This window comes from Streptomyces sp. NPDC107522 (assembly GCF_055657525.1).
In genome coordinates this window covers 1-53244 of sequence record NZ_JBVKAU010000010.1, presented here as the reverse complement: position 1 = coordinate 53244, position 53244 = coordinate 1, and the positions used below count along the sequence as shown (strand labels likewise).

At 70.0% G+C, this 53244-nt stretch carries 60 protein-coding genes, 1 tRNA gene and 1 riboswitch (1 of these 62 only partly in view); of the genes, 26 read left to right on the top strand and 35 right to left on the bottom strand.

The window, feature by feature from the left end; translation table 11 throughout:
- Window positions 1–485: the start of a helix-turn-helix domain-containing protein gene (locus ACZ7L6_RS28495; RefSeq protein WP_471928701.1), read on the bottom strand. The gene continues 2011 nt to the left of window position 1, outside the view; the window shows 485 of its 2496 coding nt (coding positions 1–485); its start codon is at window positions 483–485; its stop codon lies off the left edge, out of view.
- A gap of 208 nt (window positions 486–693) precedes the next feature.
- On the opposite strand from ACZ7L6_RS28495, the gene ACZ7L6_RS28490 reads away from it, so the two are divergent.
- From ACZ7L6_RS28490 to ACZ7L6_RS28475, 4 genes are all read left to right on the top strand, one after another.
- Window positions 694–1857 carry an AfsR/SARP family transcriptional regulator gene (locus ACZ7L6_RS28490; protein WP_471928699.1) on the top strand — a complete coding sequence of 388 codons (1164 nt, stop codon included), beginning with the start codon at window positions 694–696 and terminating at the stop codon, window positions 1855–1857.
- A 421-nt stretch (window positions 1858–2278) separates the two neighbouring features.
- Window positions 2279–2986 carry a DUF6585 family protein gene (locus tag ACZ7L6_RS28485; RefSeq protein WP_471928697.1) on the top strand — a complete coding sequence of 236 codons (708 nt, stop codon included), beginning with the start codon at window positions 2279–2281 and terminating at the stop codon, window positions 2984–2986.
- A gap of 201 nt (window positions 2987–3187) precedes the next feature.
- The gene (locus tag ACZ7L6_RS28480) at window positions 3188–3415 is read left to right on the top strand and encodes a hypothetical protein (protein WP_471928695.1); all 228 of its coding nucleotides are present in this window, start codon (window positions 3188–3190) and stop codon (window positions 3413–3415) included.
- A gap of 167 nt (window positions 3416–3582) precedes the next feature.
- On the top strand, window positions 3583–4092 hold the full coding sequence (locus ACZ7L6_RS28475) for a hypothetical protein (RefSeq protein WP_471928693.1): 510 nt from the start codon (window positions 3583–3585) through the stop codon (window positions 4090–4092).
- A gap of 6 nt (window positions 4093–4098) precedes the next feature.
- Here the strand turns inward: ACZ7L6_RS28475 and ACZ7L6_RS28470 are convergent, their stop codons facing one another.
- Window positions 4099–4605, bottom strand: a complete 507-nt coding sequence (locus ACZ7L6_RS28470; protein ID WP_471928691.1) for a DUF2267 domain-containing protein — start codon at window positions 4603–4605, stop codon at window positions 4099–4101.
- A 107-nt stretch (window positions 4606–4712) separates the two neighbouring features.
- Window positions 4713–5129, bottom strand: coding sequence for an Hsp20/alpha crystallin family protein (locus ACZ7L6_RS28465; RefSeq protein ID WP_471928689.1), 417 nt, complete (start codon window positions 5127–5129; stop codon window positions 4713–4715).
- Between the two features lie 117 nt (window positions 5130–5246).
- On the opposite strand from ACZ7L6_RS28465, the gene ACZ7L6_RS28460 reads away from it, so the two are divergent.
- On the top strand, window positions 5247–5549 hold the full coding sequence (locus ACZ7L6_RS28460) for a hypothetical protein (protein ID WP_471928687.1): 303 nt from the start codon (window positions 5247–5249) through the stop codon (window positions 5547–5549).
- Between the two features lie 46 nt (window positions 5550–5595).
- Here ACZ7L6_RS28460 and ACZ7L6_RS28455 read toward each other — a convergent pair whose 3' ends face one another.
- Window positions 5596–5958 (bottom strand): VOC family protein, encoded by a 363-nt coding sequence (locus ACZ7L6_RS28455; protein WP_471928685.1) that lies wholly within the window; start codon window positions 5956–5958, stop codon window positions 5596–5598.
- 142 nt (window positions 5959–6100) lie between these two features.
- On the opposite strand from ACZ7L6_RS28455, the gene ACZ7L6_RS28450 reads away from it, so the two are divergent.
- Complete coding sequence (locus ACZ7L6_RS28450; RefSeq protein WP_471929059.1) at window positions 6101–7573, top strand: alginate lyase family protein; 1473 nt, start codon at window positions 6101–6103, stop codon at window positions 7571–7573.
- A gap of 76 nt (window positions 7574–7649) precedes the next feature.
- Here ACZ7L6_RS28450 and ACZ7L6_RS28445 read toward each other — a convergent pair whose 3' ends face one another.
- Entirely contained in the window at window positions 7650–9149 is a 1500-nt protein-coding gene (locus ACZ7L6_RS28445) for an MFS transporter (protein WP_471928683.1), read from the bottom strand.
- 54 nt (window positions 9150–9203) lie between these two features.
- A complete protein-coding gene (locus tag ACZ7L6_RS28440) occupies window positions 9204–10604 on the bottom strand; it encodes a DUF445 domain-containing protein (RefSeq protein WP_471928681.1) in 1401 nt (466 codons plus the stop codon).
- 199 nt (window positions 10605–10803) lie between these two features.
- Between ACZ7L6_RS28440 and ACZ7L6_RS28435 the strand changes: the two genes are divergently transcribed.
- Window positions 10804–12141, top strand: coding sequence for an SGNH/GDSL hydrolase family protein (locus tag ACZ7L6_RS28435; protein ID WP_471928679.1), 1338 nt, complete (start codon window positions 10804–10806; stop codon window positions 12139–12141).
- A 150-nt stretch (window positions 12142–12291) separates the two neighbouring features.
- On the opposite strand, the gene ACZ7L6_RS28430 is transcribed toward ACZ7L6_RS28435, so the two are convergent.
- The 4 genes from ACZ7L6_RS28430 to ACZ7L6_RS28415 all read right to left on the bottom strand — a co-directional run bounded on the left by ACZ7L6_RS28430 (window position 12292) and on the right by ACZ7L6_RS28415 (window position 15673).
- Window positions 12292–12984 carry a DUF1707 SHOCT-like domain-containing protein gene (locus ACZ7L6_RS28430; protein ID WP_471928677.1) on the bottom strand — a complete coding sequence of 231 codons (693 nt, stop codon included), beginning with the start codon at window positions 12982–12984 and terminating at the stop codon, window positions 12292–12294.
- Window positions 12985–13032: 48 nt separating this feature from the next.
- Window positions 13033–14007, bottom strand: a complete 975-nt coding sequence (locus ACZ7L6_RS28425) for an ABC transporter ATP-binding protein (RefSeq protein WP_471928675.1) — start codon at window positions 14005–14007, stop codon at window positions 13033–13035.
- A gap of 9 nt (window positions 14008–14016) precedes the next feature.
- Window positions 14017–14781 carry an ABC transporter permease gene (locus ACZ7L6_RS28420; RefSeq protein ID WP_471929057.1) on the bottom strand — a complete coding sequence of 255 codons (765 nt, stop codon included), beginning with the start codon at window positions 14779–14781 and terminating at the stop codon, window positions 14017–14019.
- Between the two features lie 91 nt (window positions 14782–14872).
- Window positions 14873–15673, bottom strand: coding sequence for an ABC transporter permease (locus ACZ7L6_RS28415; RefSeq protein WP_471929055.1), 801 nt, complete (start codon window positions 15671–15673; stop codon window positions 14873–14875).
- A gap of 246 nt (window positions 15674–15919) precedes the next feature.
- Here ACZ7L6_RS28415 and ACZ7L6_RS28410 point away from each other — a divergent pair, with 246 nt between their 5' ends.
- Window positions 15920–18307, top strand: coding sequence for a transglycosylase domain-containing protein (locus ACZ7L6_RS28410; protein ID WP_471928673.1), 2388 nt, complete (start codon window positions 15920–15922; stop codon window positions 18305–18307).
- A gap of 13 nt (window positions 18308–18320) precedes the next feature.
- Here the strand turns inward: ACZ7L6_RS28410 and ACZ7L6_RS28405 are convergent, their stop codons facing one another.
- The 3 genes from ACZ7L6_RS28405 to ACZ7L6_RS28395 all read right to left on the bottom strand — a co-directional run bounded on the left by ACZ7L6_RS28405 (window position 18321) and on the right by ACZ7L6_RS28395 (window position 19533).
- Window positions 18321–18641 (bottom strand): DMT family transporter, encoded by a 321-nt coding sequence (locus ACZ7L6_RS28405; protein ID WP_471928671.1) that lies wholly within the window; start codon window positions 18639–18641, stop codon window positions 18321–18323.
- Window positions 18642–18674: 33 nt separating this feature from the next.
- Window positions 18675–18737: riboswitch (guanidine-III (ykkC-III) riboswitch) on the bottom strand.
- Between the two features lie 54 nt (window positions 18738–18791).
- Window positions 18792–19148, bottom strand: coding sequence for a GroES family chaperonin (locus tag ACZ7L6_RS28400; RefSeq protein WP_471928669.1), 357 nt, complete (start codon window positions 19146–19148; stop codon window positions 18792–18794).
- Between the two features lie 55 nt (window positions 19149–19203).
- Window positions 19204–19533 carry a DUF3618 domain-containing protein gene (locus tag ACZ7L6_RS28395; RefSeq protein WP_471928667.1) on the bottom strand — a complete coding sequence of 110 codons (330 nt, stop codon included), beginning with the start codon at window positions 19531–19533 and terminating at the stop codon, window positions 19204–19206.
- A 95-nt stretch (window positions 19534–19628) separates the two neighbouring features.
- On the opposite strand from ACZ7L6_RS28395, the gene bcp reads away from it, so the two are divergent.
- Both bcp and ACZ7L6_RS28385 read left to right on the top strand, forming a co-directional pair.
- Entirely contained in the window at window positions 19629–20096 is a 468-nt protein-coding gene (gene bcp / locus ACZ7L6_RS28390) for a thioredoxin-dependent thiol peroxidase (RefSeq protein ID WP_471928665.1), read from the top strand.
- 39 nt (window positions 20097–20135) lie between these two features.
- A tRNA-Leu gene (locus tag ACZ7L6_RS28385) sits at window positions 20136–20222 on the top strand.
- Between the two features lie 10 nt (window positions 20223–20232).
- Here the strand turns inward: ACZ7L6_RS28385 and rdgB are convergent.
- From rdgB to ACZ7L6_RS28365, 4 genes are all read right to left on the bottom strand, one after another.
- A complete protein-coding gene (gene rdgB, locus ACZ7L6_RS28380; RefSeq protein WP_471928663.1) occupies window positions 20233–20835 on the bottom strand; it encodes an RdgB/HAM1 family non-canonical purine NTP pyrophosphatase in 603 nt (200 codons plus the stop codon).
- A gap of 159 nt (window positions 20836–20994) precedes the next feature.
- Window positions 20995–21399, bottom strand: a complete 405-nt coding sequence (locus ACZ7L6_RS28375; protein WP_471928661.1) for a hypothetical protein — start codon at window positions 21397–21399, stop codon at window positions 20995–20997.
- Window positions 21400–21547: 148 nt separating this feature from the next.
- Entirely contained in the window at window positions 21548–22285 is a 738-nt protein-coding gene (gene rph / locus ACZ7L6_RS28370) for a ribonuclease PH (RefSeq protein WP_471929053.1), read from the bottom strand.
- Window positions 22286–22378: 93 nt separating this feature from the next.
- Window positions 22379–22612 carry a PTS sugar transporter subunit IIB gene (locus tag ACZ7L6_RS28365; RefSeq protein ID WP_471928659.1) on the bottom strand — a complete coding sequence of 78 codons (234 nt, stop codon included), beginning with the start codon at window positions 22610–22612 and terminating at the stop codon, window positions 22379–22381.
- 126 nt (window positions 22613–22738) lie between these two features.
- Here ACZ7L6_RS28365 and ACZ7L6_RS28360 point away from each other — a divergent pair, with 126 nt between their 5' ends.
- Window positions 22739–24028: a PTS transporter subunit EIIC gene (locus ACZ7L6_RS28360; RefSeq protein ID WP_471928657.1), complete on the top strand. Its 1290-nt coding sequence runs from the start codon at window positions 22739–22741 to the stop codon at window positions 24026–24028.
- Between the two features lie 169 nt (window positions 24029–24197).
- Window positions 24198–25463, top strand: a complete 1266-nt coding sequence (locus ACZ7L6_RS28355; protein ID WP_471928655.1) for a PTS transporter subunit EIIC — start codon at window positions 24198–24200, stop codon at window positions 25461–25463.
- Between the two features lie 115 nt (window positions 25464–25578).
- Here the strand turns inward: ACZ7L6_RS28355 and ACZ7L6_RS28350 are convergent, their stop codons facing one another.
- Window positions 25579–26331 (bottom strand): MBL fold metallo-hydrolase, encoded by a 753-nt coding sequence (locus ACZ7L6_RS28350; protein WP_471928653.1) that lies wholly within the window; start codon window positions 26329–26331, stop codon window positions 25579–25581.
- 269 nt (window positions 26332–26600) lie between these two features.
- Here ACZ7L6_RS28350 and ACZ7L6_RS28345 point away from each other — a divergent pair, with 269 nt between their 5' ends.
- Together ACZ7L6_RS28345 and ACZ7L6_RS28340 are read left to right on the top strand one after the other, a co-directional pair.
- A complete protein-coding gene (locus tag ACZ7L6_RS28345; RefSeq protein ID WP_433041074.1) occupies window positions 26601–26882 on the top strand; it encodes a hypothetical protein in 282 nt (93 codons plus the stop codon).
- A 35-nt stretch (window positions 26883–26917) separates the two neighbouring features.
- Window positions 26918–27382 carry a type II toxin-antitoxin system PemK/MazF family toxin gene (locus tag ACZ7L6_RS28340; protein ID WP_471928651.1) on the top strand — a complete coding sequence of 155 codons (465 nt, stop codon included), beginning with the start codon at window positions 26918–26920 and terminating at the stop codon, window positions 27380–27382.
- 13 nt (window positions 27383–27395) lie between these two features.
- On the opposite strand, the gene ACZ7L6_RS28335 is transcribed toward ACZ7L6_RS28340, so the two are convergent.
- From ACZ7L6_RS28335 to clpS, 7 genes are all read right to left on the bottom strand, one after another.
- Window positions 27396–28346, bottom strand: coding sequence for a PLP-dependent cysteine synthase family protein (locus tag ACZ7L6_RS28335; RefSeq protein WP_471928649.1), 951 nt, complete (start codon window positions 28344–28346; stop codon window positions 27396–27398).
- A 16-nt stretch (window positions 28347–28362) separates the two neighbouring features.
- A complete protein-coding gene (locus ACZ7L6_RS28330; protein ID WP_471928647.1) occupies window positions 28363–28641 on the bottom strand; it encodes a MoaD/ThiS family protein in 279 nt (92 codons plus the stop codon).
- Window positions 28642–28753: 112 nt separating this feature from the next.
- Complete coding sequence (locus ACZ7L6_RS28325) at window positions 28754–28849, bottom strand: putative leader peptide (protein WP_316959376.1); 96 nt, start codon at window positions 28847–28849, stop codon at window positions 28754–28756.
- 123 nt (window positions 28850–28972) lie between these two features.
- Window positions 28973–29395 carry a M67 family metallopeptidase gene (locus ACZ7L6_RS28320; protein WP_328881364.1) on the bottom strand — a complete coding sequence of 141 codons (423 nt, stop codon included), beginning with the start codon at window positions 29393–29395 and terminating at the stop codon, window positions 28973–28975.
- Between the two features lie 162 nt (window positions 29396–29557).
- On the bottom strand, window positions 29558–30994 hold the full coding sequence (locus ACZ7L6_RS28315; RefSeq protein ID WP_471928645.1) for an amino acid permease: 1437 nt from the start codon (window positions 30992–30994) through the stop codon (window positions 29558–29560).
- A gap of 386 nt (window positions 30995–31380) precedes the next feature.
- The gene (locus ACZ7L6_RS28310; RefSeq protein WP_471928643.1) at window positions 31381–31989 is read right to left on the bottom strand and encodes a DUF2017 domain-containing protein; all 609 of its coding nucleotides are present in this window, start codon (window positions 31987–31989) and stop codon (window positions 31381–31383) included.
- 42 nt (window positions 31990–32031) lie between these two features.
- A complete protein-coding gene (gene clpS, locus ACZ7L6_RS28305; protein WP_201815795.1) occupies window positions 32032–32349 on the bottom strand; it encodes an ATP-dependent Clp protease adapter ClpS in 318 nt (105 codons plus the stop codon).
- Window positions 32350–32459: 110 nt separating this feature from the next.
- On the opposite strand from clpS, the gene ACZ7L6_RS28300 reads away from it, so the two are divergent.
- Both ACZ7L6_RS28300 and ACZ7L6_RS28295 read left to right on the top strand, forming a co-directional pair.
- Window positions 32460–33818 (top strand): nicotinate phosphoribosyltransferase, encoded by a 1359-nt coding sequence (locus tag ACZ7L6_RS28300; RefSeq protein ID WP_471928641.1) that lies wholly within the window; start codon window positions 32460–32462, stop codon window positions 33816–33818.
- A 136-nt stretch (window positions 33819–33954) separates the two neighbouring features.
- Window positions 33955–34545 carry an isochorismatase family protein gene (locus ACZ7L6_RS28295; RefSeq protein WP_471928639.1) on the top strand — a complete coding sequence of 197 codons (591 nt, stop codon included), beginning with the start codon at window positions 33955–33957 and terminating at the stop codon, window positions 34543–34545.
- 80 nt (window positions 34546–34625) lie between these two features.
- Here the strand turns inward: ACZ7L6_RS28295 and ACZ7L6_RS28290 are convergent, their stop codons facing one another.
- Both ACZ7L6_RS28290 and ACZ7L6_RS28285 read right to left on the bottom strand, forming a co-directional pair.
- Window positions 34626–34970 (bottom strand): hypothetical protein, encoded by a 345-nt coding sequence (locus tag ACZ7L6_RS28290; RefSeq protein ID WP_471928637.1) that lies wholly within the window; start codon window positions 34968–34970, stop codon window positions 34626–34628.
- A gap of 158 nt (window positions 34971–35128) precedes the next feature.
- The gene (locus ACZ7L6_RS28285; protein ID WP_471928635.1) at window positions 35129–37480 is read right to left on the bottom strand and encodes an immune inhibitor A domain-containing protein; all 2352 of its coding nucleotides are present in this window, start codon (window positions 37478–37480) and stop codon (window positions 35129–35131) included.
- Between the two features lie 390 nt (window positions 37481–37870).
- On the opposite strand from ACZ7L6_RS28285, the gene ACZ7L6_RS28280 reads away from it, so the two are divergent.
- Window positions 37871–38128, top strand: a complete 258-nt coding sequence (locus ACZ7L6_RS28280; protein WP_471928633.1) for a hypothetical protein — start codon at window positions 37871–37873, stop codon at window positions 38126–38128.
- A 55-nt stretch (window positions 38129–38183) separates the two neighbouring features.
- Here ACZ7L6_RS28280 and ACZ7L6_RS28275 read toward each other — a convergent pair whose 3' ends face one another.
- Window positions 38184–38831, bottom strand: a complete 648-nt coding sequence (locus ACZ7L6_RS28275; protein ID WP_471928631.1) for an RDD family protein — start codon at window positions 38829–38831, stop codon at window positions 38184–38186.
- Window positions 38832–38963: 132 nt separating this feature from the next.
- Complete coding sequence (locus ACZ7L6_RS28270) at window positions 38964–40592, bottom strand: RDD family protein (protein ID WP_471928629.1); 1629 nt, start codon at window positions 40590–40592, stop codon at window positions 38964–38966.
- A gap of 668 nt (window positions 40593–41260) precedes the next feature.
- Between ACZ7L6_RS28270 and ACZ7L6_RS28265 the strand changes: the two genes are divergently transcribed.
- A complete protein-coding gene (locus tag ACZ7L6_RS28265; protein ID WP_433041125.1) occupies window positions 41261–41674 on the top strand; it encodes an SsgA family sporulation/cell division regulator in 414 nt (137 codons plus the stop codon).
- A gap of 23 nt (window positions 41675–41697) precedes the next feature.
- Here the strand turns inward: ACZ7L6_RS28265 and ACZ7L6_RS28260 are convergent, their stop codons facing one another.
- A complete protein-coding gene (locus tag ACZ7L6_RS28260) occupies window positions 41698–43113 on the bottom strand; it encodes an FAD-binding oxidoreductase (protein WP_471928627.1) in 1416 nt (471 codons plus the stop codon).
- A gap of 104 nt (window positions 43114–43217) precedes the next feature.
- Between ACZ7L6_RS28260 and ACZ7L6_RS28255 the strand changes: the two genes are divergently transcribed.
- Window positions 43218–44672 (top strand): tetratricopeptide repeat protein, encoded by a 1455-nt coding sequence (locus ACZ7L6_RS28255; protein WP_471928625.1) that lies wholly within the window; start codon window positions 43218–43220, stop codon window positions 44670–44672.
- Here the strand turns inward: ACZ7L6_RS28255 and nthA are convergent, their stop codons facing one another.
- The 5 genes from nthA to hppD form a co-directional block, all read right to left on the bottom strand.
- The gene (gene nthA, locus ACZ7L6_RS28250) at window positions 44673–45254 is read right to left on the bottom strand and encodes a nitrile hydratase subunit alpha (protein ID WP_471928623.1); all 582 of its coding nucleotides are present in this window, start codon (window positions 45252–45254) and stop codon (window positions 44673–44675) included.
- Window positions 45244–45540 (bottom strand): SH3-like domain-containing protein, encoded by a 297-nt coding sequence (locus ACZ7L6_RS28245; protein WP_471928621.1) that lies wholly within the window; start codon window positions 45538–45540, stop codon window positions 45244–45246. The genes nthA and ACZ7L6_RS28245 overlap by 11 nt, the downstream gene beginning before the upstream one ends.
- Window positions 45533–45814 carry a hypothetical protein gene (locus tag ACZ7L6_RS28240; RefSeq protein WP_471928619.1) on the bottom strand — a complete coding sequence of 94 codons (282 nt, stop codon included), beginning with the start codon at window positions 45812–45814 and terminating at the stop codon, window positions 45533–45535. Before ACZ7L6_RS28240 ends, ACZ7L6_RS28245 begins: the two co-directional genes overlap by 8 nt.
- Before the next feature lie 9 nt (window positions 45815–45823).
- Window positions 45824–46696 carry a phage baseplate protein gene (locus ACZ7L6_RS28235; protein WP_471928617.1) on the bottom strand — a complete coding sequence of 291 codons (873 nt, stop codon included), beginning with the start codon at window positions 46694–46696 and terminating at the stop codon, window positions 45824–45826.
- 127 nt (window positions 46697–46823) lie between these two features.
- Window positions 46824–47969 (bottom strand): 4-hydroxyphenylpyruvate dioxygenase, encoded by a 1146-nt coding sequence (gene hppD / locus ACZ7L6_RS28230; RefSeq protein ID WP_471928615.1) that lies wholly within the window; start codon window positions 47967–47969, stop codon window positions 46824–46826.
- Between the two features lie 128 nt (window positions 47970–48097).
- Between hppD and ACZ7L6_RS28225 the strand changes: the two genes are divergently transcribed.
- Genes ACZ7L6_RS28225 through ACZ7L6_RS28195 form a run of 7 tightly spaced genes read left to right on the top strand, consistent with a single transcriptional unit; the run spans window position 48098 to window position 53140 of the window.
- Window positions 48098–48577, top strand: coding sequence for an Lrp/AsnC family transcriptional regulator (locus tag ACZ7L6_RS28225; protein WP_398828216.1), 480 nt, complete (start codon window positions 48098–48100; stop codon window positions 48575–48577).
- A gap of 25 nt (window positions 48578–48602) precedes the next feature.
- Window positions 48603–49250 (top strand): ABC transporter permease, encoded by a 648-nt coding sequence (locus ACZ7L6_RS28220; RefSeq protein WP_471928613.1) that lies wholly within the window; start codon window positions 48603–48605, stop codon window positions 49248–49250.
- Complete coding sequence (locus ACZ7L6_RS28215; RefSeq protein WP_471928611.1) at window positions 49243–50493, top strand: betaine/proline/choline family ABC transporter ATP-binding protein; 1251 nt, start codon at window positions 49243–49245, stop codon at window positions 50491–50493. The genes ACZ7L6_RS28220 and ACZ7L6_RS28215 overlap by 8 nt, the downstream gene beginning before the upstream one ends.
- Window positions 50490–51341, top strand: a complete 852-nt coding sequence (locus ACZ7L6_RS28210) for an ABC transporter permease (RefSeq protein ID WP_471928609.1) — start codon at window positions 50490–50492, stop codon at window positions 51339–51341. The genes ACZ7L6_RS28215 and ACZ7L6_RS28210 overlap by 4 nt, the downstream gene beginning before the upstream one ends.
- Window positions 51338–52303, top strand: coding sequence for a glycine betaine ABC transporter substrate-binding protein (locus ACZ7L6_RS28205; protein WP_471928607.1), 966 nt, complete (start codon window positions 51338–51340; stop codon window positions 52301–52303). The genes ACZ7L6_RS28210 and ACZ7L6_RS28205 overlap by 4 nt, the downstream gene beginning before the upstream one ends.
- Before the next feature lie 53 nt (window positions 52304–52356).
- Complete coding sequence (locus ACZ7L6_RS28200; RefSeq protein ID WP_471928605.1) at window positions 52357–52941, top strand: ArsR/SmtB family transcription factor; 585 nt, start codon at window positions 52357–52359, stop codon at window positions 52939–52941.
- A 13-nt stretch (window positions 52942–52954) separates the two neighbouring features.
- Window positions 52955–53140 (top strand): hypothetical protein, encoded by a 186-nt coding sequence (locus ACZ7L6_RS28195; protein ID WP_471928603.1) that lies wholly within the window; start codon window positions 52955–52957, stop codon window positions 53138–53140.
- The last annotated feature ends 104 nt before the right edge of the window (window positions 53141–53244 follow it).

The following is a 53244-nucleotide window of genomic DNA, read 5'->3' as shown; positions in this document are numbered from 1 at the left end:
ATGTTCGCCCAGTGGTCGATGAGGTCCTCGTCGGCCACGCGCCAGCGGACGGGGAGCGGGTAGGGGTCCTGGATCTGCCGCTGCTCCTCCTCGCGCTGCCAGCGGGCGGCCACCGCCTTCGCGAGTTGCCCGGTCGCGTCCGCCAGGGCGTCGGGAGTTGCGGAGGGCGGCTGTTCCGGGGCGGGTTCCTTTGGGCTCGGTTCCTCCGGAGCCGGTTCCCCGGTGGTGGGTTCGTCCCGTCGGGTGCCGTCCTGGTTTCCGGGAACGGCGGCCCTCACCAACTCCTCGCGCTCCTCGGGTTGCAGGGCGAGCGCGTCGGCCAGCTTCTGCACCGTGGTCATGCGCGGGTTGGAGCGGTGGCGGTTGCCGGTCTCCAGACCGCGGATGGTGCTCACGCTGACGCCGGAACGCCGCTCCAGCTCCTCCTGGGTCATCCCCTCCCGGACCCGTAACCGCCGCAGGACCGTCCCGAACTCACTGGCCACAAGTCACGGCCCTTTCCCCCTGAGTCGTCCATGAGTTGCCCCTGCGTTGTCGCCTTTCCGCAGGTGAGGGACTTTAGCCCGGTCACCGGTCACATATGACCGGTTCAATGCCCTGTCCACGTTTCCTCCACGTCGGCCAGCTTCGATGCCATCGAGGTGATCGACCGGGGCGACTTTCGTCGACCGGTCCGGAGAACGGGGAACCACCATGCCGACGACGACCGCACCCCAGGGACTACGCCCGGACACCGTCGCCCTCACCGCCCAGGAGCGCGAGGTGCTCTACGCGCTCGGCTGCGGCCTGGGGGACGCCGAGATCGCCGAGGCGCTCGCGCTGCCCGAGCCTGAGGTGGCCGGGTATCTGGGGCGCATCCTGACGAAGCTGGGACTGCCGGACCGGGCAACCGCCATCGTGCACGCCTTCGACTGCGGTCTGGTCGTGCCGGGGCAGGGGCCGCGCAGGCAGGCGGCGGCCTCGGGGCGGGGGGCCACTGTCCGCGGGGGTGCCGGCTCCTGCGGGGGTGCCGGCTCCTTCTGGGCTACCGGCTCCGGCGGGGGGACCAGCTCCTGCGGGGTGACCGTCCCCTCCCCCGACGTACGGCTTCGGGTCAGCGTGCTCGGCCCGCCCAGGGCGTGGCTCGCCGGGCGGCCCGTGGACATCGGCCCGGTCCGGCAGCAGGCCGTGCTGGCGGCGCTGGCGCTCAGTGCGGGCCGGTCGGTCAGCCGGCAGGAACTGCTGGACGGCGTCTGGGGGATGGAGTCGCCGGGCGCCAACGTCGTACCGGTCTATGTGTACCGGCTGCGCAAGGGTCTGCGGCTCGGGGGCTGCCCGGACTCGGTGATCAGGCGGGACCGGTACGGCTATCGGCTGGTGCCCGGCGTGGTCGAGGTGGACGTGACGTGCATGGAGGAACTCGTCACCGCGGCCGGGGCCGCCGAGCGGGCCGGCGATCTCGCCGAGGCGGTGCGGCTGTGCGCCCGGGCGCTGGAGCTGTTCCGGGGTGAGCCGCTCGCGGGACTGCCCGGGCCCTTGGCGGAGTTGGAGCGACTGCGGCTCGTCGAGCGCAGGGTCGCCCTGGCCCAGCGGAAGGCGCAGTGGCAGCTGAGGCTCGGCCGGGTCGCCGACGCGATCGCCGACCTGTCCGGGCTGGCCCTGGAACAGCCGCTGAACGAACCCGTCGCCGCCCTGCTGATGCACGCGCTGCACCGCGCCGGCCGACGGGCCGAGGCACTGTCCGTCTTCGACCGCACCGGCAGGCGCCTCGCCGACGACCTCGGTGTGGCACCGGGCGAACTGCTGCGCCGGGCACGCTGGTCGGTCCTGCGCGGGGACGAAGCGGGGCGGGCGCGCGGGCGGGCGGGGGCGGCGTGAGCGACGGGACTCACCGGGGCCGCGACGGAGCTCAACGGGACGGCGACGGGGGGCGCGCCGACGAGTCGGTACCGGCGATGAGCTGCGCGGGCACCGGGCGCGGACCGGCAGGTGCGGCATGAGCGACGGAACCCACCGGGGCCGCGACGGCAACCACGCCGACGAACTGCTGCCGACGAGGAACCGCGCAGACACCGGACACGCACAGGCAGGTGCCGCATGAGCGACGGAACCCACCGGGACCGCGACGGCAACCGCGCCGACGAACCGCTGCCGACGAGGAACCGCGCAGACACCGGACACGCACAGGCAGGTGCCGCATGAGCGACGGAACCCACCGGGACCGCGACGGCAACCACGCCGACGAACCGCTGCCCACGAGGAACCGCGCAGACACCGGACACGCACAGGCAGGTGCCGCATGAGCGACGGAACCCACCGGGACCGCGACGGCAACCGCGCCGACGAACTGCTGCTGGCGAGGGTCTCCGAAGCCGCGGGGCGGGCGCGTCTCGGCAGGCGGCGTGCAACCTACCTGGCGCCGCTCGCCGAACCCGGGGTGTGGCGGGTCGCCGTCGTGGGGGTGCGGCGACTGTTGCGGGCCCGAGAGGGCGGGGGGACGAGCGCGGGTGCGCGGCTGGATCTGTACGAGCAGGGGCTGACGGCCGCCGTCGGCGGGCGGATCCATGTCGTCCGCTACGACACCACGCTGGTGCGCCGGCGCAGGGTGCTGTCCCCACAGGGCCTCGCCCGCGCCCATGTGCTCGTGGACGTCGACGGTGAGCGGATCGTGCTGCGCCACGGCGACTTCGGCCGGCCGGAGGTATGGGGGCCCGAGATCCACCGGGCCGTCACCGACGCCCAGGTGCCGCGGGCCCTGACCGCGCTGGCCGAGGGGGCGCGGCTCGCCTTCGGCCCCGTGTGGATCACCAGGGAAGAGATCGGCTCACGAGGGGCGTCCCTGCGGTGGGCGCAGGTGCAGCGGATCGAGATCCTCAACGGTTCCGTCGCCGTACGCGCCACCGGGCGGTGGCAGGTGTGGGGCACCGTCGCCGCCGGGATCCCGAACCTGTGCGTCCTCCACACCCTCGCCGAGCGGCTGGCCGCGGCCGAGCGGGACGAGGACTGACGTACCGGACAGCTGACGTACGACGCAGGCGACGTACGACGCGGCCGGCGTACAGACCGGCTCATATACGGCCCGGCCGAGCTACGGCCCCGCAGCCGTACGGCCCCTCGTTTCACGGCGATTTCACTGGCCGCTCCTGGCGTCCGACCGGACGTGCCGGCGGCCACAGGCAACCCACCGAACACAGAAGGAGATTCCGGCATGGCCGACAGTTACCGCTACCGGTGCGGCGAGTGCGGGCACCGCACCGCCTGGGGCAGCGAATCCCAGGGCGAGCAGGCGATGGAGACCCACTACGCCCGACGCCATCCGCACATCCCACCCGGCGGAATGGTCGAGTTCCGCAAGGGGTCCTCCGTGGGCGGAACCGGCTGCCTGATCGCCCTGGGAATCGTGGTCCTGCTGCTGATCCTCGCTTCCCGGCACTGACGAGACGGACGACGTGAGGGCACCGAACACCCTCCCCGGCCTTGGGACACCGGCCCTGTGACACCCCTGTTGCCGGAACTGTGGGCTCCGCCACAGCCGGGTGTGCCGGGCCCTGTTGGACTCGGCTTGGACTCGGCGCACCCGCGTCCGTCCCGCCTGGAGGCCACGTGTTGCTGCTGCTCCTGCTGTTCGTCGTGGTCGCGGCGATCGTCGCCGTCGCTCTGTGCGGATACGGCGGCCGCACGCTGACCCCCGACCACGGCCTGCGAGGTGCGGGGGCTCCCACCGTGCTGCGCGGGCTCGCCGCCCTCGCGGGCGCCGGGGCGTGCGCCGTCTACGCATGGGGGCTGCTCGCCGTCTGCGGCGCGGTCATGGCGGCGGAGGACGGCGGCACCGGCTCGGCGCCGGCCCAGGCCTGCCTCACGCCGGGCTGGGAGGAGCGGCATCGGCAGGGCATCGAGATCGTCGGCCACACGGTCACCTACCTCCCGCTCGCCTTCGTGTGCGAGACCAGCGACGGCGGGAGGTACGACACCGGTGACGTGCCCGGGTACGTCAACCCGGCCGCGCTGGGCCTCGCCCTGACCGGCACCGGGTGCGCCATCGGCGCCGGGTACTCGGCGGAGCTGCGTGCACGCGCCGAGTGGCGCAGGGGCGAGGCCCAGCGACGGAGCTGACGTCGGTCACTCGGCCGGCACGAGTTCCGCCCTGCCGAACAACAGGGCGTATCCGGGCGGGAGTTGCCGCAGGATGCGGTCCAGCAGGTCGTCGCCGACCAGCTTCGGCAGGACGCTCAGGACCGAGCTGACGTCCCAGCGGGCCGTGGCCGGCGTGGCCCCCTCTATGCGGGCGGCGATCGAGTCGACGAACTCCGCCGCGGTGAGGGGACGCGTGGCGGGGATCTGGGACGCGATCACTCTGGCCGCCTCCTCGGGCAGGGCACGGGCCAGTTCGACCCGTTCGTCGCCGATCACATGGCCGCCGAGGGCCGACAGGACGATGCGGGTGACGCGCTCGGCCTCCGCCGTCGTCGCGTACTGCCCGGAGTCCCGTACCCGTTCGATCAGTTCGGGCCATCCGGCCCGGTCCACCGTCCGGCCCAGGGACGGATTCCGGGATGCATTCCCGGAGGGGTTCCGGGGCGGGTTCCGGAACGGGTTCGTTAGGGTCGGCACCGTCGTCGTGGTCATCGTGCGGGCTCCTCCTCCGTTGCGCGCAGGGGTGTGCCGCGTCCCGCAGGCCGGGCACTCGCCTGCGGGACGCCTCTCGTGCGGTTCTCGTGCGGTTCTCTCTCAGGTCACTTGCCGAGCTGCTTGCGGTCGCCGCCCGTGATCTGGATGCGGCGCGGCTTGGCCTGCTCGGCCACGGGGATGCGCAGGGTCAGCACGCCGGCCTCGTAGGAGGCGTCGATGCGGTCCGTGTCGAGGGTGTCGCCGAGGAACAGCTGGCGGGTGAAGGTGCCCGTGGGCCGTTCGGTGACGAGCAGCTCCGCGTCCTCGGGAGCGGGACCGCGGCGCTCGGCGCGGACGTTCAGGACGTTGCGTTCGACGTCGAGCTCGATCGTCTCGGGGTCGATGCCGGGGAGGTCGAAGTGGACGATGAAGTCGTCCCCGGACCGGTAGGCGTCCATCGGCATCGCCGCGGGGCGGGTGCTGCCGAGGACCTGCTGCGCGAGTCGGTCGAATTCGCGGAACGGGTCGGTACGCATGAGCATCACAGGTCACTCCTCTCATCAGGCGCTGCTGGTGCGATGCCCTACGGTTTTTATATAACTCCGGAGAGGAAAATTGACAAGGGTGGGCTCAGGTTCACCGAAGGCTTGGAGGCAGACATGGCGAAGGTTCCCAGCGCGGTGGTCGCGGCGGGCGGGCTCGTCGGCGGGTACGGCGTTGCCCGCTGGACGAAGAAGCGGCAGCTCGGCGGAGCCGTACTGGCCGTTGCCGGGGCCGCGGCGGCGCAGCAGTGGCGGCAGCAGGCCGGCGGAAAGGCGGCGGGGGCACTGACCGCCGCGTATGTCGCCGCCTTCGCCGGATCGCATCCGCTGGCCAAGAAGGTGGGCGCCTGGCCCGCCGTGTTCGGGGTGGCGGGGGCGGTCGCGCTGGCGTCGTGGGCGGTGGCGGACCGGCGCGGGTGAGCTGGGCCTTGGCGTCGCGCGGCAGGCGGGAGTTTGACGCCAGGGCCTAGGCCGGGTGGTGCGTCAGCACGTTCACGACCCGCCCGTTCGGGTCCCGTACGAAGAACCGCCGTACGCCCCACTCCTCGTCCCGAAGCTCCCGTACGACCTCCGCGCCCGACGCCAGCACCTGCGCGTACACGGCGTCGACGTCCTCGACCTCCACGCTCAGGTCGGGGACGACGGGGGCGGTGCGTTCCTCCGTGAAGAAGCTGATCTGGGCGGTGGGGTTTGCGGGGGACGCCATGGTCGTCACCCAGCCCATGCTCATCACCTCCTCGAAGCCGAGCAGGCCGTAGAAGTCCCGGCTCGTCTCCAGCTGCTTGTCGGACTCGACCTGGAGGTTGGGGACGATCCTGCGGATGGTCATCGGATACGGCTCCTCGTGTGCGTCCGGATCGGGGTCGTGCGGTTTTTTGTTATCCCCCGCAGTCTCCTCCCGTCTCCTCACCGTCCCCAGCCGCAGGCACGCGAGGAATGACGCAGTGACACGACAGATCAGCCGCCGGAGCATGCTCAAGGCCGCGGGCGTGGCAGCCGGAGCCGCCGGTATCGGTACGGCCGCGCTCCCCGCCCCCGCCATGGCGGCCGGCCCCGGCTACGCCCACCCCGGCCTTCTGCACACCGGCGCCGACCTCGACCGTATGGCCGCGAAGGTGAAGGCGGGCGCCGCTCCCTACACGGCCGGGTTCGCCAAGCTGACCGCCAACCGGCACGCACAGAGCGGCTGGACGGCCAATCCGCAGGCGACCGTGATCCGGGGAGGCTCCGGCCAGAACTACACGGTCCTCTACAACGACATCCACGCCGCCTACCAGAACGCCCTGCGCGGACACGTCAGCGGCGACAGCGCGCACCTCGACACCGCCGTGGCGATCCTGAACGCCTGGTCGGCGAAGCTGACCTCACTCGCCGGCAACGCCGACCGCTTCCTGGCCGCCGGTCTGTACGGCTACCAGTTCGCCAACGCCGCCGAACTCGTCCGCGACCACCCCGACTTCGAGCTCGCACGGTTCCAGGAGATGCTGACCTCGGTGTTCGCCCCGCTCAGCGACGACTTCCTGGTCCGCCACAACGGCGCCGTCGTCTCCAACTACTGGACCAACTGGGACCTCACCGCCATGGCTTGCGTCCTGGCCACCGGCATCTTCTGCGACGACAAGGCCCAGGTCGCCCGCGCCGTCGAGTACTTCAAGCACGGCGAAGGCCTCGGCTCGATCAAGAACGCCATCCCCGTGGTGCACGACGACGGACTCGCCGAGTGGCTGGAGGCGGGCCGCGACCAGGGACACGCCCTGCTCGGCGTCGGCCTGATGGGCACCTTCTGCGAGATGGCCTGGAACCAGGGCATCGACCTGTACGGCTACGACGACAGCCGCTTCCTCAAGGGCGCCCAGTACGTCGCCAAGTGGGCGCTGGGCGGGGAGGTCCCCTTCACGGCGAACACCCGCAAGAAGGGCGCGATCAACGGCTGGTCGGGGTCGGAGACCGTGACGCGGGCCGCGCCCGTGGACCCGGCGATGACCCGCCCGATCTGGGCGATGATCGCCAACCACTACACCAAGCGCCGGGGCCTGCCGGCGTCGTACGTCACACGGATCGCCGCGAAGTCCGCGCCGGAGGGCGGCGGTGGGGACTACGGGCCCAACAGCGGAGGGTACGACCAACTGGGCTTCGGCACCCTGGCGTTCACGCGGGACAAGGCGCAGGGGGCGGGAGGCACGGGCGGTTCGCCGGACCCGTCGGCCTCGGCTTCGGCGTCCGCGCCGACTGCCGGGTCGGCCGGTGCGGGATCGGATCCGCGACCGCAGACGGGGGCCACGTCCTCGCCGTCCGCATCCGCCTCCTCCGCCGCCGACGGTGACCTCGCCGCCACCGGCTCGAACGAGATCGTCGGCTGGACCGCGGCCACGGGCATCACGGCCCTCGCCGGCGGTCTGCTCCTGCTGCGCCGCCGCGACCGGGTCCGGCGCGAGTCCCAGTAGCACCGCACAGGACGCACAAACACCGGTCCCGGCTCCCGCCCGGGGGAGAGCCGGGACCGGTTCCGGCCGGCCCCCCCTACGCCCCCGTCGCCCGCGCCGTCCGCACCCCGGTGCGAGGCGGCCCGCCCACCGCCGTGAGCGGCCGTGCGATGTCCTCCAGTGCCCGCCGCTCGGCCCGCACCGCCAGCACCGCGGCGACCAGCCCGGCCAGGCACATCAGCGACGCCCCGATCTGGAAGGCCAGCACCGTGTCGGCCACCCTCCCCGTCCCGGTGAGGTCGGCGAACAGCAGCGGCCCGCTGATGCCGCCGGCCGCCGTGCCCAGGGCGTAGAAGAAGGCGATCGACATCGCCCGCGTCTCCATCGGGAACACCTCGGACACCGTGAGATAGGCGCTGGACGCGCCCGCCGAGGCGAAGAACAGCACCACGCACCAGCAGGCCGTCAGCGTGGTCGCAGTCAGCGCGCCCCGGTCGAACAGCCAGGCCGTACCGAAGAGAAGAAGCCCCGACAGCAGGTACGTCGACGAGATCATCGCCCTGCGGCCCACCGTGTCGAACAGCTTTCCGAGCAGCAGCGGGCCGAGGAAGTTGCCGACCGCGATGACCGCGAAGTAGAAGCCGGTGTCGCCGGTCGGGACGTCGTAGAACGTGGTCAGGATCGCGCCGAAGCCGAAGGTGATGGCGTTGTAGAGGAACGCCTGGCCGATGAAGAGGGCGAAGCCGAGCGTGGCCCGCTTGCGGTACTTCGCGAAGACCGTGCGGCCGATCTCCCGGAACGTCACGCTCCTGCGCTGGTGGATGGTGATCTCGCCCTCGGGGCGCGGCAGCGGCTCTGTCCGCTCGGCCTCGACCCGCTGTTCGATGGCGGACACGATCCGTTCCGCCTCCTCGTCACGGCCGTGGATCAGCAGCCAGCGTGGGCTCTCCGGGACGTGCCGCCGGACCAGGAGGATCACCAGGGCGAGGGCGGCGCCGAGCGCGAACGTCAGCCGCCAGCCGACGTCCGCGGGCAGGATCGCCGTGTTCAACGCGACGATCGACAGGAGCGAGCCGCCCACCGCGCCCAGCCAGAAGCTGCCGTTGATCATGAGGTCCACGCGGCCGCGGTACTCCGCCGGGATCAGCTCGTCGATCGCGGAGTTGATGGCCGCGTACTCGCCGCCGATGCCGAAGCCGGTCAGGAAGCGGAACAGGAAGAACCACCAGGTCTCGAAGGAGACCGCGGTCAGGGCGGTCGCTCCCAGGTAGACCGCCAGCGTGATCATGAAGAGCTTCCTGCGGCCCCACCGGTCGGTCAGACGGCCCCAGAACAGGGCTCCTAAGCAGGCACCGGCCACGTACAGCGCGGCGGCCAGGCCGGTGACCTCGCCGGAGGTGATCGGCAGTCCGCTGCCGGGCTCGGAGAGGCGCGGGGCGATGTTGCCGACGACCGTGACCTCCAGGCCGTCGAGGATCCACACGGTGCCGAGACCGATCACGATCGTCCAGTGCCAGCGCGACCACGGGAGGCGGTCGAGGCGGGCGGGGATGTCGGTGGTCACGGTGCGGCCGGTCTCGGCCTCTGCGACGGCCATGGGCTCCCTCCTCGTCGAGCGGAACCCGACTCGAGTGCCCTGTCCGGGGCGGTCCTACGCCCCCAGCGCCCGCGACACCGTGTAGATCAGCAGCCCGGCGAGCGAACCCACCACCGTGCCGTTGATCCGGATGAACTGCAGGTCGCGGCCGATGTGCGCCTCGATCTTCCGCGTCGTGTGCCCCGCGTCCCAGCCGGCCACGGTGTCGGTGATCAGGGAGGTGATCTCCTTGCGGTACGTCGTCACGACGTGCACCGCCGCACCCTCGACCCAGCGGTCCACCTTGCCCTGCACCGAGGGTTCGGCTGCCATACGGGCGCCCAGGGAGAGCAGCGAGGCCCGCACGCGCAGGCGCAGCTCGCTGCGCTCGTCCTCGGCCGCCGAGACGATCATGGCGCGGACGGCGGTCCAGGCGGACGCGATCAGGTCCTGGACCTCGCCGCGGGCCAGCACCTCGCCCTTCCAGCGCTCCACACGCGTGCGCGTGTCGGTGTCGGACTGCAGGTCGGAGGCGAAGTCGATGAGGAACCGGTCGAGGGCGCCGCGCGCCGGGTGGGAGGGCATGTCGCGCATCTCGGCGCAGAAGCGGACCAGTTCCTTGTAGACCCGCTCGCCCACCTTGCGGTCGACGAACTTCGGTGTCCAGCCGGGCGCGCCGCCCTGAACCGCGCCCATGATCTCGTCGTCGTGCAGGATCAGCCAGTCGTACGCCTTGGTCACGATCAGGTCGACGGCCCGTTTGTGGCCGCCGTCGGCGACGATCCCCTCCAGCATCTTGCCGATGCCGGGCGCGACCTCGCGGGCATCCGCCCGGCGGGTGATCGCCTCGCCGACCACCGCCTGGACGTCGGAGTCCCGCAGGACGGTCAGGGCGCCTCTGAGGGCCGTCGCCAGCTCGGCCGTCACACGGTCGGCGTGCTCCGGTTCCGCCAGCCAGGCGCCCAGCCGGCTGCCGATGCCGACGGCGCGCAGACGCTGTCGTACGACGTCTTCGGAGAGGAAGTTCTCGCCGACGAACTCGCCCAGCGAGACGCCCAGCTGGTCCTTCTTGTTGGGGATGATCGCGGTGTGCGGGATGGGGATGCCCAGCGGGTGGCGGAACAGGGCCGTGACCGCGAACCAGTCGGCGAGCGCGCCGACCATGCCGGCCTCGGCGGCCGCGGCGACATAGTCCGCCCAGTCGCCGGCGCCCTGGTTCGACGCCACCTTGGCCAGGACGTACACCAGCGCCACGAACAGCAGCAGCCCGGTCGCGGTGACCTTCATCCGCCGTACGCCGCGCTGCTTCTCCTCGTCGGCGGCGCTGAAGGTCGTCATCGCCCGTACGGCCGATGCGGGGACGCCCCGGTTACCGGCGGCACCCGGCCGGGCATGCTGCTCTACGACACGCGTTCCCGTTTCATCCGGATTCGTACGTTCCATCCGCTCCACCCGTCCAGGATTCCCCGAACACATTGTCCCTAACTGACCGACTCCTGGAACGAATCAAGAGTTCCCGGCGTCTGTTCGATGGGGGGAGGTCGATGGCGAAGTCCGGATGAACTCCGGCGGCCCAATGGGGGGTCTGTGCAACTCTCCCCTGCCTTATGACGCATCATGAGGTGATCACATCGGAGCCTCGGGCTCCCATCCGCCCGAGGAGACACGCACCCGCATGACCAGGCGTAACGGTTATGCCCTGCTTTCCGCGATCATCGCCCTGATCGTGGCGGTTTCCGCCGCCATATACGTCGGAGTCGCCTCCGACGACGGCAGCACCACCACCAGGACCAACCCCACCAGGGAAAACGCCGCGCGCGGCCCCGCCGCCCCGGCCTCCACCGGCATCTGGGTCGGCGCCTGGTCCGCCTCCCCGGTCGGCGGCGAACCGGGCACCGAGATCGAGGGCCTGGCGGGCCGCTCGGTCCGCAACGTCGTGCACACGAGCGTCGGCGGTACGAGTGCCCGGATCACGCTGTCCAACCTGTACGGCCAGTCGGCGCTGACGATCACGCACGCCTCGATCGCCGTCGCGGCCGGGACGGGGACCGCGGCCGCGGTCGCCGACACCATGCGGCGGCTGACCTTCGGCGGCAACACCACCGTCGTCATCCCACCCGGGCAGCAGGTGCTGAGCGACGTCGTGCGCCTGGCGATCCGGGCGGACGCCGACATCCTGGTCACCACCTACTCCCCCACCCCGTCCGGCCCGGTGACCTTCCACCCGCACGCCCGCCAGACCAGCTACGTCGCCGAGGGCGACCTCACCGAGGACGCGACCGGCGTGGCGTACACCGGGCAGGTCGAGTCCTGGCGGTACCTGACCGCGCTGGACGTCCTCAGCAACGAGTCCGACGGCACCGTCGTGGTCTTCGGCGACTCGCTGACCGACGGCATCACGTCCACCGAGAACGCCAACCGCCGCTGGACGGACGTCCTCTCGCGCCGGCTGCGCCAGGCCGTCGCGGCCGGCCAGGACGTGCCGCGCTACAGCGTCGTCAACCAGGGCATCAGCGGCAACCAGATCCTCGCCAGCGGCTCCGGGCGCCCCGCGGACAACCAGGCCGGCGTCGGCCGCTTCCACCGCGACGTGCTCTCCCGTACGAACGTCAAGGTCGTCGTCATCGACCTCGGCGTCAACGACATCCTGCGCAACCCGAAACTCGCCGACCCGAACCGCATCCTCGACGGCCTGCGTGCCCTGGTCCGCCAGGCCCACGCCCGCGGCCTGAAGGTCGTCGGCGCGACCCTGATGCCCTTCCAGGGCCACCGCGGCTACACCGACGCCCGCGAAGGCGTGCGCCAGCAGATCAACGCCGAGATCCGCGCGGGGCGTGTCTTCGACGCGGTGGCCGACTTCGACAAGGCCGTGCGCGATCCGTACAACCCCCGCAAGTTCCGCCCCGACTACGACTCGGGCGACCACCTCCACCCGAGCGACAAGGGCTACGAGCGGATGGCGGAGGCCTTCCACCTGGAGGACCTGAAGGGCGCGGCACCGGCGGAGCTGTAGCGATTTGGGCGCCGTGGCGCGCCCAGCCTGCGGGCAGTCGTGCCGCTGGGGCGGCACCCGACCCAAAGAAGGGCGGCACCTCGTAGCGCCGGGCTGCGCAACCCACCCCCGCCCAGCCCCCACGCCGGCCGGCCCCCAGCCGACGGCACCTCAGTCCAGCTCCCGCCGCCCGGCCCTCCGCTCCAGCTTCTCCCGCCGCCGCTCCTCGCGAAGCTCCTGCCGCTGCGCCCGCGTCAGCTTCCGCTCGACCCCGACGCCACCCCAGAAGGCGAACCCGGTCACGATCACCCGAGGCGCCCCGGGCTCCCCAGGCACCCCTTCCTCACGGTGATCGAAACCTCCCATGATCCCGATCCCCCGCACCACCACCTCGACCCCAGGCGGCACGATCACCTCGACCCCGCCCATGATCGCGACACAGTTGATCTCGATCTCCCGGTCCGCGAAGTTCGCATCCCGCAGATCGATCTCCCCGCCGCCCCAGAAGGCGAAGCAGTTGAACCGCTTCGGCGCCGTCCACCGCCCCTTGCGCTGGAACCCGGACATCACGGCGACACCCCACGTCGACGACCCCTCGCCGCCGACGATCCGCCGCTCCCAACTCCCGTCCGGGACCGCGGCCTTCTTCACCATGTCGACCGTCGGCACGGCCACCGCGCCGACGGGCAGGTCCCGGGTGATCGGCGCCAGCTCCCCGTACGTCCGCGCCTTGTACGTGGCGTCCAGGCGTTCCTCGAACTCCTCCATGTCGAGACGCCCCTCCGCGAGGGCGTCCCGCAGGACCTCGGCGACTTGTTCACGATCGGCGTCGGAAGCGCGCAGCTCCGGGGCATCGTCGGTCATGTACAGAAGCCTACGAGCAACCCCGGCCAGGGGCCATGAAACCGCGGGTTACGAGACCGCCCGCTCGGCGTACATCTGGGCGATCACTGCCTCGATGTCCGGCTCCCGCACCGACAGATCCACCAGCGGATACTCCGCCGCGATCCGCGCCACCAGCACCGCCGCCGACTCCCCCGCCGGAAACGCCAGCCACTGCCGCGGCCCCTCCACCTTCACCACCCGCGCGGGCGCCGCCTCGATCGGCGGCAACTCGCGCTCCAGGTCGACCACCAGGGTCCGTTCGCTCTCGCCCACCTCGTGCAGCCCGGCGAGCGGGCCGTCGTACATCAGCCGCCCGTGGTCGATGACCATCACCCGTGAGCACAACTGCTCGATGTCCTGCAGATCGTGCGTGGTCAGCAGCACCGTCGTGCCGCGCTCGGCGTTCACCTCCCGCAGGAACTCCCGGACCTTCGCCTTGGAGATGACGTCGAGCCCGATCGTCGGCTCGTCCAGGTACAGCACCTCCGGGTCGTGCAGCAGCGCCGCCGCGATGTCGCCGCGCATCCGCTGGCCGAGGGAGAGCTGGCGGACCGGGACGTCCAACAGCGCGCCCAGGTCGAGGAGTTCGACGAGGCGGTCGAGGTTCTCCCGGTAACGGCCGTCGGGGATGCGGTACATGCGGTGCATCAGCTTGTACGAGTCGATCAGCGGCAGGTCCCACCACAGCGTCGTGCGCTGCCCGAACACCACCCCGATGCGGTGCGCGAGCCGTGTGCGCTCGCGGGACGGGTCGATACCGGCGACGCGCAGCCGCCCGCCGCTCGGCGTGAGGATGCCCGTCAGCATCTTGATCGTCGTCGACTTGCCGGCGCCGTTCGGCCCGATGTAGCCCACCATCTCGCCGCGCGCCACGGTGAAGGAGATCGAGTCGACGGCCCGCACCTGCCGGCGCTCCCGCTTCAGGAAACCCGTCTTCTTGCGTACGTCGAAGACCTTCTCCACGCCGTCGAGTTCGATGAACGCGTCCCGCGTGCCCTCCATGGCCTGCCCCTAACTCCCCGTACTCCGATACGACCGCAGACCGGCCCGCCACGCCACCCCGGCCAGCGCACAGCACACCACCGCCACCAGCGGCGGCATGAAGGCCGCCCAGTGCGGCAGCCAGACCGGGTACGGCCGCTCCAACACGTAGGCGGCGGGCACCCAGTTGACGAAGGCGAGCGGCAGTACGAACGTCACGCCGCGCACCAGGTCCTTCCCGAACACCGTCGGCGGGTACTGCAGCAGCGTGTTGCCGCCGTACGTGAACGCGTTCTGCACCTCGGCGGCGTCCTGCGCCACGAACTGGAAGGACGCGCCGGCCGTGAACAGCGCGCAGAAGATCACCCCGCCGCTGACCAGCATCAGCGGCACCAGCAGCGCCTTCGCCACGGTCCAGTCGACGTCGACGGCCAGCATTCCCCAGCCCAGCACCAGCGTGCCCTGGGTGATCCTGCCGAGGCGCCGCAGCGCGAAGTGGTCGGCGGCGACCTGGGCCAGCACCGGGGCGGGCCGGACGAGCAGCGTGTCGAAGGAGCCGTCGCGCATCCGGGTGCCGAGGACGTCCATCGAGCCGAACGTCAGGTCGGCGAGGCCGAACGCGGTCGCCGACAGGCCGTACAGGAAGGCGACTTCGGGCAGCGACCAGCCGCCCAGCGAGTCGACCTGCGAGAACATCAGCAGGATCGCGGCAAAGTCGAGGCCGGTCAGCAGCAGGTTGCCGATGACCGTGACGACGAACGAGGTGCGGTAGGTCATGGTCGACCGGATCCACATCCCGGCGACCAGCCGGTAGGCCCGAACGCCCTCACCCAGCCGGGACGCGCGGGAGGTCTCGGCCGCCCCGGACACAAGGGACGTCTCAGTCTCAGCCACCCTGCACCACCACCCGCCGCGTCGCCGACGACTGCACGAGCCGCCCGGCCGCCAGCAGGACCACCGCCCACGCCGCCTGGAAGGCGTACGCCCCGAGCGGGTCGGTCTCGCCCATCAGCACGTCCGCGGGCATCTGGAGCTGCGCCGCCCAGGGCAGCGTCTGGACGATGTCGCCGAGCGTGCCCGGGAAGGCGTTCAGCGGCAGGGTCATGCCCGAGAAGAAGATGCCCGTGACCATCAGGGCCTGCGAGACGCCTTGGCCGTCCATGAGCCAGAACACGCTCAGGGCGACCAGGTAGCGGATGGCGAAGCTGACGACCATCGCCAGCAGCAGGGCGACCAGGAACGCCGCCCAGGTGGTGACCGCGCCGGGCAGCGCCATCGGGAAGACCAGCGCGCCGAACACGAACGGGATCACTCCCCGCCCCAGCATCTGGAACAGCGCGCGCCCCAAGTCGCTCGCCAGCCACCACAGTTGGAGGTCGGCAGGCCGGTACAGGTCGATCGCGATCTCACCCGTTCGGATGCGGCCCATCAGGTCCTTCTCGACCCCGCCGCCCTGGATGGCCAGCGTCGAGTACAGGGCCTGCCCCAGCCACACATAGGTGACCGCCTGCGCCTGGTCGTACCCCCCGAGGTGCGGCCTCTCGTCCCACAGCGCCAGATACGTGTAGACCAGGATCACGCCGAAGACGGTGTTGGTGAACACCCCGGCCGCCGTCGCCGCCCGATAAGTCGCGTACCGTCTGAACCCGCCCGCCGCGACGGCCACGTACAACCGCCCGGAGCCCACATCCACAGCCCTCCTCGCCCGCGCCCGGCACCGAAGCGCAGGAGCCTAGTGCGCGCGAGACTGGAGCTGCCAGCCAATTTCGAGGCCGCCCGCGCCGATTGCCCGGAGCGAGAGCCTGCTCACTTTCCGCAGACACGCGCCGGTTTCCGGGAACGGAACACCCGGTGCGAGAGTCTTCAATGGGGGCGCAGTAGGCGTACGAGGCGTACAGGAACGTACGACGCGAAACAGGAGTCCGTGCACGACATGAGCGACGAGCAGCAGCCGCCACAGCAGCCGACCCGGAAACCGGGGCGGCCGAAACGGACGGGCTGGCGACGGATCATCCCGACCTGGCGGATGGTGCTGAGCACCTTCGTCATCGGCACGCTGCTGCTCTTCGGGCTGTTCTTCCTCGGCTACTCGCTCGTCAAGATCCCGCCGGCCAACGCGCTCGCCACCAAGCAGGCCAACGTCTACATGTACGCGGACGGTTCGGTGATCGCCCGCGACGGGGAGGTCAACCGGGAGAACGTCACGCTCTCGCAGATCTCCAAGCCCGCCCAGCACGCCATCCTGGCCGCCGAGGACCGCGACTTCTACACGGAGTCCGCCGTCGACCCCAAGGCGATGCTGCGCGCCGCGTGGAACACGGCCACCGGCAAGGGCAAGCAGTCCGGCTCCACGATCACCCAGCAGTACGTGAAGAACTACTACCTGCGTCAGGACCAGACCGTCACCCGCAAGGCGAAGGAGTTCTTCATCGCGATCAAGCTGGACCGCGAGAAGAGCAAGGACGAGATCCTCGAGGGCTACCTCAACACCAGCTTCTTCGGCCGCAACGCCTACGGCATCCAGGCCGCCGCCCAGGCCTACTACGGCAAGGACGCGGCGGACCTCGACCCGGCCCGCGCCGCCTATCTGGCCGCGCTGGTCAACGCGCCCAGCGAGTACGACGTCGTCGCCCACCCGGAGAACAAGGCCGCGGCCGTGGCCCGTTGGAACTACGTCCTGGACGGCATGGTGACCAAGGGCTGGCTCTCCGAGAGCAAGCGGGAGGGCATGAAGTTCCCGATGCCCAAGGAGGCCACCACCTCCACCAACCTGTCCGGGCAGCGCGGTTACATCGTGCGGATCGTGCAGGACTACCTGATCAAGAACAAGATCGCCACCGAGGACGATCTCAAGGCCGGCGGCTACCGCATCACCACCACCCTGCAGAAGGACAAGCAGGACGCGTTCGTCGACGCCGTCAACGACCAGCTGATCTCCAAGTTGGACCCGAAGAACAACAAGGTCGACAAGTACGTCCGCGCGGGCGGCGCCTCCGTCGACCCGAAGACCGGCAAGGTCGTCGCGATGTACAACGGCATCGACTACGTCAAGCAGTACACCCCGAACGCCACTCGCCGGGACTTCCAGGTCGGCTCCACGTTCAAGCCGTTCGTGTTCACCTCGGCCGTGGAGAACGACTCCACAACGCAGGACGGCCGCCCGATCACCCCGAACACGATCTACGACGGCACCAACAAGCGCCCCGTGCAGGGCTGGAGCGGCGGGACCTACGACCCCGAGAACGAGGACGGGTACTCCTACGGCGACATCAGCGTCCGCACGGCCACCGACAAGTCCGTGAACTCGGTGTACGCGCAGATGGCCGTGGACGTGGGCCCCGAGAAGGTGAAGGACACCGCGGTCGAGCTGGGCCTGCCCACCGACACCCCCGAGCTCCAGGGCGTCCCGTCCATCGCGCTCGGCGTGGCCCACGCCAGCGTCCTCGACATGGCGGAGGCCTACGCGACGCTCGCCAACCACGGCAAGCACGGCACGTACACCATGATCGAGAAGATCACCAAGGACGGCGCCGACGTCATCGAGATCCCGGAGCGCAAGACGTCCCAGGTGGTCAGCCGCGAGGCCGCCGACACCACCACGTCGATCCTGAAGAGCGTCGTCGAGAACGGCACCGGCACTCCCGCCCAGGCCGTCGGCCGCCCGGCGGCGGGCAAGACCGGCACCGCGGAGGAGGACCAGGCCGCCTGGTTCGCCGGGTACACCCCCGACCTCGCCACGGTCGTCGCCGTCATGGGCCAGGACCCGGTCACGGCCCACCACAAGTCCCTGTACGGCGCGCTGGGCGAGAGCCGCATGAACGGCAGCGGACCGCCCACCGCGATCTGGGCCCAGTTCACCAAGGCGGCCCTGAAGGGCAAGCCGGCCAAGGACTTCGACCTGGAGCTCCAGGAAGGCGCGGACGTCCCCCAGTACCCGACGACCGATCCCACCCAGGGCGACAGCACCCGCGGCCAGGACAACGGCGGCGCCACCGGGGAACCCAGCACCACTCCCGGCCAGGACACCGAGGGCCAGACCGGCGGCGAGACGCCGGGCCAGACGGACGGCGGCACCACGGGCGACACCGACACCGGCGGCACCACCGACGGGGGCACGACCACCGACGGCGGCACCACGGGCGACCCCGACTCCGGCGGCACCTCCGACGGGGGCACGACCACGGACGGCGGCACCGACACCGGGGGCACCACCGACGGGGGCAGTACGGGCGGCGACGGCTCGACCGGCGGGACGGACACCGGAGGCGGGGCGACGACGGGATCCGGGGGCGGGCAGCAGAGCCTGGTCCTCAACGAGTGAGCGGCGGGCCGGGTCAATGCCCGCTGGTCGCCTTCAGTCCCACCACGGCGACCAGCAGCAGACAGACGAAGAAGATCCGCGCGGCGGTGACCGGCTCCCCCAGCACCGCCATGCCGACCACCGCCGCGCCGGCCGCGCCGATCCCCACCCACACGCCGTAGGCGGTACCGATGGGCAGGGATTTCGCGGCGTACGACAGCAGCAGCATGCTGGCGACGATGCCGGCGCCGGTGAGCAGGCTGGGGACGGGGCGGGTGAAGCCGTTGGTGTACTTCATGCCGATCGACCAGCCGACTTCCAGCACACCGGCGACGACGAGCAGGGCCCAGGCCATGACGAGCACCTTTCGCAAAGACGGAAACCTGTCGGTGCGTCGTCTTTGCCTTCACCCGGTACGGCGCGTCTCGTCGGGTTCCTTGCAAAGGTAGCAAAGAACCACGAAAAGGGCCGGTGACAAGGGTCACCAGCCCTTTCGAACCGTCGTTCAGAGGTAGAGGCCGGTCGAGTCCTCAGACCCCTCGAACCTGTCGGCGGCCACGGCGTGCAGATCGCGCTCGCGCATCAGCACATACGCGACCCCGCGCACCTCGACCTCGGCGCGGTCCTCCGGGTCGTACAGCACCCGGTCACCGGGCTCCACGGTCCGTACGTTCTGCCCCACCGCGACGACCTCCGCCCAGGCCAGCCGCCGGCCGACGGCCGCCGTGGCGGGGATGAGGATGCCGCCACCGGAACGCCGCTCACCCTCGTTCGTGTCCTGCCGCACGAGGACTCGGTCGTGCAGCATCCGGATGGGCAGCTTGTCGTGCTGGGTGCTGTGCTCGTTTCTGTTGGCGCTCACGCCTTTGAACCTACCTGCCTTTACCGCGTTCGTACGCCGCCGGGTCCGCCGTCACTCAGCCCTTGCGGCGCCGGGTGCCGAGCGCCAGCAGGCCGACGAGACCGACGGCGACGAGCGCCACGGGCACGATCCGCTCGATGCGGGGCGCGCCCTCCTCGTCGGTGAACTTGGCCTTGACATCGCTCACGGCCCGGTTGACCTCGACATAGGCCCGTCCGAGCGTGTGGTCGATGTTCGAGACGACCTTGGCCTTGGCGTCGCCGACGATCGTCTTCGGGTGCACCCGCACCCCGATCTCGTCGAGCGTCTCGGCCAGAGTTGCGCGACGGCGCTTGATGTCCGCCTCGATCTGCGCCGGTGTTCTGGTGTCCGACGTGTCCGCCACCGTACGGCCTCCGAAGTGAAGCTGATGCTGTTTGCGGACAGTCTGTCAGCTCCACGCCGGACCGCACCGTCAGGCTCCCCGGTTACGCTGGTCCGATGAGCGAGCGACTCCAGCCGGGGGACGTGGCCCCCGCCTTCACCCTGCCCGACGCCGACGGCAACGAGGTGTCCCTGTCGGACCGCAAGGGCCGCAAGGTCATCGTCTACTTCTACCCGGCCGCCCTGACGCCCGGCTGCACCAAGCAGGCCTGCGACTTCACGGACAACCTGGAGCTGCTGGCCGGCGCCGGCTACGACGTGATCGGCATCTCCCCCGACCAGCCGGAGAAGCTCGCCAAGTTCCGCGAGAAGGAGTCCCTGAAGGTCACGCTGCTCGCCGACCCGGAGAAGTCCGTCACCGAGGCGTACGGGGCGTACGGCGAGAAGAAGAACTACGGCAAGACGTACATGGGCGTCATCCGCTCCACGGTGATCGTGGACGAGGACGGCAAGGTCGAGCGGGCCCTGTACAACGTGCGGGCGACCGGACACGTGGCCAAGATCATCAAGGACCTGGGCATCTGATCACCCCGCCCGGCCAGTAGCATGGCCGGGCAAGGTCACGCGGCCGTGGTGGAATTGGCAGTCACGCTGGGTTTAGGTCCCAGTGGGGTAACACCCGTGAGGGTTCGAGTCCCTCCGGCCGCACCAGAGTTCGGCGTCAGCCGAGCAGTTCCCGCACGACCGGTACCAGCGCCCGGAACGCCTTGCCGCGGTGGCTGATCGCGTTCTTCTCCTCGGGGCTCAGCTCGGCACACGTCCGCGTCTCGCCCTCGGGCTGGAGGATCGGGTCGTACCCGAAGCCGTTCGTGCCCACGGGGGCGTGCCGCAGAGTACCCCGCAACTGCCCCTCGACCACCCGCTCCGTCCCGTCCGGCAGCGCGAGCGCCGCCGCACACGCGAAGTGGGCGCCCCGGTGGACGTCGTCGATGTCGGAGAGCTGGGCCAGCAGCAGGTCCAAGTTGGCCTTGTCGTCACCGTGCTTGCCCGCCCAGCGGGCCGAGAAGATGCCGGGGGCGCCGTTGAGAACGTCGACGCACAGCCCGGAGTCGTCGGCGACGGCGGGCAGCCCGGTGGCCTGCGCGAGGGCATGCGCCTTGAGCAGCGCGTTCTCGGCAAAGGTGACGCCGGTTTCCTTGACGTCGGGGATCGCCGGGTAGGCGTCCGCGCCGACGAGGTCGTGCGACAGCCCTGCGTCGGCGAGGATCGCCCTGAGCTCGGTGATCTTTCCGGGGTTACGGGTGGCGAGGATGAGGCGGGTCATGAGGACCAGTATCCAGGGGCGCCAGAGGCGCCCCTTCAGGGGCGCGGGGCTGTGTCGATGTGCGGCTCCGCCGCGTGGGCGCGACCAGCCACATTCAGCCCGCAGCCACCCACCACCGGAACCCGGCAGACGAGTAGCACCCGCCCAGCCGGCGCAGCGTTACGGCGTGCAGACCTTGGTCAGCTCACCCGCCGCCTCGGTGACGGGGCTGATGTCGGGGGTCTCGTCGCCGTTCTTCACCGCGTCACGGACATTCGTGACCGCCTGCTGAAGGTCATCGACCGCCTTGTTGACGTCGGCGTTGTCCGTCTTGTCGCCGATCTTGTCGAGGTTGCTGTCGATGGAGGTCAGGGACTCCTCGAGCTGGGTCGGGTCGTTGGACGCGTTCTCCACGGCCTGCTGCAGTTCCGTCACGCTGTCGGCGATCGCGTCGGCGGTCTGGACGCAGTCCATCGCCTTGCTGACGGCATCGCAGCCGGTGGTCAGCCCGGCCGTCAGTCCGACCGCCGCGATGGCTGCGGCGGCTATGGCGATACGGCTCCGGCGGCGTCGGCTCGTGGCCATGGTTGACGTTCCCTCCCTGCTCAGGCCTCGCAGGCCCCCCGTTGTGCACTGGCCGGGCGTACAGCGGTGTGCCGTACGCCCGTACCCCTAGTGACGCCGGGAAGCGCGGCGAGGTTGCGCGCGACTGCGGCTCTTCTTGGTGCGCCCTTTACTTTTCGAGGACGGTATCAAGCGCCTTGCGCTGCAGTTCCGCCAGCTCCCCGCAGCCGGAAACCGCAAGGTCCAGCAGGGAGTTGAGCTCCTCGCGGGCGAAGGGCTCGGCCTCGGCGGTGCCCTGGACCTCGACGAAGCGGCCGTCGCCGGTGCAGACGACGTTCATGTCGGTCTCGGCCTTCACGTCCTCCTCGTAGCAGAGGTCGAGGAGCGGGACGCCGCCGACGATGCCGACGGAGACGGCGCTGACCGTGCCGGTGAGCGGCTTGCGGCCGGGCTTGATCAGCTTCTTGCCCTGGGCCCAGGAGACGGCGTCCGCGAGGGCGACGTAGGCGCCGGTGATGGCCGCCGTACGCGTCCCGCCGTCGGCCTGGAGGACGTCGCAGTCGAGGACGACGGTGTTCTCGCCGAGCGCCTTGTAGTCGATGACGGCGCGCAGGGAGCGGCCGATGAGGCGGCTGATCTCGTGCGTACGGCCGCCGATCTTGCCGCGCACGGACTCGCGTTCGCCGCGGGTGTTGGTGGCGCGGGGCAGCATGGCGTACTCCGCGGTGACCCAGCCCTCGCCGCTGCCCTTGCGCCAGCGCGGGACCCCTTCGGTGAAGGAGGCGGTGCACAGGACCTTCGTGTCACCGAAGGAGACGAGGACGGAGCCCTCTGCGTGCTTGCTCCAGGCGCGTTCGATGGTGACCGGGCGGAGCTGTTCGGGGGTGCGGCCGTCGAATCGAGGAATTGAGGACGTAGCTGCCATGGCGAGAGCCTAGCCGCAGATACGGAAGGGGCCGCTCCCGCGGTGGGAAGCGGCCCCTTCGGTGAGCTCGGAGGCTCACATCATGTCTTCGATCTCCGCCGCGATCGGGTCGGCGTCGGTGCCGATGACGACCTGGATGGCGGTGCCCATCTTCACGACGCCGTGGGCGCCGGCGGCCTTCAGGGCGGACTCGTCGACCAGCGAGGCGTCGGTGACCTCGGTGCGGAGCCGGGTGATACAGCCCTCGATCTCCTCGATGTTGTCGATGCCGCCGAGCCCGGCGACGATCTTCTCTGCCTTGCTGGCCATGTCGGTCTCCTCACGCACTGTTGGCCCAACTTCGCGAGCGATTGGGTCGTGCGTACCGAAAGATGACGTCACAGCAACCAATCGTCCGTAACTGGTCTACACCACACGACAGGCGGTCGCCAACCCATGAGCTCCGGCAGTGAGGTGAGCCCTGCCCGGGCGCGCCGGCAGCGCGCGTTCCAGGGCCTGCAGAAGATGGGTCGCAGCCTCCAGCTTCCCATCGCCGTCCTGCCGGCCGCGGGCATCCTCAACCGCCTCGGTCAGCCCGATGTGTTCGGCGACGACGGTCTGGGCTGGGACAACGTCTCGAAGGTGATGGACGGCGCGGGCGGTGCGCTGCTCGACGGCTCGCTCGGGCTGCCGTTGCTGTTCTGCGTCGGCGTGGCCATCGGCATGGCGAAGAAGGCGGACGGTTCGACGGCGCTGGCGGCGGTGGTGGGGTTCCTCGTCTACTACAGCGTGCTGCGCGAGTTCCCGGAGGACTGTCCGCAGGGGACGAAGGAGATCCCCGACATCGGGTGCGCCGCGGCCGAAGGGGCGGTGAGCGCGTACGAGTACCAGAACCCGGGTGTCTTCGGCGGCATCATGATCGGCCTGCTCGCGGCCTTCTTCTGGCAGCGCTACCACCGGACGAGGCTGGTGGACTGGCTCGGCTTCTTCAACGGGCGGCGGCTCGTCCCGATCATCATGGCGTTCGTGGCGATCGTGTTCGCGGTGCTGTGCCTGTGGGTCTGGCCGCCGATCGGTGACGCGCTGGAGAACTTCAGCGACTGGATGAGCGATCTCGGCTCCTGGGGCGCGGGTGTGTTCGGCGTCGCCAACCGCGCGCTGCTGGTCGTCGGGCTCCACCAGTTCCTCAACGTGCCCATCTGGTTCCAGTTCGGCAGCTACACGACGCCGGACGGTGAGGTGGTGCACGGCGACATCAACATGTTCCTCGCGGGCGACCCGGACGCCGGGCAGTTCACGTCGGGCTTCTTCCCGATCATGATGTTCGCCCTGCCGGCCGCGGCCCTCGCCATCACGCACTGCGCGAGGCCGGCCCGCCGCAAGGAGGTCGGCGGTCTGATGCTGTCGGTGGCGCTGACGTCCTTCGTCACCGGCATCACCGAGCCGATCGAGTACTCGTTCCTGTTCATCGCCCCGCTGCTGTACGTGGTGCACGCCCTGCTGACGGGCGTCTCGATGGCGGTGACCTGGGGGCTGGGCGTGCACGACGGCTTCAGCTTCTCGGCCGGACTGATCGACTACGTCATCAACTGGAACCTGGCCACCAAACCCTGGGCGATCATCCCGATCGGCCTGGGTTTCGCCGTCGTCTATTACGCGATCTTCCGCTTCGCGATCATCAAGTTCGATCTCAAGACGCCGGGTAGAGAGCCGGAGGAAGAGGTCGAGGACGTCACAAAGCTCTGAAAAGAGCTGAGAACGTCCCGAAACCGGTCCGGAAAATCCCCGGGAATCGCGGGTTCCTTATCTCGCCTTCATCGTGCTACAACAGGTCTACACCACTGAGTGGTTTAGACCAGAGACGCTGCCGTCCCCTCCCCACTGCCGGGCGGCGCCTTGCCCCATGGAGGAAGTTGTGACCACGGCCAGCGCCGCTCCCGCGGCCGACAAGAAGAAGGGCGCCGGTGCGATGGCTGTTCTGCAGCGTATCGGCCGCAGCCTGATGCTGCCGGTGGCGGTCCTGCCCGCCGCCGCCCTCCTGGTGCGCTTCGGCAACACCGACATGCTGGGCGACCCGTCCTACCCCGCGTTCCTCACCAAGATCGCGGGCTTCATGGCGGCCGGCGGCAACGCGATCCTCGACAACATGGCGCTGCTGTTCGCCGTGGGCATCGCGATCGGCTTCGCCAAGAAGTCGGACGGCTCGACGGCCCTGGCGGCCGTGGTCGGCTACCTGGTCTTCAAGAACGTGCTGGCCACGTTCACCGACAAGAACCTGCCGCAGGTGGCGAAGGCCGTCGACGGCAAGGTCGTGATGGTCGACGCCCCGGTGGACGCCAAGGTCCTCGGCGGCGTGGTCATGGGCATCGTCGTCGCCCTCCTCTACCAGCGCCTCTACCGCACGAAGCTCCCGGACTGGGCGGGCTTCTTCGGCGGCCGCCGCCTGGTTCCGATCGTCTCCGCCTTCGCGGGCCTGGTCATCGGCATCGTCTTCGGCTACATCTGGCCGGTCCTCGGCACGGGTCTGCACAACGTCGGTGAGTGGCTGGTCGGCTCCGGGGCCGTCGGCGCCGGCATCTTCGGTGTCGCCAACCGTGCGCTGATCCCGATCGGCATGCACCACCTGCTGAACTCCTTCCCCTGGTTCCAGGCCGGTGAGTACGAGGGCAAGAGCGGCGACATAGCCCGGTTCCTGGCCGGTGACCCGACGGCGGGCCAGTTCATGACCGGCTTCTTCCCGATCATGATGTTCGCGCTGCCCGCCGCCTGCCTCGCCATCGTCCACTGCGCCCGTCCCGAGCGCCGCAAGGTCGTCGGCGGCATGATGTTCTCCCTCGCGCTGACCTCGTTCGTCACCGGTGTCACCGAGCCGATCGAGTTCACCTTCATGTTCATCGCACCCGTCCTGTACGCCATCCACGCCGTACTCACCGGTGTCTCGATGGCGCTGACCTGGGCCCTGGGGATGAGGGACGGCTTCGGCTTCTCGGCCGGCGCGGTCGACTTCGGCCTGAACCTGGGCATCGCGACCAACCCGTGGGGCCTGGCCCTGGTGGGCCTGTGCTTCGCCGCGGTCTACTACGTGATCTTCCGGTTCGCGATCACCAAGTTCAACCTGCCGACGCCGGGCCGCGAGTCCGACGAGGAACTCGCCGAACTCCAGAAGGCGGAGGCGAAGTAGGCCGGCGGACCGGCAACAGACCGACGAAGGCCCCGGAACCGGGAAGGTTCCGGGGCCTTGTCGTGGTCGCGCATACGGGCCTGAACCCCGTACGGGCCGTTCCGAGACCGACCGGCTAGATCTCGTACGTCTGCCTCGGCGCCGCGAGCTCCACCGGACCGTCGTAGACCTCGCGCGCGTCGGCCAGGTTGACCTGGGGGTCGGTCCACGGCGGGATGTGGGTCAGCACCAGGCGCCTCGCTCCCGCGCGGGCGGCCGTCTGGCCCGCCTCGCGGCCGTTGAGGTGCAGGTCGGGGATGTTCTCCTTGCCGTGCGTGAAGGCGGCCTCGCACAGGAACAGGTCGGCGTCGCGGGCCAGTTCGTCCAGGGCCGTGCTGATGCCCGTGTCGCCGGAGTAGGTCAGGGTCTTCCCGCCGTGCTCGATCCGGATGCCGTACGCCTCCACCGGGTGGGCCACGCGTTCCGTGTGCACGAGGAACGGGCCGATCTCGAAGGTGGACGGCTTGACCGTGTGGAAGTCGAAGACCTCGCTCATGGACGAGGCGGTGGGGGTGTCGGCGTACGCGGTGGTCAGGCGCTGTTCCGTGCCCTCGGGTCCGTAGACCGGGATCGGGTCGCAGCGGCCGCCGTCGTGCCGGTAGTAGCGCGCCACGAAGTACGCGCACATGTCGATGCAGTGGTCGGCGTGCAGGTGGCTGAGGAAGATCGCGTCGAGGTCGTAGAGACCGCAGTGGCGCTGCAGCTCGCCCAGGGCGCCGTTGCCCATGTCGAGGAGCAGCCGGAAGCCGTCGGCCTCGACGAGGTAGCTCGAGCAGGCCGATTCCGCGGACGGGAACGACCCCGAGCAGCCGACGACGGTGAGCTTCATGAAACAGAAACCTCCGCTGGCTGGAAATCCAGAGAATCCAGAAGATCGGGAATGGGGCGTCGGGGGTCGTGCGGTTTGTCGAGCGTAAGGCGCAAAACCTCCGGTCGCTCCTCCGCCAAGGGCTGTTGTGGGCGAACTCACCTGTGGTGTCAGCCGTTCGGCTGCCGACTCTGTCCAGGTGTTCGGTGTCCGGCCATCTCCGCTCGCTACCCCACAAAAGTGGACGTAACGTCGGAAACAGCTGTCGCCTCCTGTGAAGGGATCCGGATATGGCCGTGTTGGTCGTCAACCAGAGCGCCGAGTGGACCGAGGAGCTCTACCAGGCAACCTTCGACCGGGTGATCCCGGACCGTACGAGTCCCCCTGCTGGGATGGTCGCCCACTACGCGGCGCCGCGCGAGGGGGGAGGGTGGCAGGTCATCGACGTATGGGAGTCGGAGGAGGACTTCCGGCGCTTTCTGGAGGGGTCGGTCGTCCCGGCCGCGAAGGAGCTCGGAGCGCCCCCGTTCGAGAGCCATGTGACCGAGCTGTACAACTCCCTGGTCCCGTAAGGCGCGCGGGGATGGGACGCCGGTAACGTCATCCCATGGACACGTCATGGTGGCTGGCGCTCGCCGCGGTGGTACTGCTCGCGCTCGTCGCCACGCTCGTGGACGGGTGGGGGCGCGGACGGCGTCCCCAGGGGCGGCGGACGCGGCCGCCGGGGCGGCCTCGGGGGCGGGCGCACGGGCCCGCTTCGGCTCGCCCGGAGCCTGCGGAGATCTGGTGGGCGCGGGTGCCGTACGAGGACGGGCCGGGGGCGAAGGACCGGCCGTGTCTGGTGCTCGCGGTGCGCGGGCAGCAGGTCACCGTCGCGAAGATCACCAGCAAGTACCGCGACGAGCGGCGCGGGGTGATTCCGTTGCCGCCGGGCTCGGTCGGGGACACCCGGGGGCGGGCGAGCTTCCTGGAGACGGGGGAACTGCGGGACGTACCGGTGTGGGAGTTCCGGCGGCGGGTCGGGGTGATGGACCCGGTCGTGTGGGACCAGGTCCGTCACCTGTCGACCTGAGGCCGCCCGGCGGTCACGCCCAGAGCTGGCCCTGCAGCGTCTCGATGGCTTCCTCCGTCGTGGCGGCCGTGTAGACGCCGGTCGAGAGGTACTTCCAGCCGCCGTCTGCCACGACGAACACGATGTCGGCGGACTCCCCCGCCTTCAGCGCCTTCTTTCCGACGCCGATCGCGGCATGCAGCGCGGCGCCGGTGGAGATGCCCGCGAAGATGCCCTCCTGCTGGAGGAGTTCACGGGTGCGGGTGACCGCGTCGGCCGAGCCGACCGAGAAGCGGGTGGTCAGGACGGAGGCGTCGTACAGCTCGGGGACGAAGCCCTCGTCGAGGTTGCGCAGTCCATAGACGAGATCGTCGTAACGCGGTTCCGCCGCGACGATCTTGACGTCCGGCTTGTGCTCGCGCAGGTAGCGGCCGACGCCCATCAGCGTGCCCGTGGTGCCGAGGCCGGCCACGAAGTGGGTGACGGAGGGCAGGTCGGCGAGGATCTCGGGGCCGGTGGTGGCGTAGTGGGCGCCCGCGTTGTCCGGGTTGCCGTACTGGTAGAGCATCACCCAGTCGGGGTGCTCGGCCGCGAGCTCCTTGGCGACGCGTACGGCGGTGTTGGAGCCGCCCGCGGCCGGGCTGGAGATGATCTCCGCGCCCCACATCGCGAGCAGGTCCCGGCGCTCCTGAGAGGTGTTCTCGGGCATCACGCACACGATGCGGTAGCCCTTGAGCTTGGCCGCCATCGCGAGCGAGATACCGGTGTTGCCGCTGGTCGGCTCCAGGATCGTGCAGCCCGGGGTCAGGCGGCCGTCCTTCTCCGCCTGCTCGATCATGTGCAGGGCGGGGCGGTCCTTGACCGAGCCGGTGGGGTTGCGGTCCTCCAGCTTGGCCCAGATGCGGACGTCGTCGGACGGCGACAGCCGCGGCAGGCACACCAAGGGGGTGTTGCCGACCGCGGCCAACGGGGAGTCGTAACGCATCGGTGGTCAGCGGGCCTTAGACCATGCCGCCGGCCACGGCCGGCAGGATCGTGACGTTGTCGCCGTCGGCGAGCTTGGTGTTGATGCCGTCGAGGAAGCGGACGTCCTCGTCGTTCAGGTAGACGTTGACGAAGCGGCGCAGCTGCTCGCCCTCGACGATGCGGGCCTGGATGCCCGCGTGCCGCGTCTCGAGGTCGGCGAACAGCTCGGCGAGGGTGTCACCGCTGCCCTCCACCGCCTTCTGACCGTCGGTGTACGTGCGAAGGATGGTCGGGATGCGGACCTCGATGGCCATGGCTCAGGGCTCCTGTCGGGAGTAGTCAGTCGGGGGCGCGCGGCAGCGCAGTGCAGCAGGGTGGTGCGTGGAGGCGCCGCGGCTCACGGCCGTACGGCGGCAGGGTGTCGCGTCAACAGATGGCGCTGGCGAGCCTGCACAGGTCGACGTGCAGCCGCGCAACGAGCAGCATGCCCGGCGTCTTTTCGCTCACGTCGTGGAAAACCATGGGGTCATCGTATCGATTCCCGGTCCGGCTTTTGGAATGTGATCCCACATCGCGGACGGATGAGGGTCGGGGAGTGAGACCGCGCTGTTCAGACCGACTCCGTACGAGGAATGAGCCGAGGACTCAGTACGCCTCGACGACCTTGACCTCCTCCTCCGTCACCTCGCCGTCCACGATCCGGAACGAGCGGAACTGGAACTCGCCGAGGCCGTCGGTGTCGGCGGTGGAGACGAGGACGTAGTGGGCGCCGGGCTCGTTGGCGTAGGAGATGTCGGTCCGGGACGGGTAGGCCTCGGTCGCCGTGTGGGAGTGGTAGATCACCACCGGCTCCTCGTCGCGGTCGTCCATCTCGCGGTAGAGCTTGAGCAGGTCGCCCGAGTCGAACTCGTAGAACGTGGGCGACATGGCCGCGTTCAGCATCGGGATGAAGCGCTCGGGGCGGTCCGAGCCCGCCGGACCCGCCACGACGCCGCACGCCTCGTCGGGGTGGTCCTTGCGCGCGTGGGCGACGATCTGGTCGACGAGGGCCTGGGTGATGGTCAGCATGTTCGTCAGGATAAGCAGAGGGGCCACCCCGTACCGAAGGGTGGTACGGGGTGGCCCATATGCCGGACACCGGGGATGAACACCGGATGTTCGGACGTCCTGAGCGGCAGCCGGAGAGGGCGCCACGAGTGCTCTCTCCGGCTGGACGTCCGGCCGTGAAGGTCAGCCCACCTTCTCCAGCTCCGGCTCGCCGCCGCGCTCCGCGACCTGCGGGTTGCGGCTCTTGAGGACTGCCCAGCCGATACCGAGGGCGGCGGCCCAGCCGGCCATGACGTACAGGCAGACGCGGGCGTCGGCGTCGTACGCGATCAGGCCGGTCACGAAGAGCAGGAACACGATGGCGATCCAGCTGCACACCGAGCCGCCCGGCGCCGGGAAGGACGAGGCGGGCAGCCGGCCCGCGACGACCGCGCGGCGGTAGAGGACGTGGCTGACGAGGATCATCAGCCAGGTCCAGATGCCGGCCGCGGTGGCGATGGAGGTGACGTAGCCGAACGCCTTCTCCGGGACGATGTAGTTCAGGATCACGCCGATGCCCATGAACAGCACCGAGACGAAGATGCCGAGGGCCGGCGTCTTGGTCGACGACAGCTTGCTGAAGACCTTGGGGGCCTCGCCGCTGTCGGCCAGGTTCCGCAGCATGCGGCCCGTGGAGTACATGCCGGAGTTGCAGGAGGAAAGGGCGGCGGTCAGCACGACGAAGTTGACGATGCCCGCGCCGGCCGGGATGCCGATCACCGCGAACGCCTTCACGAAGGGGCTGACGCCGTCCGCGAACTCGGTCCACTTGACCACGCACAGGATGACGGTGAGCGCGCCGACGTAGAAGAGCGCGATCCGCCACGGGAGCGTGTTGATCGCCTTGGGGAGGGTCTTCTCCGGGTTCTCCGACTCGCCGGCCGTGACGCCGACCAGCTCGACCGCGAGGTAGGCGAACATGACGCCCTGCAGGGTCATCAGGGACGAGCCGATGCCCTTGGGGAAGAAGCCGTCGAAGGCCCACAGGTTGGAGACGGCCGCGGTGTCACCGGCGTTGCTGAAGCCGAAGGTGAGCACGCCGAGGCCGATGACGATCATGCCGATGAGGGCGGTGACCTTGACCATCGAGAACCAGAACTCCAGCTCACCGAAGAGCTTCACGGAGATCAGGTTGACGCCGAAGAGGACCACCAGGAAGACCAGGGCGGTGACCCACTGCGGGATGTCCGGGAACCAGTACTTGACGTAGAGCGCGGCGGCGGTGAGCTCCGCCATGCCCGTCACGACCCACATCAGCCAGTACGTCCAGCCGGTGAAGTAGCCGAAGAACGGGCCGAGGAACTCCCGGGAGTACTCGGCGAACGAACCCGAGACCGGGCGGTAGAGCAGGAGCTCGCCGAGCGCCCGCATGATGAAGAAGACGATGGCGCCCGCCAGGGCGTACATCAGGATGAGGCTGGGGCCGGCCTTGGCGATGTTCGCACCGGCACCGAGGAACAGGCCGACGCCGATGGCGCCGCCGATCGCGATCATCTGGACCTGACGACTGCCGAGGCCCCGCTCGTACCCCTCTTCGGGGGCGTCAGTGACCTTCGCGTCAGTGACCTTCGAAGAGGTCATGTGTAGTGCGCCTTTCTCCATGCCGACCCGGGCCTTTCGTCGGCCTCGGATCGGGTCTCGATCCCCCCGGATTGCTGGAGCTGAGCGGGCCGCGCGGACCCGCCCGTGCCTGGCCGACGATCCGCCGGCCATATGGCGCACCCGGCCGAACATTCGGGTGGTGCTCGGCGGGCGGTCGTGAAGATTTATCACGGCCGTAACAGTGATCGGGCATGGGACATGTGGCGCATCACACAGGAAGAACCGGACAAACGGACCGCCGCCTCCCACAGCGGGCGGCGGCGGTGACAGGATCGTTATCCGGATTTGAGCGTCCGCTGAGCGAACACAAAACCGTCACATGACGGCACAAGAAGGTCGCGAACTGGCGGCATGAGAGCCGCGAACTACGGCAAGAGCGTCGCGACCAGCGTCTCCTGGAGCCCGCCCAGCCACAGATAGGCCATCACCATCGGCTTGCGCGGGTCCTCGTCCGGGAGCCGGTAGAGCAGCTCGGTGTCGTCCTCGTCGGTGATCTCCAGGCGGGAGCCGATGGCCAGGCGCAGGTCGTTGAGGGCGCCGAGCCACCGCTGGGACTCCTCGGTGGACAGCTTGAGCACCGCGCCGCCCTCACCGGCGGAGGCGGAGCTGAGCTCGTCCAAGGAGTGGATCACCGCGAGCGCGTTGTCACGCTTGCCGGCGCGCAGGTCGTTCTCCGTGTAGCGGCGGAACTCCGCGGAGTACGCCCGCTGCTCCTCGGCCTCCTTGGCTTGCGGGGTGCCCTCGGGGTCGCTGTAGGCGTCCGGGAAGAGGCGCCTGAGGACCGGGTCGGCCGGGGGTTCGCTCGGGCCGTCGGCGAAGAGTTCGGCGAGTGGGTCGTCGGGGGCGTCCTCGGCGGGGCCGGGGCCGATGAGTTCCAGGAGCTGGACGGCCAGCGACCGGATGATGGAGATCTCGACGTCGTCGAGGGCGACGGCCGCGCCGCCGCCGGGGAGCGGTTCGAAGGTTCCTGGCATGGAGGCGATTTCGCTACTTCCGGTCCTGCGAGGCGGGTCGGGTCATTTCCGGTCCTGCTGAAGGGTGGCCCACAGACCGTAGCCATGCATGGCCTGCACGTCGCGTTCCATCTCCTCGCGGCTGCCGCTGGAGACGACCGCCCGGCCCTTGTGGTGGACGTCGAGCATGAGCTTGGTGGCCTTGTCCTTGGTGTACCCGAAGTACGACTGGAAGACGTAGGTCACATAGCTCATGAGGTTGACCGGGTCGTTGTGGACGATGGTGACCCAGGGGACGTCCGGCTCGGGGACGGCGAAGACCTCCTCCGCCGACTCGGTGCGTTCGATCTCTACGGGAGCGGGTGACGTCACACAGCCCATGCTGCCACCCGAGGGGGGCGGTCGCACAAACGGGCTGCGCAATCGCGTGCGTTGAGCCTCACAGGACCACAAATCGTCAGACTGACGAAATGGGGGTACCATCCATGGTCATGGACACAGCGCACCTTGGGCTGCCGGTGGACGTTCCCTCGACGGCGCTCTTCACGGACCAGTACGAGTTCACGATGCTGCAGGCCGCCCTGAAGGCGGGCACCGCCGAGCGGCGGAGCGTCTTCGAGGTCTTCACCCGGCGACTGCCGGACGGCCGGCGCTACGGCGTCGTCGCGGGCACCGGCCGGGTGCTGGACGCCGTCGAGAACTTCCGCTTCGACGAGGGCGTCCTCGGCTTCCTGCGCGAGCGGAGGATCGTCGACGAGGAGACCCTGGACTGGCTCGCGGGCTACCGCTTCTCCGGCGACATCTGGGGCTACCCCGAGGGCGAGGTCTACTTCCCGGGCTCGCCGATCATGCGGGTGGAGGGCACCTTCGCCGAGTGCGTGCTGCTGGAGACGGTGATCCTGTCCATCCTCAACCACGACTCCGCGATAGCCGCGGCCGCCTCCCGTATGTCCTCGGCCGCCGGCGACCGCCCGATCATCGAGATGGGCGCCCGGCGCACCCATGAGCTGGCCGCGGTCGCAGCCTCCCGCGCCGCGTACGTCGGCGGCTTCACCTCCACCTCCGACCTGGCCGCCGGCTTCCGCTACGGCATCCCCACCGTCGGCACCAGCGCCCACGCCTTCACCCTGCTGCACGACCGCGAGCGGGACGCCTTCCAGGCCCAGGTGGACTCCATGGGCCGCGGCACCACGCTGCTCGTGGACACCTACGACGTCGCCGAGGCGGTCCGTACGGCCGTGGAGGTCGCCGGGCCCGAGCTGGGCGCCGTCCGCATCGACTCGGGCGACCTGCTGCTCGTCGCGCACCGGGTGCGGCAGCAGCTGGACGAGCTGGGCGCCACCGGCACGAAGATCATCGTGACCTCCGACCTGGACGAGTACGCCATCGCCTCGCTGGCGGCGGCGCCCGTGGACGCGTACGGCGTCGGCACCCAGCTGGTGACCGGGTCCGGGCATCCGACCTGCTCGATGGTCTACAAGCTGGTCGCCCGCGCCGACTCCGCCGACCCGAAGGCGCCGCTGGTGCCGGTGGCGAAGAAGTCCAGCGGCGGCAAGACCTCCATCGGCGGCCGCAAGTGGGCGGCGCGGCGCCTCGACGAGTACGGCGTCGCGGAGGCCGAGGTCGTGGGCACCGGGCCGGTTCCGGCGGAGCTCGCCGAACGGCAGCTGCCGGTCGAGCTGATCAAGGGCGGTGACGTGCTGGCGCGCGAGTCGCTGGACGTCGTACGGGACCGGCACACGGCGGCTCGCGCCAATCTGCCGCTGTCCGCGACGCAGCTCTCGCGCGGTGAGCCGGTCATCCCGACGGAGTATGTCAACGGGCGCTCGGGTAGCCAGACGGGGGCGTGAAGCGAGTGCGCCCTGCGTGCTCACTCCGTGCCCCCTCCCGCGCCGGACCCGAAGTCTCTAGGCTCGGAAGTTCACGGCCGGGCCCGCACGCTTTCACCGTCCCGACCTCAGCGTCCATAACCGAAGGACACCGACCATGCGCCGCGCCTTGATCGTCGTAGATGTGCAGAACGACTTCTGCGAGGGGGGCAGCCTCGCGGTCGCCGGCGGCGCCGATGTGGCCGCCGCCGTCACCGAGCTGATCGGGCAGGCTGCCGGGTCCGGCTACCAGCACGTCGTAGCCACCCGCGACCACCACATCGCACCCGGCGGGCACTTCTCCACCAACCCCGACTTCGCCCACTCCTGGCCCGCGCACTGCGTCGCGGGCACGGAGGGCGTCGGCTTCCACCCGAACTTCGCCCCCGCGGTCGCCTCCGGCGCGATCGACGCCGTGTTCGACAAGGGGGCCTACGCGGCGGCGTACAGCGGCTTTGAGGGAGCCGACGAGAACGGCGTGAAGCTGGCGGACTGGCTGCGCGCCAGGGCGGTCACGGAGGTGGACGTGGTGGGTATTGCCACGGACCACTGTGTGCGGGCGACTGCCTTGGACGCCGTGCGGGAAGGGTTCCGTACTCAGGTGCTGCTGGATCTGACCGCAGGGGTGGCCACGGAGACCACTGAGCGGGCGCTGGAGGAGATGCGGGACGCCGGGGTCGAGCTGGCCGGGAAGCCGGTCGTGGCGTAGCGCTTCGCGGAGTACTGCCGCGATTGGTCGTCTTCCGTCTGCGGCGCCATCGTGGCTTGTCGCGCAGTTCCCCGCACCCCTTACGGCGTTGCAGCGGGCCTTCTCAACAATGCCCTGATCGGGTGCCACAGCTCCTGGGTGAGCTCTGGGCCCGTGACGACACCGTTGTCAGGTGCCATGCGCCATATGAGGCCGTCGGGGTGGTGCAGGACCGCCGTGATCTCGTCGGGGGTCGGCGGGGCGGCGTTACCCCGTAGGTACACCGCGCGCATGCCCAGGTTGCGGAGCCTGGTCAGGGCTCGGGCGCGGTTCTGGGCGTGGACGAGGACACGGACGCAGCCCGTGCCGTCGGCGGTGGGTCTGGGCAGGTTCAGCGCCACCACCACGCTGCCGGTCGGCAGCTTGCAGAAACCTCCTGCGGCCATGCGGTCACACCCCCGTGCGAGTCGGTGTCAAGGTCGGGTCAAGCGTCGGCGTCGGTGCCGGTGTCAATAAGCGAAGCACAGGGTGCACCTAAACACGATCGGCGGCAACCCCGCCAGGGGGTTGCCGCCGATAATGCTCTGACCTGCGGAAATGCGAATTACTTCACCGCGGAGCCAACCTCGACCGTGATCACGGAGCCATCCTTGGCCTCCTTGATGATCTTGATCTTGGTGTTGGTGTCAGTGATCTTGACACCCGCGAACGGGGTCGCGTCGTCGTAGTACGTGTTGGTGTGGTCGTTGAAGACCGGCACCCCCGCACGCGACGGGATCTTCGTCGCGACGTCCGCGTTGTGCAGCGTCATGCCGTCCGTGCGGAACCGGCTGAACGGCGCGTCGTAGGACTGGATGCGGTTGCGCATCAGCGTGCCGTCGGCCCACTTCAGCGGGGCCGGGTGGGAGTCGACCGGGAGGACCAGGCCGACACCGGGGTGCTTGCTGGTGTTGTTGTCCGCCTGGGAGGTGTCCCACTTCCAGATCAACAGGCCGTTCTGGTAGGCGTAGTGCTCCACCCAGTCCGGACGGGTCGTCGAGAAGCCGAAGTTGTACGGGCCGGTCTTCAGGGTCTTGTCGTACGACACGTACTGACGGTTCTCGGCGATGTAGTACTGCGCGTAGTCGCCGGAGATGGACGCGCCGATGCGGGAGAAGCCCTTGGCCGTCCACGCCGCGTCCGCGGTCTCCGCGTTGTCGGAGAACACCGTCGAACCGTCGGCGGTCACGGTGATCTCGTCGGCCGCGAAGCCCTTCTGGGCCACGCCGCCGTCGGTCTGGTAGCGGAAGCGCAGGTCGAACTTCTTGCCGGCGTAGGCGTCGAGCGGGAAGACCAGCTTCTTGTGGCCGTCCACCGCGCCGGTCAGCGCGGGCTTGCCGCTGGCGTCCTTGGGGATCGCCGCGCCGTCCACCGTGCCGTCGATCGCCGTCCAGTTGGCGCCGCCGTCGGTCGAGACCTCGGTGTAGAGGTAGTCGAACTCGGCCTCGATGTCGTACCAGCCGTCGAGCGTCAGCGAGGCAGCGGACTTGCCCGTGAGGTCGACGGAACGGGTCAGCGTGTTGGCGAGGTTGTCGCCGCTGCCGCTCCACCACTGGGTCGCGCCCTGAGCCGGCTCCACGATCGGCGTGGTGACCTTCTTCTTGGGCAGCTCGACCACGAGGGCCTGCTTGTGCCGGGTGTTGTACTCGGCGACGCCCAGCTTGTGCTCGGACTCCGTCGCGGCCTTCGCCTTGTCGTAGTTCAGCCAGCCGAGCTGCAGCTTGTCCCAGGCGGTCATGTCGCCGGGGAGGTCACCGATGTTGTCCTTGCCGGTGCCGAGCCAGGAACCGGAGGACATCAGGGTCCAGAAGCCGGTGGAGTTCTCGCCGCCGGAGGTGTCGTAGTGGTCCGGCAGACCGAGGTCGTGGCCGTACTCGTGGGCGAAGACGCCCAGGCCGCCGTTCTCCGGCTGGACGGTGTAGTCGCCGACCCAGATGCCGGTGGAGCCGATCTGCGCGCCGCCCAGCTTGTTGCCCGCGGGGCCGGTGGCACCGGCGTCGGTGCCGAAGGCGTACCAGCGGTGGGCCCAGATCGCGTCCGTGCCCTGCGCGCCGCCGCCCGCGGACTCGTCCTCACCGGCGTGCACGATCTGGAAGTGGTCGATGTAGCCGTCGGCCTCGTTGAAGTCGCCGTCGCCGTCGAAGTCGTAGCGGTCCCACTGGTCGAACTGCGCCACGGCCGTCTTGATCTCGGCGTCGGTCTTCCCAGCTGCCTTCTGCTGGGCGACCCACGCGTTCAGACCGTCGCTGACGACGTTCCAGACGCTGGAGCAGTTGGTCTGGCCGCAGGCGTTGTTGCCGTAACGGGCCTCGTTGTAGGGGACCTTGACCCAGTCGGCCACCTCGCCCTCGATCGAGTAGCGGCCCGAGGACTGCTTCTCGTAGTACTTCTTCATCGACTCGGTCTTGCTGCCGGTGCCGAAGTAGAGGTCCTGGTAGTGCTTCCGGTCGTAGTCCGCCTGCCAGGCCGTCGAGTTGTCCTTGGCACGGTCGGGCTTGGCTATCTGGTTGTGCAGCGGGCCGGGCGTGCCGCCGAACTTGGGGTCGATCTGATCGCCGAACTCGACCAGGATCGTGAAGATCTTGTCGGTCTTCTCGCGGCCCAGCTCGACGTACTTGCTGTCGCCCTTCTTGCTCTTGAGCTCGACGACCTGCGAGCCCTCGCGCTCCTTCACCTTGGTCTTGCCGGATATGACCTGGTTCAGGGCCTCTTCGCGCTGAGCCTCCTGGGTCTTGCTCAGGGGGCCTTCCAGGTCGTGGTCGACGTGAGTGTGCTCCGCCGGGTCGTGCCGCTCCACGGACGCCGGCGACGTTCCTTCGTCGGCCTGAGCCACCGCGAAGGTCGAGAACGTCGCCGCGGCCGTCGCGAGCGCGACGGTGGTTGCCGCCGCTCTGAACGTCCAGGGTCTACTGGTCACTTGCTTCCTCCCCCGCGTCCGGGCGCGCGGAATGAAGGTCCTGGTCATGGAGGGTCCGCGCGCGCCTGATGAACGCGTGTGTCAAGTGACGACATTTGACTAGAGGTTAACCAGAAAAAACAGACCTTGACTTGAACAGGTCAAGTGCACTATGCGGAGTGGATGTTCGTTTAGCGGACAACGACGCCTCCGCCAACGGGCGCGTGCGGCCGTCCACTTGGTGGACGCTTTGACTCCGTGCGCCCCCTGTGCACCGGCACTGTTGGTTAGGTCACGCTTACGGTTTGTTCCCCTCGGGCATGCACGCGGTTAGAGTCGGATGGCGGAACGCCCGGACGTCGGCGGAAAGCCAGGCCGAGACCCCCGTGCACCCCCAATTCCGAGGACACGATGATCATGCCTCGTCCGACTGCCGCACAGCTCGCCTACGGCTCGTGCACCGTGATCTTCTCTACGCTCGCCATGCTGCTGCTGTCACAGACGAGTTCGGGTGTGGGGATCGCGGTCATCGCCGTCGCGGCGCTCCTGCTCGGGCTGTTGGTCGCCCTGACGGTGCCCATGCCGAAGAAGCCCCGCGTGGTGGCGGTGCGCAAGCCCGCCGGCGCCGACCGGGAACAGACCGAGGAACCCGTACTCACCCAGTCCTGACCCACTCGGTCCTGACGCGCTCGGTTCCGACTCACTCGGTCCTGGCGTTCGTACGTCAGCCGCTGGTGCTGACCACCACCGTCTTCGCCGCCTTGTCGTGCAGGCCCTGTTTGTAGGGCCGGTCGAAGAAGCTCCAGCCGCCGGAGATCGCCGTCCAGATACAGGCGCAGCAGAACGCGAACGGGATCCACAGCACCGCCGCCCGGATCAGCGAGCTCTGCACGGACGGCGTGGCGCCGTTGTCCAGGTTGGCCACCCGCATGTTGAGCAGCCTCTTGCCGAGCGTCTGCCCCGTCCTGACGGTCATGAAGGTGTCGTAGGCGATGTAGAGAACCGCGGCGACCACCGACTGCGCCACGGACTTGCTGTACTCCACCTTGTCGGCGTCCACGTCGTACTCGCTGACCCCGAAGCCCCACGTGAGCAGCCAGACGACGACACCCACCAGGATCATGTCGATGATGCGCGCCAGCGTGCGCTTGCCGCTGTCGGCGAGGGGTGGCATCCCGGCGAGCGGGTCGGTGGGATACCCGCCCCCGCCGTACGGGTCACCGCCGCCGCCGTAGGGAGGCGGCGGCTGGCTGCCGTACGGCGGCTGATCGCCGTACGGCGAACCCGAGCCCCCGGGCGGCGGGGGCTGCTTCCTGAACGGGTCGTCTTCCGGGGGCGGCTGACCGGAGCCGGGAGGCGGTTCGCTGCTCATGGCCCGAGTCGACCGCGAACCCTTCGCCTTCGCATCCGGCGCGGGGCCGTCCGGGGTACCGAATCATCCGGGCCGTTCGTCCGATGCGGTGAGCCCGCGACGGACGTAGAACCGGCGTAGGACGGGCGGCGGTCAGCCGGCGACGAAGGTGTGCGCCGCCTTGTCGTGCCAGCACTGGTGCCAGGGCCGGTCGAACAGGCACCACAGCACGCCGAGCACCCCGATGACGAGCAGGCCGGGGATGCTGTAGACGAGCCAGCGGCGCAGGGCCGCGCCGAACTCGGGGGGCTCGTGGGCCTCGATGTCCCGCACCTCCAGGCCGAGCAGCTTCTTGCCCAGCGTGCGGCCCCACTTGGCGGTGGGCAGGGCCTCGTAGACCACGCCGAACACGAGCAGTACGGCCAGGATGATGCCCAGGTACACCGAGGTCGTGCCGTCCAGCAGCCATACGGTGACCGTCTCGCCGGAGAGCTTGGCCGCGTCGATCTTGTCGTTGACGTGGTCGATCGCCTTGGTGCCGAGCGGCACGGCGGCCACCGCGGTGACGGCGGCCAGCACGACGGTGTCCAGCAGCCGCGCGGCCAGCCGCTTGCCGAGGTTCGCGGGGCGGGCGGAGGCCTGGCGCAGGGCGGCCGCGGCGAAGGGGTCCTCCCGCGGGGGCTTCCACGGGGCGACCGGCTGGTCGTCGCCGCCGGGGCCCGCGAGCCGGTGGACCTGCTGGGCCCAGGAGGACTGGCCGCCGCCGGGGCCGGAGGTCATGGGAGCACCGGACGATGCGGGGGGCGTGGACTGAGGGCCGCCGGACTGCTGGGGGACGCTCGGGCCGGCCTGCGGTGGGACGCTCGGAGCGGCCTGCTGCGGGCCGGAGACGGCCGCGGGGGCGGCGGGGGCGGCCTGAGCGGCGGCCCCGGGCTGTGCGCCCGCCTGAGCCTGCGCCTGGGCCTGTCCTTGGGCCTGCCCCTGGGCCACAGCGGCGCGCTCGGCGGCGGCCTTCCCGGCGCCGAAGCCGGGGCCCTGCGGAGCACCGGCGGCCGAGGGGAGGCCCGCGTCCGGACGTGCGGCGCCCGGGCCGGCGGACGCGCCCGTGCTCCCGGCCTGCGCCCCGGCCGCCCCGCCCTGCTGTCCCGTGCGCGGGGACAGCGCGCGGATGGCCATCGTGCCGGCGTCGGCACCGGGACCGCCGGGGCTCGGGATGTGCGGGGTGGCCTGCCCGGAAGCACCGGAGGACGGCGTTCCGCCGGACCCCGCCGTGGGCCGGCGCATCATGAACGTGTTGCCGGAGTCGAGGTCCTCGGCGTCGGTCTCCGGCTCGGCGGGCGGGATGTTCGCGGTGCCGTCGGTGCGGGCGGCCCGGCCGTCCGGCTGGGCGCCCCAGGAGACGCGGTGGTCCTGGTCGCCGCCGAACCCGGCCTGCCGGGAGGGGTCGGCGCCCCACGCGGACGCCGGCTCGGGGCGGCTGCCGTGCCGGTCGTCGCCCTGGGCCGGCTCGGCGGCCGGTTCCTCGTCGAAGAAGTGCGGGCCCGTTTCCTCGACCGAGGCCGGGGCGGCCTGGCCGGCCGAGGCGGCTGCGGCGGTCGTGGGCCGGTCCGGGCCCGCGCCCGGCGGTGGGCTGAGCGTTTCGCCGTCGGTCGGGGCCGGACGGCTGGTGCCCGGCACCCAGGAGGCACCGTTCCAGTACCGGACATATCCAGGAATGGACGGGTCCGGGTAATACCCTTCGCGGGGCCTGTCGTCACCGGGGGCCGGGGTTGGGGCGCTCATGTCCGTCGTCCGGTATCTGCTCGAGGGTCTATTGGGGGCCTCCACATCTATCAGACCGACGCAACAAGCACCGCCAGTCCCGTAGGACCCACCCCTTTCCGGGCAACCTCGTACACGTACTTCACACGAGCGGAACCAGGCGCAGAACACCGGACGGAGCACTCTCGCGGGCGCCGCCCCACGGCTCCCTGTTCGGGCACGGCCGCCGGTGCGTCGGCTGGGGGTCCGGGGGTTACCCCCCGGGAAAGCACAGCCAGACCGACGCAACAAGCACCGCCAGTCCCGTAGGACCCACCCCTTTCCGGGCAACCTCGTACACGTACTTCACACGAGCGGAACCAGGCGCAGAACACCGGACGGAGCACTCTCGCGGGCGCCGCCCCACGGCTCCCTGTTCGGGCACGGCCGCCGGTGCGTCGGCTGGGGGTCCGGGGGTTACCCCCCGGGAAAGCACAGCCAGACCGACGCAACAAGCACCGCCAGTCCCGTAGGACCCACCCCTTTCCGGGCAACCTCGTACAGGTGCTTCACAACGATCGGAAGCCCGTAGCGGCAGGCCCGGAAAAGGTTCTGCGTACCCGCGTAATGATCCACCCCCCTCCTCCCTCTCCACTCGTACGGGCCCGCCCACGGGACCCGCACACGACACGGGAGAGGACACCCACGCCATGCACCACACCGTCATCGAGCGCGAACTGGAGCTCAAGCTGATCCTGTCGCCGGAGCGCAGCGTCGCCGTCCCGGCGCGGCTGAGTTACCGCAGTGACGATCCGTACGCCGTCCACATCACCTTCCACATCAACTCCGACCACCCCGTGTACTGGACCTTCTCCCGGGATCTGCTCGTCGAGGGGGTGTTCCGGCCGTGCGGGCACGGGGACGTGCGGGTGTGGCCCACGAAGGTCGAGGGGCGCAGTGTGGTGCTGATGGCGCTCAGTTCACCGGACGGGGACGCCCTGCTGGAGGCGCCGGCGGCGCAGGTGTCGGCCTGGCTGGAGCGGACGTTGCGGGTGGTGCCCCCGGGGACTGAGGGCGAGCAGCTGGGGATCGACGACGCGCTCGACCAGTTGCTCGCCCAGTGAGCCGTAGGGGAAGGAAGGCGGCGTCAGAAGAGCTTGCCCGGGTTCAGGATGCCCAGCGGGTCGAAGACCTGCTTGATCCCCCGCTGCATCTCCACCCCCACCGGGCCGATCTCGCGTGCCAGCCACTCCTTCTTCAGGACGCCCACGCCGTGCTCGCCCGTGATCGTGCCGCCGAGTTCCAGGCCGAGCGCCATGATCTCGTCGAAGGACTCACGGGCGCGCCTGGATTCATCGGGGTCGGCCGCGTCGAAGCAGACGGTCGGGTGGGTGTTGCCGTCGCCGGCGTGGGCGACGACGCCGATGGTCAGCTGGTGCTTCTCGGCGATCCACTCCACGCCCTCGATGAGGTCGCCGAGCCGCGAGCGTGGCACGCACACGTCGTCGATCATCGTCACGCCCCGCACCGCCTCCAGCGCGGTGAGGGACAGCCGCCGCGCCTGGAGGAGCAGTTCGGACTCGGCCGCGTCGTCCGCCGGGACCACCTGCGTGGCGCCGGCCGCCTCGCACAGCGCGCCGACCGCGGCGAGGTCGGGGGCGGGGTCCGGGGTGTCGAAGGCGGCCAGGAGGAGTGCCTCCGTGGTCTCCGGGAGTCCCATGTGCGCGAGATCGTTGACGGCCTTGACCGTCGTACGGTCCATCAGTTCGAGCAGTGACGGGACGTGCCCGCCGGCCATGATCCGGCACACCGCGTCGCAGGCGGCGGCAGCGGACGCGAACTCGGCGGCGAGGACCAGTTGCTGCGGCGGCTGCGGCTTCAGCGCGAGGGTCGCCCGTACGACGATGCCGAGCGAGCCCTCGGAGCCGACGAAGAGGCGGGTCATGTCGTAGCCAGCGACACCCTTGGCGGTGCGCCGGCCGGTGGACATCAGACGCCCGTCGGCCAGGACGACGTCCAGGCCCAGGACGTACTCGGCCGTCACCCCGTACTTCACGCAGCACAGGCCGCCGGAGGCGGTGCCGATGTTGCCGCCGATCGTGCACATCTCCCAGCTGGAGGGGTCCGGCGGGTAGTACAGGCCGTGCTCGCCCACGGCGCGGGAGAGGGTCGCGTTGATCACGCCGGGCTCGACGACGGCGATGCGGTCGACCGGGTTGATCTCCAGGATGCGGTCCATCTTGGTCAGGGACAGCACGATGCAGCCGTCGGAGGCGTTGGCGCCGCCCGACAGGCCCGTGCGGGCGCCCTGCGGGACGACCGGGACGCGCAGCTCGGTGGCGGTGCGCATGACGTGCTGGACCTCTTCGACGGTCCGCGGCAGGACGACCACGGCGGGGGCGCCGGCCGGGCAGAAGCTGGCCATGTCGTTGGCGTAGGAGGCCGTGACGTCGGGGTCGGTCAGGACGGCCTCGGCGGGCAGACCCGCGAGCAGCCGCTCGGTGAGGTCACCCCGGTCACCTCGGTCCTGGTCGGGTGCGGCTTCGATACGGCTCATGATCACAGCGTGGCACCCGGGGCCATCGGTGTGAACCCCGCGTACGGCAGCTGCCGTAAGGCGGGTGTGGTCGTCGTATGGACGGCACGGTTTGACGCACAGTGAGCGCCATGGAGAAGGAAGCCACGGAGGAAGCCCCGGGGGAAGCCACCGAAGAAGCCTCCGAGAACGGGCAGGGCACACCGGACCGCCGCCCGCGCATCCCGCGACGGGTGCTGCTCGCCTCGGTGGCCGGGTGTGCCGTGCTCGGCGCGGTGCTGGCGCTGCTGCCGCGGGAGCCGGACGGGGCCTCTGCGCCTGTGCCGGCACCGGGGGCGCAGGCGCTCGCCGCGGTCACCACCGGGGTGCCGGCCGCGCTGCCCGATCTGGCGGTGCTGATCGACGAGCGGCAGGGCCGTGTGAAGGCGCATCCGAAGGACGCGGCGTCGTGGGCGGTCCTGGGGGCGGCGTACGTGGAGCAGGGGCGGCGGACCGCGCAGCCGGTGTACTACCCGAAGGCCGAGAAGGCGCTGCGTACGTCGCTGCAGGTGCGGGTGAAGAACGCCGGGGCGCTGGAGGGCATGGCGGCGCTGGCGAACGCGCGACGGGACTTCCGGGCGGCGCTGACCTGGGGCGAGGCGGCGTTGGAGGCGGACCGGAAGCGGTGGACGACGTATCCGCAGCTGATCGACGCGTACACGGGGCTGGGCGACTACAAGGCGGCCAAACGGACCCTGGACCGGCTGCTGAAGCTGCGCTCGGGGCCCGCGGTGCAGGCGCGGGCGGCGGCCGTCTACCGGGACCGGGGCCGGCGGGAGGACGCGGCCGCGGCCCTGTCCGACGCCGCGGCGGGCGCCGATGCCCCGGCCGAGCGGGCGGCGTATCTCGAACGCGCCGGGCAGCTCGCCTGGGAACGCGGCGACCTGGAGGAGGCCCTGCGCTACTTCCAGGAGGCGGTACGGCTCGACCCGGACCAGCGGGCCGCGCTCGCCGGGCAGGGGCGGACCATGGCGGCGCTGGGCCGTACGACGGAGGCCCTGAACGCCTACCGGATGGCACTCGCCAAGCAGCCGCTTCCCGAATACGCCCTGGAGCTGGGCGAGTTGTACGAGTCGCTGGGACTGGGGCAGGCGGCGCGGGTGCAGTACGACCTGCTCCGGGAGCGGGCGGCGCGGGCCGCTGCGGGCGGGGTGGACGAGGAGCTGGTGCTGGGCCGCTTCGAGGCCGACCACGGCGACGCCGGGTCCGCCGTACGGCGGCTGCGGACCGAGTGGCGCCGCCAGCCGGGGATCGCGGTGGCCGACGCACTGGGCTGGGCGCTGCACCGGAACGGCAAGGACAAGGAGGCCCTGAAGTTCGCCAGGGTGGCGACCGACAGGGCGAAGGGGGGTGCGGTGCGCAGTGCGCTGTACGTCTATCACCGGGGGATGATCGAGCGGCAGCTGGAGATGCCGGGGCCTGCGCGGCGGCATCTGCAGGAGGCGTTGCGGATCAATCCCCACTTCTCCCCTACGCGGGTGCCGCTGGCCGAGGCGGCGCTGCAGGAGTTGGGGGAGCCGTCGCCGGCCGACGTCCCCGAGTCGTGATCACACGGCTGCCGTACCGATGAGCGCGTTGCGCGTGACCAGCCCCGCCAGCTCCGCCTCGTTCATGCCCTCCGTGCCCTCCGGGCGGCGCGGCAGCACCATGTAGCGGGTCTCCGCGCTGGAGTCCCACACCGTGATCTGTGTGTCGGCGGGCAGCTCCAGGCCGAACTCCGCGAGGACCGCGCGGGGTTCGCGGACCACGCGGGAGCGGTAGGCCTCGGACTTGTACCAGCTGGGGGACGGGCCGAGGAGGCGGAGCGGGTAGCAGGAGCAGAGGGTGCAGACGATGACGTTGTGGGTGGTGGCCGTGTTCTCGACCACGCGCAGGCGTTGGTAGCCGCCCTCCATGCAGCCGAGTTCCCGGACCGCCGCCGTCCCGTCCCGCAGCAAGCGGGACTTGAACGCTCCGTCCGTCCACGCCCGGGCGACGACCCGCGCCCCGTTCGCCGGAGAGGCGCCCGCGAGGAACGTGTCGATCGCCTCGTCCAGCTCCCCGCCCGTGAGCACGCCCTTCTCCTCCAGCAGGGACTCCAGGCGCCGCACCCGGCGGGCGATCGCCGCGTCGGAGTGGTCATCGCTCATCGGCCGCACCCTCTTCGCACGCTTCCAAGTAGCTTTCCCACAGATCCAGTACGACGTGATGGTCGCCCGCACCCCACAGGTCCCGCGCCTCGAAGCGCACCGCGTACACCTGCTCCACCGGCACGTCCGCCCGCCCCTGTGCGCTGACGTCGGCCAGTTCCGCCGGCCCCTCCGGCTCGACGACCACGCCCCGCTTGCCCCGCGCGTACCGGGGCAGCCGGGTGTGGTGCGGCGGGTCGTGGCGGTACGTCATCACGCGCGTCCCCGGTGCGAAACGGTCAGTCATCGAGCTCACCGGGCTCCAGCACGCCCTTGCGTTCGAGGAGGGCGCAGATCGCGGCGAACCAGCGCTCGTAGTACGACGCCGCCAGGTACTCCCCCGGCGGCATCGACTCGATCGCGTCCCGGAACTCGTTCAGGTTGAAGATCCCCTGGGCGCGCAGGGCGTTCCAGATCCCGAAGACGCGCGCTTCCCAGTCGGCGTGGAAGGGCTCGGTGTCGTCGGTGGTGTCGAGGGGGCCGAAGCCCTCGACACCGCCGACGTCGTTGATCCTGGCCATGTGGTCAGCCTACGACTCGTCCTGGTCCTTGACGAAGATCGAGAAGCGGCGGGCGCCCAGTGCCCCGGAGGCGAACCCGATGTGGACGCGCGGCTTGGAGCCGCCGCGCACGGCGAGGCCCTCCGGCTCCCGGTGGGTGAGCGAGTGCCCGGCCTCGGTGCGCTCGCGCTGGAGCAGCTCGCCGGTGCGGATGTCGAGGCTGGAGACGTAGGTGTTGCCCCGTTTGGCGGCCGGGTTGGTCTTCGGGTCGTACGCCGTGCCCGCCAGCTGGTAGACGCAGTCGCGGTAGAGGGCGTAGCCCTGGAAGGGGATCTTCGGGTCGGGGTGGGCGCCGGTCTGGGCGAAGTCCACGATGGGGTCGTCGTACTCGCGGGCGACGAAGCGGTCGAGGTCCCAGACGCGGTAGCGGGGCTGGTTGGCGGCGTTGCGGTAGCGGACGGCGATACGCCCCGAGGCCATGCAGACCGACGGCTGGTTGTTGACGGAGTCGGCTATCGGGTGGCGGACCTTCACGTCCGCGGCGGTGCGGACGGCCCCGTTCTTGAAGTGGAAGCGGGTGACGCCCCGGCCGTATCCCTTTCTGGCGTCGGCCTCCGTCCAGATCCAGGTGCTGCCGTCCGACGCGTCACGCTGTATGCCCACGCTGACGCCGTGGCCGAAGCCCTTGAGGTACATGTGGCCCAGCCGGGTGCCCTTGTAGTCGAGTCTGTTCAGGCACAGGTCGCCGGCCACGTGGCCGTGCGCGGTGACCTGGAGGACGTACAGGTGCCTGTTCGCCTCGTCGAAGGCGAACGACTGCAGGACGGTCGGCTCCTTGAGCGTGTTCTTCTGCCACAGCCAACGGGCCGACCGCACGGCGAGGTCGATGCTGCTCGTGGTCACTCTCTCCCCCGAGTCCTGCGGGTGCCCCCGTGGCACCCACAGGACATGAGAGCGTCAACCGCCGTCCATTGGTTGCATGTTCTACAAATTCACAGGGGTCCCACAGGCCTCAGGTCCCGTAGGGGCCTCAGAGGTTGCCGCGCTTGGCCTGCTCCCGCTCGATCGCCTCGAAGAGCGCCTTGAAGTTGCCCTTGCCGAAGCCCATCGAGCCGTGCCGCTCGATGAGCTCGAAGAAGACGGTCGGACGGTCCTGGACCGGCTTGGTGAAGATCTGCAGCAGGTAGCCGTCCTCGTCGCGGTCGGCGAGGATCTTCAGCTCGCGCAGGGTCTCGACGGGGACGCGGGTGTCGCCGACCCACTCGCCGAGGGTGTCGTAGTACGAGTCCGGAGTGTCGAGGAACTGGACGCCGGCCGCGCGCATGGTGCGGACCGTGGCGACGATGTCGTTGGTGTTCAGCGCGATGTGCTGGACGCCCGCGCCGCCGTAGAACTCCAGGTACTCGTCGATCTGGGACTTCTTCTTGGCGATGGCGGGCTCGTTGATCGGGAACTTGACCTTGAGCGTGCCGTCGGCCACGACCTTCGACATCAGCGCGCTGTACTCGGTCGCGATGTCGTCGCCCACGAACTCCTTCATGTTCGTGAAGCCCATGACCTTGTTGTAGAAGCCGACCCATTCGTTCATGCGGCCGAGCTCGACGTTGCCGACACAGTGGTCGATGGCCTGGAAGGTGCGCTGGGCGGGCGGCTCGACCATCGGCGCGGCGGCGACGTAGCCCGGCAGGTACGGGCCCTCGTAGCCGGTGCGCTCGACGAGGGTGTGGCGGGTCTCGCCGTACGTGGCTATCGCGGCCAGGACGACGGTGCCGTGCTCGTCCTTCAGCTCGTACGGCTCCGCCACCGAGCGGGCGCCGTGTTCGAGGGCGTAGGCGTACGCGCGGCGCGCGTCCGGGACCTCGATGGCGAGGTCGATGACGCCGTCGCCGTGCTCGGCCACGTGCTGGGCGAGGAAGTGGCCCCAGGTGGTGGCGGGCTTGATGACCGAGGTGAGGACGAACCGGGCGGAGCCGTTCTCCAGCACGTAGCTCGCGGTCTCGCGGCTGCCGTTCTCCGGTCCGGAGTAGGCGACCAGCCGCATGCCGAAGGCGGTGGAGTAGTAGTGCGCCGCCTGCTTGGCGTTGCCCACGGCGAAGACGACCGCGTCCATTCCCTTGACCGGGAAGGGGTCGGCCTGCCGGGCGGTGTCGGGAGTGTGGTGTGTGGTCTGCGTCATAGCCGCAGCCTCGCCCCGGTGGGGCAAGGTGCGCAATAGTTCGCATCATCACTGGGCAATATGACCAGTGCAGTGCTCGTTTCTGCGGGCTCTCTGTACAGGATGACCACCGCACTCGGGAGGCTGCTGTGGCGATCGATCATCTGGACGGGCGGATCATCGTGCTGCTGGCGCGGGAGCCGCGGATCGGGGTGCTGGAGATGTCCCGGCGGCTGGGGGTTGCTCGCGGGACGGTGCAGGCGCGGCTCGACCGGCTTCAGTCGAACGGAGTCATCCGCGGATTCGGTCCGGAAGTGGATCCGGCCGCGCTCGGGTACCCGGTCACGGCCTTCGCCACGCTGCAGATCCGGCAGGGGCAAGGGGCCGACGTACGGGCCCACTTGGCGACCGTGCCGGAGGTGCTGGAGCTGCACACGACCACCGGGACCGGGGACATGCTGTGCCGCCTCGTGGCGCGCTCCAACGCCGATCTCCAGCGTGTGATCGACCGGGTTGTCGGTTTCGATGGGATCGTCCGGGCCTCCACCGCGATCGTGATGGAGAACCCCGTTCCGCTGCGGACCATCCCGCTGGTGGAGCAGGCGGCCCAGGACCGGGAGAGCGGCTAGGGCCTACTTGGCGGGGTGAGCGCGTGTGAGCTTCTGGGAGTACCTGGGCAACCGCCACCAGCAGCTGCTCACCGACGCCTACCAACACGCCAGCGCCGTCTTCCAGTGCATGGTCGTGGCGACCGTGCTCGGGGTGCTGATCGGTGTGGCCACCTATCGGAGCGGGTGGGCCGGCAACCTCGCCACCACGACCACCTCGACCATTCTGACCATTCCGGCGCTCGCCATGATCGGTCTGCTCGTTCCGATCGTGGGGCTGGGCGTACCGCCCACGGTGATCGCGCTGACGCTGTACGGGCTGCTGCCGATCGTGCGCAACGCGATCGTCGGCCTGCGCGGCGTCGATCCGGCGCTCGTGGACGCCGCCCGGGGCATCGGGATGTCCCGGCTCGCCCGGCTGCTGAAGGTGGAGCTGCCGCTGGCCTGGCCGCCGATCCTGACCGGGATCCGGGTCTCGACGCAGATGCTGATGGGCATCGCGGCGATCGCGGCGTACGCCTCCGGCCCCGGGCTCGGCAACGTGATCTTCCGCGGCCTCGCCTCGCTGGGCAGCGCGAACGCGCTCAACCAGGTGCTCGCGGGCACCCTCGGGATCATCGTCCTTGCGCTGCTGTTCGACGCCGCGTACGTCCTGATCGGAAGGCTGACCATTCCCAGGGGGGTCCGTGTCTGAGAACGGGTCCGAGAACGGCCGTCATGGAGCCGCCATCGAGCTGGAGAACCTGACGAAGCGGTATCCCGGCAATCCGCAGCCGGCCGTGGACAACGTGAGCATGGAGATCAAGGCGGGCGAGGTGGTCATCTTCGTCGGCCCCTCGGGGTGCGGGAAGTCCACCACGCTCAAGATGATCAACCGGCTGATCGAACCGACCGGTGGGCGCATCCGCATCGACGGCGAGGACGTCACCGACATCGACCCGGTGAAGCTGCGCCGGAAGGTCGGCTACGCGATCCAGTCCGCCGGGCTCTTCCCGCACATGACGGTCGCGCAGAACATCGCCCTGGTACCGAAGATGATCGGCTGGTCGAAGGGCCGGATCGGCAAGCGCGTCGAGGAGCTGCTCGACCTCGTCGGGCTCGACCCCGGCGAGTTCCACGGCCGCTATCCACGGCAGCTGTCGGGCGGGCAGCAGCAACGGGTCGGCGTGGCGAGGGCGTTGGCGGCCGATCCGCCCGTCCTCCTGATGGACGAGCCGTTCGGTGCGGTCGACCCGATCACCCGTGATCATCTCCAGGACGAGTTGATCAGGCTGCAGCACGAGCTGCACAAGACGATCGTCTTCGTCACGCACGACTTCGACGAGGCGATCAAGCTCGGTGACCGTATCGCCGTCTTGCGCGAACGGTCCCACATCGCTCAGTTCGACACCCCGGAGGCGATCCTCACCAACCCGGCCGACGACTTCGTCTCGGGGTTCGTCGGGGCCGGTGCGGCGCTGAAGCGGCTGAACCTGACCCGCGTACGGGATGTGGAGATCACCGACTATCCGACGGCGACCGTCGACGACCCGCTCCAGCAGATCTTCAACCGGCTGCGGGCGAGCGGCACGAACGAGGTCCTGCTGCTCGACAAGCGCGGGCGGCCGTACAAGTGGCTGCGGCGCGGCGACATGATGCGGGCCAAGGGTTCACTGGCGCGGGCGGGCACGCTCGTGCACGACACGGTGACCAGGGACGCGACCCTGCGGGACGCGCTGGAGGCGGTGCTGACGGACAACGCGGGCCGGGTGGCCGTGACCGGGCGGCGCGGTGAGTACACCGGGGTCGTCGACATGGAGACGCTGATGAACTCCGTGCACGAGCTGCTGGAGGCCGACCGGCTGGAGGCCATGGAGGCCCAGCACGACCTGGAGGTGGCCCGCACCGCGCAGACGCACGCCGAGCAGGAGGGCAACGGAGGGGAGAAGAAGGCGTGACCACTCCGGAGCTGGAGGAAAGGGAGGAACGGGAGCGGCAGGAACGCGAGGAACGGGAGCGGGAGGAACGGGACCGGCAAGAGGCAGCGGCGCCCAAGCCGCCGACTCCCCCGCGCCGAAGGATCACCTGGCAGAAGCTGACCTTCCTGCCCGCCTTCCTCGTCGCCGTGCTGCTCGCGACCTGGCTGTGGTTCCAACAGGCCGACCTCGACGCGGTCTCCGAGAACGCGCTGTCGAACGGGCAGGTCTCCCAGGCCCTGTGGGAGCACATCGAACTCACGGTGATCTCCACCTTCTTCGTGCTGGTCATCGCGATCCCGCTGGGGATCCTGCTCACCCGGCGGGCGTTCCGGAAGGCGACCCCGGTGGCCATGGCGATCGCCAACATGGGCCAGGCGACACCCGCGATCGGGCTCCTCGCCCTGCTGGTGATCTGGCTGGGCATCGGCCGGAAGGCGGCCCTGATCGGCATGATCGCCTACGCCGTCCTGCCCGTGCTGTCCAACACGATCGCCGGCCTCAAGGCGAACGACCCGACCCTGCTGGAGGCGGCGCGCGGCATCGGCATGTCCCCGACGGGGGTGCTGACGCGGGTGGAGCTGCCGCTGGCGGTCCCCCTCATCCTCGCGGGCATCCGCACGGCCCTGGTCCTGAACGTCGGTACGGCGACGCTGGCGGTGTTCGGCGGAGGCGGCGGGCTGGGCGTGCTGATCACGGCCGGCATCACCAATCAGCGGATGCCGGTGCTGGTGCTGGGCTCGATCCTCACGGTCGCCCTCGCCCTGCTGGTGGACTGGCTGGCCTCGCTGGCGGAACTGCTGCTGCGGCCACGGGGGCTGGAGGCATGAGGCGGCGTACGGCCCTGCTGACGGCGGGGCTGCTGATGGCGGCCCCGGCATCCGGCTGCGGCCTGACGAGCGGCTCCCCCATGGTCGACGACGTGCGGGCCGGACTGATCGGGCGGGGCGAGCCGTTGAAGGGCGCCGAACTGACGGTGACGTCGAAGTCGTTCACCGAGCAGCTCATCCTCGGCGCGATCATGGGCATCGCCTTCGAGGCGGCCGGCGCGGAGGTGCTCGACCGCACCGGTATCCAGGGCTCCATCGGCAGCCGCGAGGCGGTGCGCAAGGGCGACGCGGACGCCGGGTACGAGTACACGGGCACGGCGTGGATCACGTACCTGGGCAACAGCGAGCCGATCACCGACCCGCACGAGCAGTGGGAGGCGGTGCGCGCGGCCGACGCGAAGAACGGGGTGACCTGGCTGGCGCCGTCCGCGCTGAACAACACCTACGCCCTGGCCATGAACCAGGACAACCACAAGAAGTACCGCACGAACACGCTGTCCGACGTCGCCGCGCTGTCGAAGTCCGACCCCGACGCCGTGACGCTGTGCGTGGAGGTCGAGTTCGCCAACCGGGCGGACGGGCTGCGGGGCATGCAGCAGGAGTACGGGATGAGCGTGCCGACGAAGAACATCACACAGATGGACACCGGGATCATCTACACCCAGGCCGCGAAGGGGAGTTGCACCTACGGCGAGGTCTTCACGACCGACGGCCGCATCAAGTCCATGAACCTCGTGGTCATGGAGGACGACAAGAAATTCTTCCCCAACTACAACGCCGCCCCGATGATCAACTCCAAGACCCTGAGGAAGTGGCCGGCGATCGCGGAGGTCCTCGACCCCATCACCAAGAAGCTGAACAACTCCGTGGCGCAGGACTTGAACGCGAAGGTGGATGTGGAGGGGGAGGATCCGCATCAGGTGGCGTTGGACTGGATGAAGGAGGAGGGGTTTGTGAAGTAGGGGATCCAAAGAACCTATTGCAAAGCATTCTTTGCATAGATACCTTTGTAAGCATGACGCAGCCGGAACAGCCCAAGATCCACAGCCTCAACGCCCGTTCCCTGCGCGGACTCGCCCATCCGCTGCGAATGCAGCTGCTCGACGCCCTGCGCTTCGGTGGGCCTGCCACCGCCTCCCAACTCGCCGAGAAATTGGGCGAGTCCAGCGGGGCCACCAGCTACCACCTACGGCAGCTCGCGGCGCACGGCTTCGTTGAGGACGATCCCCAGCGGGGCAAGGGACGGGAGCGGTGGTGGAAGGCGGCGGTGCAAGGGCTGACGTTCGACGATGCCCTGCTGCAGGACCCCAATCCCGAAGTGCGCGGAGCCGCCGACCTGTATCTGCACGAGGTCGCCACCACGCAGACCCGGGAGCTGTCGACGTGGCTCGGTACCCGCGAGGAGTGGTCGGAGGCGTGGAACCGCAGCTCGGACATGAGCAGCATGACGCTCCGCCTGACCCCACAGCTCGCGAGCGAACTGGCACAGAAGATGCACGACTTGGTCGACAGCTACCGCCACCGGCCCGACGTCGAGGACGACCCCGAGGTAAGCACCGTTCGCGTGCAGACCCGCACCTTCCCCATCAGCATGGACTGAGAGGCCGAAGCCGATGCAGCACCCCGAAACCCACCTCACCCTGCACCACACCCGCGCCGCCGAACTCCGCGCCGAGGCCGCCGCACACCGGCTCGCCGCCGAGGCCAAGCGGCCGTACGACATGCGAACCCGCCTCGGCTGGACCCTCGTAGAAGTGGGCCTGCGCCTCGCCACCCCGAGGCCGGCGTTAAACCCCTAGCGGCGAACCCCTAGACGAGTAGTTCCGATGTGGCTCAGTGGTCGTAGGCGATCAGTGAGCGGGTGATGGGTGCGCCGATGGTGCGGTTGTGCCAGATCGCGCAG

Bases quoted from the DNA above. Each gene is read 5' to 3' on its own strand.
- hppD (WP_471928615.1), bottom strand. From the start codon at position 47,969: ATGACGCAGACCACACACCACACTCCCGACACCGCCCGGCAGGCCGAC.
- ACZ7L6_RS28430 (WP_471928677.1), bottom strand. From the start codon at position 12,984: ATGACCGACGATGCCCCGGAGCTGCGCGCTTCCGACGCCGATCGTGAA.
- ACZ7L6_RS28325 (WP_316959376.1), bottom strand. From the start codon at position 28,849: ATGGTTTTCCACGACGTGAGCGAAAAGACGCCGGGCATGCTGCTCGTT.
- nthA (WP_471928623.1), bottom strand. From the start codon at position 45,254: ATGAGCGATGACCACTCCGACGCGGCGATCGCCCGCCGGGTGCGGCGC.
- ACZ7L6_RS28295 (WP_471928639.1), top strand. From the start codon at position 33,955: ATGCGCCGCGCCTTGATCGTCGTAGATGTGCAGAACGACTTCTGCGAG.
- ACZ7L6_RS28410 (WP_471928673.1), top strand. From the start codon at position 15,920: ATGAGCGACGAGCAGCAGCCGCCACAGCAGCCGACCCGGAAACCGGGG.
- ACZ7L6_RS28465 (WP_471928689.1), bottom strand. From the start codon at position 5,129: ATGCTCATGCGTACCGACCCGTTCCGCGAATTCGACCGACTCGCGCAG.
- ACZ7L6_RS28300 (WP_471928641.1), top strand. From the start codon at position 32,460: ATGGACACAGCGCACCTTGGGCTGCCGGTGGACGTTCCCTCGACGGCG.
- ACZ7L6_RS28405 (WP_471928671.1), bottom strand. From the start codon at position 18,641: ATGGCCTGGGCCCTGCTCGTCGTCGCCGGTGTGCTGGAAGTCGGCTGG.
- ACZ7L6_RS28350 (WP_471928653.1), bottom strand. From the start codon at position 26,331: ATGAAGCTCACCGTCGTCGGCTGCTCGGGGTCGTTCCCGTCCGCGGAA.
- ACZ7L6_RS28270 (WP_471928629.1), bottom strand. From the start codon at position 40,592: ATGAGCGCCCCAACCCCGGCCCCCGGTGACGACAGGCCCCGCGAAGGG.
- ACZ7L6_RS28265 (WP_433041125.1), top strand. From the start codon at position 41,261: ATGCACCACACCGTCATCGAGCGCGAACTGGAGCTCAAGCTGATCCTG.
- ACZ7L6_RS28375 (WP_471928661.1), bottom strand. From the start codon at position 21,399: ATGGCCACGAGCCGACGCCGCCGGAGCCGTATCGCCATAGCCGCCGCA.
- ACZ7L6_RS28290 (WP_471928637.1), bottom strand. From the start codon at position 34,970: ATGGCCGCAGGAGGTTTCTGCAAGCTGCCGACCGGCAGCGTGGTGGTG.
- ACZ7L6_RS28470 (WP_471928691.1), bottom strand. From the start codon at position 4,605: ATGACCACGACGACGGTGCCGACCCTAACGAACCCGTTCCGGAACCCG.
- ACZ7L6_RS28330 (WP_471928647.1), bottom strand. From the start codon at position 28,641: ATGGCCATCGAGGTCCGCATCCCGACCATCCTTCGCACGTACACCGAC.
- ACZ7L6_RS28200 (WP_471928605.1), top strand. From the start codon at position 52,357: ATGACGCAGCCGGAACAGCCCAAGATCCACAGCCTCAACGCCCGTTCC.
- ACZ7L6_RS28460 (WP_471928687.1), top strand. From the start codon at position 5,247: ATGGCGAAGGTTCCCAGCGCGGTGGTCGCGGCGGGCGGGCTCGTCGGC.
- ACZ7L6_RS28275 (WP_471928631.1), bottom strand. From the start codon at position 38,831: ATGAGCAGCGAACCGCCTCCCGGCTCCGGTCAGCCGCCCCCGGAAGAC.
- ACZ7L6_RS28245 (WP_471928621.1), bottom strand. From the start codon at position 45,540: ATGACTGACCGTTTCGCACCGGGGACGCGCGTGATGACGTACCGCCAC.
- ACZ7L6_RS28450 (WP_471929059.1), top strand. From the start codon at position 6,101: ATGCTCAAGGCCGCGGGCGTGGCAGCCGGAGCCGCCGGTATCGGTACG.
- ACZ7L6_RS28420 (WP_471929057.1), bottom strand. From the start codon at position 14,781: ATGTGGATCCGGTCGACCATGACCTACCGCACCTCGTTCGTCGTCACG.
- ACZ7L6_RS28240 (WP_471928619.1), bottom strand. From the start codon at position 45,814: ATGGCCAGGATCAACGACGTCGGCGGTGTCGAGGGCTTCGGCCCCCTC.
- ACZ7L6_RS28320 (WP_328881364.1), bottom strand. From the start codon at position 29,395: ATGCTGACCATCACCCAGGCCCTCGTCGACCAGATCGTCGCCCACGCG.
- ACZ7L6_RS28440 (WP_471928681.1), bottom strand. From the start codon at position 10,604: ATGTGTTCGGGGAATCCTGGACGGGTGGAGCGGATGGAACGTACGAAT.
- ACZ7L6_RS28445 (WP_471928683.1), bottom strand. From the start codon at position 9,149: ATGGCCGTCGCAGAGGCCGAGACCGGCCGCACCGTGACCACCGACATC.
- ACZ7L6_RS28490 (WP_471928699.1), top strand. From the start codon at position 694: ATGCCGACGACGACCGCACCCCAGGGACTACGCCCGGACACCGTCGCC.
- ACZ7L6_RS28255 (WP_471928625.1), top strand. From the start codon at position 43,218: ATGGAGAAGGAAGCCACGGAGGAAGCCCCGGGGGAAGCCACCGAAGAA.
- ACZ7L6_RS28480 (WP_471928695.1), top strand. From the start codon at position 3,188: ATGGCCGACAGTTACCGCTACCGGTGCGGCGAGTGCGGGCACCGCACC.
- ACZ7L6_RS28435 (WP_471928679.1), top strand. From the start codon at position 10,804: ATGACCAGGCGTAACGGTTATGCCCTGCTTTCCGCGATCATCGCCCTG.
- ACZ7L6_RS28485 (WP_471928697.1), top strand. From the start codon at position 2,279: ATGAGCGACGGAACCCACCGGGACCGCGACGGCAACCGCGCCGACGAA.
- ACZ7L6_RS28335 (WP_471928649.1), bottom strand. From the start codon at position 28,346: ATGCGTTACGACTCCCCGTTGGCCGCGGTCGGCAACACCCCCTTGGTG.
- ACZ7L6_RS28280 (WP_471928633.1), top strand. From the start codon at position 37,871: ATGATCATGCCTCGTCCGACTGCCGCACAGCTCGCCTACGGCTCGTGC.
- ACZ7L6_RS28315 (WP_471928645.1), bottom strand. From the start codon at position 30,994: ATGACCTCTTCGAAGGTCACTGACGCGAAGGTCACTGACGCCCCCGAA.
- ACZ7L6_RS28310 (WP_471928643.1), bottom strand. From the start codon at position 31,989: ATGCCAGGAACCTTCGAACCGCTCCCCGGCGGCGGCGCGGCCGTCGCC.
- ACZ7L6_RS28455 (WP_471928685.1), bottom strand. From the start codon at position 5,958: ATGACCATCCGCAGGATCGTCCCCAACCTCCAGGTCGAGTCCGACAAG.
- ACZ7L6_RS28345 (WP_433041074.1), top strand. From the start codon at position 26,601: ATGGCCGTGTTGGTCGTCAACCAGAGCGCCGAGTGGACCGAGGAGCTC.
- ACZ7L6_RS28340 (WP_471928651.1), top strand. From the start codon at position 26,918: ATGGACACGTCATGGTGGCTGGCGCTCGCCGCGGTGGTACTGCTCGCG.
- ACZ7L6_RS28425 (WP_471928675.1), bottom strand. From the start codon at position 14,007: ATGGAGGGCACGCGGGACGCGTTCATCGAACTCGACGGCGTGGAGAAG.
- clpS (WP_201815795.1), bottom strand. From the start codon at position 32,349: ATGGGCTGTGTGACGTCACCCGCTCCCGTAGAGATCGAACGCACCGAG.
- ACZ7L6_RS28360 (WP_471928657.1), top strand. From the start codon at position 22,739: ATGAGCTCCGGCAGTGAGGTGAGCCCTGCCCGGGCGCGCCGGCAGCGC.
- ACZ7L6_RS28195 (WP_471928603.1), top strand. From the start codon at position 52,955: ATGCAGCACCCCGAAACCCACCTCACCCTGCACCACACCCGCGCCGCC.
- bcp (WP_471928665.1), top strand. From the start codon at position 19,629: ATGAGCGAGCGACTCCAGCCGGGGGACGTGGCCCCCGCCTTCACCCTG.
- rdgB (WP_471928663.1), bottom strand. From the start codon at position 20,835: ATGACCCGCCTCATCCTCGCCACCCGTAACCCCGGAAAGATCACCGAG.
- ACZ7L6_RS28205 (WP_471928607.1), top strand. From the start codon at position 51,338: ATGAGGCGGCGTACGGCCCTGCTGACGGCGGGGCTGCTGATGGCGGCC.
- ACZ7L6_RS28365 (WP_471928659.1), bottom strand. From the start codon at position 22,612: ATGGCCAGCAAGGCAGAGAAGATCGTCGCCGGGCTCGGCGGCATCGAC.